This window comes from Laspinema sp. D2d (genome assembly GCF_025370755.1).
GTDB lineage: Bacteria > Cyanobacteriota > Cyanobacteriia > Cyanobacteriales > Laspinemataceae > Laspinema.
The window spans coordinates 1-45,957 of the sequence record NZ_JAMXFC010000045.1 but is presented as its reverse complement, the minus strand read 5'-3'; the positions used below and the strand labels follow the sequence as shown (position 1 = coordinate 45,957).

Below are 45,957 nucleotides of genomic sequence, written 5' to 3'. Positions count from 1 at the left end.
CCTAGTGCCGTGAAAGTGGCACGCTGGGTTCTGAATGGGAGGTGGGGAAAGTGATTTCCCCATCGACCCCTAATAATGGCGACAAGACCGCCTAGAAATCAAATGGCGGCAAGCAGAATGGGGGGAGGTCCAGTTTGGAGACTGCTTATCGGGAAATCTGGAAACTTGGCAAAAGTGCGTTTGTGAGGAGTTGACTCCGGCAATGCCAGCGGATGAGGAAGCAAAGGGAACCTGGCGGAGGGTCCGCAAAAGGCGATCGCAACGGTTCTATCAGGTTCAAGATGCCACGCTTGAACCCATCAACAGCGATCGCCCAGGTTCCTCGGGGTGTAGTTTAGAACTGACTCAACTGGCGATCGCCGATCAACCCTGGTGGAGTCTCGCCCTAGAAGCGTATGGCCCCCCAGACACCCTGATTCACACCCTCAAAGCAACCGCAACGGTCCTCAGCGCCTCTTATCCCCCGGAATTTCCCCTAACCCCTGCTGCATCCTTTGCCTATCCCCATTGGTTGCAACAAGTTGTTCAGGGAAAAGGGGAGAGTTGAAGCAGAAGAAACGACTTCAATCATGACTACAAACCCCTATCTCCCCATCCTCCCCATCTCCCCAATCCCCCCCATCTCCCAATCTCCCAAATCCCCCATCTCCCCCGTTTCGCGTAATATCGACCCAATTAATTCGGGAATCCCGATCTCTACTCTGGACAGGGCTTAATTAGAATAAAAAGGTGACAATAATAGGGAAAAATAGTATGCAACCCAATAATCCGAATCAGTTTACAGAAAAAGCGTGGGCGGCGATCGCCCAGACACCGGACCTTGCCAAACAAGCGCAACATCAGCAAATCGAAAGTGAACACCTGATGAAAGCGTTACTCGAACAAGAAGGACTCTCCAGCAGCATTCTGAATAAAGCGGGAGTCAACGTCCAACAAATGCGCGATCGCACGGAACAATTTATCAATCGGCAACCCAAAGTGAGTGGGAGTAGTTCCGTCTATCTTGGACGAACCGTGGATACCCTCCTTGATCGCGCTGATGCCTATCGGAAAGAGTATGCCGATGAATATATTTCCGTAGAACATTTATTACTCGGATTTGCCAAAGATGACCGCTTTGGTAAAGGGCTCTTCCAAGAATTAAAACTCACCGAACAAAAACTCAAAGAAACCATCTCCCAAGTTAGAGGCAGTCAAAAAGTGACCGATCAAAATCCCGAAGGCAAATATCAATCCCTAGAAAAATATGGACGCGATCTCACCCAAGCAGCGCGAGAAGGTAAACTTGACCCGGTAATCGGTCGAGATGACGAAATTCGGCGGACCATCCAGATTCTCTCTCGTCGCACAAAGAATAATCCGGTGTTGATTGGGGAACCGGGGGTGGGTAAAACTGCGATCGCCGAAGGACTCGCCCAACGCATTATCGCCGGAGATGTCCCCCAATCCTTGAAAGACCGCCAATTAATTACCCTCGATATGGGGTCATTAATTGCCGGTGCCAAATATCGCGGGGAATTTGAAGAACGCCTGAAAGCAGTCCTCAAAGAAGTCACCGAATCCGGTGGGAATATTATCCTATTTATCGATGAAATTCATACCGTCGTCGGGGCCGGTGCTACCCAAGGCGCAATGGATGCCGGAAACCTGCTCAAACCCATGTTAGCACGGGGAGAACTGCGTTGTATCGGTGCAACCACTTTGGATGAGTATCGCAAATATATCGAAAAAGATGCGGCATTAGAACGGCGATTCCAGCAAGTGTATATCGATCAACCCAGTGTGGCCGATAGTATCTCGATTTTGCGCGGACTCAAAGAACGGTATGAAGTGCATCACGGAGTAAAAATCTCCGATAGTGCATTAGTTGCGGCAGCGACTTTATCCAACCGTTATATCAGCGATCGCTTCCTCCCGGATAAGGCGATCGACCTCGTAGATGAAGCAGCAGCAAAACTGAAAATGGAGATTACCTCCAAACCCGAAGAACTAGACGAAATTGACCGCAAAATTCTCCAGTTAGAAATGGAACGGTTGTCCCTCAAAAATGAAAGTGACATCGCTTCTCAGGACCGACTGGAACGGCTAGAGAAAGAACTCAGCAACCTCAAAGAACAACAACATACCCTGAATGCTCAATGGCAGTCTGAAAAAGACGTAATTGCTCAAATTCAGAGTATTAAAGAAGAAATCGATCGCGTCAACATTGAAATTCAACAAGCGGAACGCAACTATGACCTCAACCGCGCCGCTGAATTGAAATATGGCAACCTCACGAATTTGCAAAAGCAACTGGAACAGGCAGAATCCAATTTAGCCGCAAATCAAACTAGCGGTCAAACCTTACTCCGGGAAGAAGTAACCGAAGCGGATATTGCCGAAATCATCTCCAAATGGACCGGAATTCCCATTAGTAAATTAGTGGAATCCGAGATGCAAAAATTGCTGCAACTCGAAGACGAACTGCACAAGCGGGTCATCGGACAAGAGGAAGCAGTCACCGCCGTTGCCGATGCCATTCAGCGATCGCGCGCCGGATTATCTGACCCAAATCGCCCGGTTGCCAGCTTTATCTTCCTCGGACCCACAGGGGTAGGTAAAACTGAACTTGCCAAAGCACTCGCCTCCTATCTGTTCGACACCGAAGAATCAATGGTGCGAATTGATATGTCAGAATACATGGAGAAACACGCCGTTTCCCGGTTAGTCGGTGCACCTCCAGGATATGTCGGATATGAAGAAGGGGGACAACTTTCCGAAGCAATTCGCCGTCGTCCTTACTCGGTAATTCTATTCGATGAAATCGAGAAAGCGCACCCGGATGTGTTCAATATCATGCTCCAAATTCTTGATGATGGTCGAGTGACCGATGCACAAGGACATACCGTAGACTTTAAAAATTCCGTCATCATTATGACCAGTAATGTCGGGTCACAATTTATCTTAGATGTCTCCGGGGAAGACGAACAGTACGAAGAAATGCGGGGTCGGGTGATGGATGCGATGCGGAGTAATTTCCGTCCGGAATTCCTGAACCGAATTGATGAGATGATTATCTTCCATTCCTTGAAGAAAGAGCAATTGCGGCAGATTGTACAGTTGCAAGTGGAACGAGTCATCGAACGCCTGCGCGATCGCAAGATGTCATTGAAATTGTCCGATAGTGCAGTGAATTTCTTAGCGGAAGTGGGATATGACCCCGTTTATGGCGCACGTCCACTAAAACGTTCCATCCAGCGTGAGTTAGAAACGCAAATTGCTAAATCTATCTTACGCGGTGATTTTACCAATGGGGATACGATTTTCGTGGATGTGGAAAATGAGCGATTAGCGTTTAAGCGGTTAGCATCTGATTTGTTAGTTCAATCGGATTTGTAAAGTCTTGCGGGGGTTTTAAACCTCCGCCTGTAGGGGCGATGCGCAAATCGTCCCTACAGGCGGGGAATTTTAGGGAATGAGTTAGGAGGAATATCTTAAATGAGTGTTAAATTAGTTTCGCATAAATTTACCGTTGATGATTATAGTAAAATGGCAGAAATGGGGGTTTTGAAAGAGGGCGATCACGTTGAATTAATTCGAGGAGAAATCATTGAAATGTCACCCATTGGAACTCGTCACGCCGCTTGTGTCAGACGCTTACAGTTATTATTATCCGAAAAATTAAGGAAACGAGCATTGTGCGACACCCAAAACCCCATCCAACTCGGCAACAACTCCCAACCCCAACCCGATGTAACCTTGCTGCAACCCCGGGATGATTTCTATGCCACCCAACATCCACACCCGGCGGATATTTTTCTATTAGTCGAAGTTGCCGATACCACCTTAGAAGGCGATCGCAGCATAAAAATCCCCCTCTATGCCGAACATCACATCCCCGAAGTGTGGTTAGTCAACCTCCCCGAAAACTGCCTAGAAGTCTACCGCCAACCCACTGCCACCGGGTATCAAATTATCAATCAATTCTATCCCGGAGACACTCTATCCTTACAAACCTTTCCAGACATTAATATCAAAGTTAATGAAATTTTAGGGTAGTCCGGGGCGAGTCAGGTGGTGGATTTTAGGGGATAATTATCGTCCCAGAGAGAGGATTTAGCCGTAAAAAGCCCGGGTTCTGAACTTGATAAACCCCGGCAAACCCTGAGAGATCGGGTTGTTACCATAACACCACGCATCTTTACAAAAATTGAGTTAAGAAACGCGCTTTTTGAGGTAAAATAGCCACTGATACCAAATCAGGCTATCAAAGATGTATTTTATTGAGCAGCCTGCGTAGGCAGGCTTTGTCCGTATAGCCCCACCCTAAAGGGTGCGGGTTTTTGCTCAAAATTTTGCCGTTCCTAGATTGAAGGAGAACAGCACATGGTTTCATCTAAATTATTAGAAATTGTTCGCGATATCCGCAACTTATCTCTTTCCGAACAACAGTGGCTTTTGGAGAACTTGGTCAACCAAATTAAAAGTAAAGCACAACAGCCTAGCAAATTTAATGATAGCGCCTTTTTAAAATCTCAACTGCAAGAAATGGCCCAAGACCCAGAAGTTCAAGCAGAAATTGCCGCTATCGATGAAGAGTTTGCCATTGCCGAACTTGATGGGTTATAAACTTGATGGCAATTCAAAGAGGAGAAATTTATTTTGTCAATCTCAACCCGATTCAGGGGAAAGAACAGGCGGGAAAACGACCCGTCTTAGTTTTATCCATCAATGCGGTGAATGAACTGCCCCTAGTGGTTACAGTAGTTGTGGGGACAAAAGGCGAAAATATTCGCCGAGATTTCCCAACCAATGTCAGAGTCTTACCCGAAGACAGTGGACTTCCCTTAGAAACCGTATTTCTATGTTTTCAAATTCGTTCTCTTGACCAAACTCGATTTCCAGACCAAGCAGCAGGACGATTATCTTCTGAGAAAATGTTAGAAATTGAAGAAGCAGTGCGCTATTGTTTGGGGTTATAATAGCGAAATCATAGAATTCCAGTTTACCATCGGTTCCTGAGACAAACGGGATTATAATAACCACCATCCCCCTACTGTATCCCCGGCCATGAACAAACAAGGCATCCAAACCTATCTCAATCGGATTCAACAATTCCTCACCTGTCCCAGCGGCGAGGAAACCTAAATCCTCAACCAGTCTATCAATTATAGAAGTTATTCATAATGGAAAGTATTGACATTAACCAAGCCTTGACTAAACTCCCTGAACTCTTGGAAAAGGCTTTTGCCGGAGAAGAGATTCTGATTACTAAAAACAATCAGCAACAGATTAAAATTTCCCCCTGCCCCCTTCCTAGCCAACGTCCCCCTTTATTTGGCTGCGATCGAGGCAAAATTGCCCTATCGGATGACTTCGATGAACCCTTAGATGATTTTCAGGAGTATATGTAATGCGTTTACTCCTGGATACTCATACTTTGCTGTGGTTTTTCATGGGAGACCCTAAATTGAGCGATAAAGCTCGCCTGTTGATAGAAGACAATCAAAATCAAAATTGATTAGTGTAGCCAGCGTGTGGGAAATGGCGATTAAACAAAGTCAAAATAAATTAACCCTAGAAAATCTCGCCGCTGATTATATTGCGGATAAAATTCAATGGGCTGATTTTGACCTGTTGTCGATTAATCTGAGGCATTTGAGGTTACTCTCTAATCTCCCCTTTCATCATCGAGATCCATTTGATAGACTATTAATTGCCCAAGCCATCCAAGAAAATATCCCTATCTTGAGTAAAGATATAGCTTTCGATGCCTATCCAGTTCAACGAATTTGGAATTAAAGCACTACCCAAAGAAACCGGGTTTCTACACAAATTTTTGCCTCCTATCCCAGGGTTAATTTAGAAACCCGATTTCTCCCCATAATTGGTGGCTAATTCGCCCAACTTTTTAAAATAAGTCCGGGTTTTAACCCAGACTGGACCACAGCCCTAATCGCAGTTTTTTGGGGATTTTGAGCAACAGTCATTTTAATAGCAAAGAGTCATGATAACGGTTAGACCGGCAGCATAGCTGCATTGGCATCTGGAGATACTGGCTCAAAATGTAACACCATAATTTGCTCCCGACGTAAACCAACAGATTCATAAGTTTGACCTGTGCGAGAGTCGGTAAATTCCACTTCAAACGCGGCACCATCTGCCAAAATTTCTACCACAGTTCCAACTTGCCCTTGCCATAAATTGTATTGAGGAATGTCAACAGTAAGAGCGACTATATCTAATAACTTAATTTGGTTGAGTTTCATCAATTTTACCTCTAATTAGGATAATGGGTAACAGGTCGTTAACTTAGGGATATTGGAACCAGCCTCTATAATTCAACCACTGCGAAGGGTGGCCTTTTTGTCCTACCATTCCATTGTAAAATCAAGAGTGTAACGTTGACCAAAGTCATCGAGTCTGCCGAGTTGTGCTTCTTGAGTGTTAACAACCTCTAGCAAAATTTGGCGTAAGGCTTCTGCATCATCGGCACTCATCCCCAGAATAGACAAAAACAGCCGCGCCTTGTGCTTGCCATCATTATGTTCTAGGTTAAGGCAGTAGTCCCGGAGTTTACGAATATCGACCACTGCGTTCTCAGAGTAGGGAATGAGCATTAGGTGAAAAGGTTCAACCAGTACCCCTGAAGTTTATCTCAAAATCCAGTCAGTTAGGTTGGGTTACAATAACAACCATCTCCCTACTGTATCCCGGGTCATGAACGAACAGCGCCTCCAAGCCTATCACAACCTGATTCAACAACTCCTCGCCTGTCCAGATGGCGAGAAACCGCAAATCCTCAACCAGGCGATCAAATTAGTAGATGAGGGATTTGTGCAGGTATGCGAACAGGTGGCGCAACAGTTGCGGCAGGCAGGGGAAGAGAATCAAGATCAGTTTCTGCGGAGTCTGGCGCAACAGTTAGGGGAATCTCTCAACCGGCAACCCTCTGGAGGTGGGGGTGAATCCAAGGAAACCCCAGATCATGCTACAGCGGAAGACTATCTCACGTTTTTAATACAGGTATTGAAAGCGACTGAAGATAGTCAAGGCAATCCCTCATTAGTGTATCCCCTGCTGCAACAGAACCTAGATAAATTGGATTTGAACTTGGCCCAGATCTTGCAAACATGGAATAATCATAGACTAGCTAATATAGATCCTAAAAAAGCACATGATGCTGCCGTAAATATTGGAATATTTAGTACATTAATGACCCAATTTCCGGAGGGCAATACGGCGATGAATATAGAAATTGCTATTGTTGGACACCAAGTTGCCCTGAGTGTATTTAGCAATACTCTGCGTAATCCATATAATTGGGCTCTTACCCAAATATCGTTGGCTAATGCCTACCAAACTCGTATTAAAGAAGAGCAAGCCGAGAACTTGGAGCAAGCGATCGCCTGTTATGAACAAGCATTACAAATTTATACCTATGAGACGTTTCCTGAAAAGTGGGCAGATACGCAAAACAATTTAGGGGGGGCTTATCGTTCTAGAATACGAGGAAATAGAGAAGATAACATTGAATGCGCTATTAAGTATTTTAAAGCAGCCTTAAAAGTTCGTAAGCGATCTAAAAATCCATATAACTGGGCAATGACTCAGCATAACATTGGAGAAACTTACCGAAATCACACAAAAGGCGGTTTAAAGAAAAATATTGAGCGTGCAATTCATCATCTAAAGTTATCGTTGACAGTGAGAATTTTAACAAAATATCCGCAAGAATGGGCTATGACAAAAAATAGTTTAGGAGAAGCCTACCGAAATAGAGTTTGTGGAAATCATGTAGATAATTTAAAGCGGGCGATAGCCTGCTTTGACGATTCTTTAAAAGTTTATAAACAAGATAAATTTCCTGACTTTTGGGCGACAGCTCTCAACAACATGGGCTGTACAATTTGCGCTTCAGATTTGAACCATGATAATAATGAGAAAATTAGTGAAGGAATTAGATGTTTTGAGTTGGCCTTGAAAGTTAGAACTCGTACTTCATTACCTCACGATCATACCCAGACCTTATTTAATTTAGGACTTGCCTATCGCAACAGTTACCAATTAGAAAATGCCTACAAGACCTTTGCGTCGGCGATTGATACCGTAGAAGAGATTCGCAGTGGCATCATGATTGGGGGTGAGGCAGACAAACAGAAATTAGCGGAAGAATGGCAGGAACTCTATCAAGTCATGGTCGAAGTTTGTCTAGAATTAGAGAATTCCTCGGCGGCTTTGGAATATGCGGAACGCAGCAAAGCCAGAAACTTAGTGGAATTGATGGCAGCTACCCGCCTCAAACCGCCAGGGGTTTCCGCAGAAGTGTGGGAACGTTACGATGCTTTATCCCAACAGTGTTGGAATCTCCAGCAGCAGCGGGATAGCAGCACATTTTCCCCACTCTCAAAGACTGAAATAACTCAACAACTCATCAAATTACGCCAAGACATTGATACGTTAGTCGAAGAGGAAATCACCGCGCATGACCCGAAATTCCGATTCGGGCAACAAGTACAATCTATCCCCTACCGGGAAATTCAAGCCCTCGTGGATGATAACACTGTTATGGTGGAGTGGTATTCTACAAGGAAAGGCATCCATGCCTTTATCGTCACTCGTCAGGGTGAGCCTATTTTTGTCTCTACCGATAAAGATGCCTGGAATAGGTTGGGACAGTTGACAAATGAGTATTTAAAAGCTTATTACACAAATAATAAGCAGTGGCAGAAGCAGTTACCCTTCTACTTACAGCGGTTGGCAGCGATTTTGGAACTGGATCAACTGCTTTCTCGTATTCCTTCCCACTGTCAGGAGTTAATCTTAGTTCCCTATCGCTTTCTGCATTTATTTCCTCTCCATGCTTTACCCGTTTCTGAGACTGAATATCTCAGCGATAAATTTCCCCAAGGGATTCGCTATGCCCCCAGTAGTCAGATTTTGCAGTTATCTTTATCACAAGATAGTACCCCTCTAGGAAAAGAGGGAGAAGAGAAATCTTTGTTTGCGATCCAAAACCCGACGGGAGATTTATACTATACCAATATCGAAGTCGAAGCAATTCAAACTCAATTTAATCCCTTGACTGTCTTAAAAGGAGATGCTGCCAGCAAAACTGGGTTTAACCAAGCGGCAACCCAATTAAAAGATGCCGCTTTCGTCCACTTCTCCTGTCACGGGTCTTTTGACTTTGCCAATCCACGCAATTCGGGACTGATTTTTGCCGATGCCAAACTGCCGGAAACTGCGGCTACGGAAACAGCGACTCCCCGGATTCGTTCTCAAGGCGGTGAGTTTGACGCTATCGAATGCCTGACTCTGCCAGAAATCTTTAACCTGCGCTTCCGGCAATGTCGTCTCGTCACCCTCTCTGCTTGCGAAACAGGTATTACGGATATTCGCACCAGTAGCGATGAATATATCAGCATTCTTGCCGGATTTTTCTTTGCCGGTTCGCGGAATGTTCTCGGGACATTATGGGCGGTGAATGATTTATCCACGGCGATTTTTATGATTCGCTTTTACGAAACTCTCCTGGGGGAAAATCAGCCTCCGGTGGCGTTGGCAGTGAAGCAAACTCAGGAGTGGATGCGGCAAGTCACGGTAGACAAGTTGTTGGAGTGGATTGCGGGTTGTCCGTTGATTGGGGAGGAACGGCGTCAGGAAATGGATGATGAGTTGACGGGATGGTACAGTCTCACGGAAATTCCCTTCCAGTCTCCCTATTATTGGTCGGCATTTTGCTCGGTTGGACAGTAGAAAAACTGGGTTAGCACAAGTCAGGAGGCAGCTATAATTTAGGTGGAAAAAGTCTGGAAGTCACCGTTATGTCATCAGCATCCGTCAAAGATTTAGTGCAGATAGTAGCCGCTTTGCCCAGGGAATTACAAGAACAAGTGCTGGAGTATTTGCGAGAATATGTTGCCGATTTACAGGATGAACAGCAGTGGGAGGCGTCCTTTCATCAAACCCAATCCGCATTAGTAGCAGCAGCGCGACGGGCTAAACAGGACCGGGCGATGGGAAAGTCTAAGCCGATGGATTTTGAGCGATTTTTTTGCTAAAATAGATAAATTTATAGCTATTCGTGGAGGAAACGAAAACCATGACGAATCCCGAAGAAACCTTAACTGCATTTCTGAAGGTTTTGGAAACGAAACCCGATTTATTTCAAACATCCGATGTTCAGATAGCTTTAGACCAGCTCAACCAATCCCTTACCCAATCCCCTGATGCACCAATTTCAAACATTTCTAACTGGATTAAAGACTGGTGCAAGCAATATCCGACTATCCGAGATGAAGTCCGCGCTGCTACTCGAAAAGTTAAAGCACAAAATAATATACCTACCCAGGAAAATCGCCAAATTCTGACTAACTTACCCGTTCACCCGATCGCAGATACCTTGCAAGACCGACTGCCCAAAATCGGCCACTCTAATCAATCAGAAGCGGTAGGCAAGGACAAAAGTTAAATTCATGGAAAGTTTACCCGATAGTTGGCCGGAAATCCAGAAGGAATAAAAACTATGGTTACCTTAAAAAATCATCCAGGTTGGCAGGATTTATCTGAAATTTTTACCCATTTTGATGCCCAGTCTTTGGTTCTTGAGCATCTGGAATTGTCCGATTATAAAATAGCGGGGTATTGGGATGAATCGGACCAATTTTATGAAACAATCACCTTGCCTCGTCCTCTTTCCCCTGAATTAGTCACCCGCGCGATCGCCTTTCACGGGGACAAACGCCGGATCCAACTAAAATTTGTTCTCAATTTAGCTGAAATCTCCCCAGAAACCATCTCCCCTAACCCGCGTATCGGTGAACTGATGCTAATTTATGATGAAAATCTGGAATTTATCGATGAAAATTGGCAGATTGATATTCACTCTCCATTCATCAATGCCAACCCCTCTGTTTAACCTTTGACTGAAGCACAAAGGCACTCACCCCTCCCAGCAATTCCCATGAATCCCCAACCCACTCCAGCAAGCGATCGCATTTTTGCCCCCAATGTCTATCTCTGCGCCTACTCCCTCCGCGATGAACGCATCCAGGGGGACAATTATCCACTGTGGCACTATTGTGATGTGATTTTAAATCAGTTTACCCCAGAAAAACTGACCCCCCATCTGGATTTTAGCCAGACGGACAATGGCCCTTCTCGCCAGATTCTCTTGCCGAATCAGTCTGATATCCCCTTCACCCTCACCGACTCCCCAGAGATTGAAGGATATGTCCAACCGTGGCAAATCCATGATAGCTATGCTGTGTTGTTGAATGTCGGTTATGACGATGAAAATCCATCCCTCCCCGAGGTGGCAGTCAATCACCTGAAAACCTTTACCCCGCACATTCCCTTACTCCTGCCAAAGTATCCTCAATTTCTCGGGCAAACTCTCATCCTGACTGCCTATTTAACGCCTGAACTGAAACAACAATATCGGCAATCTTTAGACCATTTAGTGCATTGCTGTTACCAAAGTTTAATCAGTCCAAATTCCCCGCCTATCTCCCGCCAAGGGGAGTTATTCGGTAGCCCAATTTTTGAATATGGAAAAATCAGCGACCCCGATGAGTCTCCCCATGTGCTTATCTGGCTATTTCGCGATAAAGAAACCGATCGCCTCCTGCAAACTTGCTTTTATTCTATCTTTGACTTGTTGTTCTACCGCAGCAAAATTATTCGCGCCTTTCATGACAGTCGCCACACTTACGGGGAATTGACTACCTATTATCGCGAATTGGATCCGTTCCTTGATAGGCTGCAAGATAAGCTGGATACTGCTAACCCTGATGCCAAGGATGACGCTTATTTAGATGATTTTAAAGCCCAGTTAAAGCACTTATCCAGTGATACTCTACAATACAGCCGCCTACTGGGAAAGATGAAAGATTTTACCAATACAATTGAGATAAATCTTTACAACTATAAGGAGAGAATTGAGGAGATTTGTGCTAAACTAGGAATCGACAAGGAAGAACTATCATTTTTGAAGCACTTCGGTGAAGAAACGGCCCCGCATTTGCGGACGCAAATTAAGGCAGATTTAGGCTATTTTGAACAGGGGACGAAGTTGATGGACCAGGCGATCGCCTCCATTCGAGGGATTGTAGAAATCGACCAAGCGAAGCGCGATCGCCTGCGGTTAGAACAGGAAAAACAGCGCGATCGCAACCTAGAAACCCTGATTTATGTCATCAGCGCCGGATTAGCCGGTGCCGGGATTGCCGCATCCAGTTCCGGCTATCTCACTGCTGGAAGTGAGACAGGGGAGATGACCATTCAATGGATGCCCGATTTTAATCAACCCCTCCATCCCTTTACCAAAGTTTTGGGGATTAGCATTGCGATCGGGTTTTTACTGGGATTCGTTGTTTGGTTGATTAGACAAGGAATACAATTAGTTGTAGAAAAAGGTAAGGGTTGCCATCAATCCCAGAATAAAAGATGACAGAGGAGGAGGCAGAACCCGAGAACCAGGATAACTCTCCTCACCCTTGATTTGCGACCCCCAAGAATGGTAAAAATAACCTCGCCCTGCCTTAAGCAAGTATCGTGAATCAGTTTCTCAAAGGATGCAATCTCTATCTCGTCGGGATGATGGGGTCTGGAAAAACCACCGTTGCCCAAATTCTGGCCCCTCAACTGGAGTATCGTTATTTTGATACCGATCGCCTGATTGAACAGGTGGCGGGTCAGTCTATCCCGGAAATTTTTGCCGAAAGTGGCGAGGCGGCGTTTCGGGAACTGGAAACCAAGGTGTTGAGCGAATTGTGCGCCTATACCCGTCTGGTTGTCGCTACGGGGGGAGGGATTATCCTGAATCGGCAAAACTGGAGTTATTTGCAACATGGGGTGGTGGTGTGGTTGGATGTTCCTGTGGAGCAACTTTATCAGCGCTTGGAAGGGGATACCACCCGGCCATTGTTAAGAGACCCTGACCCAATGGCTAAACTGCGATCGCTCCTTGACCAACGCCAATCTCTCTACTCCCAAGCCGATGTGCGCGTGATTGTCGGTCCGGAAGATACCCCGGAACAAATCGCTACAGGAGTTTTAGGGGAAATTGCCAAAATCCTCAAACACCGAGTTAATCAAAACTAAATCCCCCCCTTCCTGAAGCAACTCGCTGGATTACCCCCACCCAAATTTTTTGGATGATTCTCAGGGTTGAAAAATTGCCATAAGCTAGGAGTGTCCTATTTTCAGGGAATACCTATGCTGACCGAGAAAGAACTCAGCCAACAAGAAACTGAAGCAATGCGGGTGAAGGTGCTTAGTGAAGCCCTCCCCTATATCCAGCAATTTGCTGGACGCACCATTGTAGTTAAATATGGGGGTGCAGCGATGAAAGATAGTACCCTCAAAGACCAAGTAATGAGGGATTTGGTGTTTTTGGCCTGTGTGGGGGTCCGGCCTGTGTTGGTCCACGGAGGCGGTCCGGAAATTAATAGCTGGTTGGACAAACTCGGCATCGAACCTCAATTTAAAAATGGTCTGCGGGTCACTGATGCGCCGACAATGGATGTGGTCGAGATGGTGTTAGTAGGCCGGGTGAATAAGGAAATTGTCGCCCTGATTAATCAAGCGGGGGGTTCTGCTGTCGGGTTGTGCGGGAAGGATGGGAATTTAATCACCGCACGTCCTCAAGGGGATGAAGGAATTGGGTTTGTCGGGGAAGTGAGTTCGGTGAATACCAAAATTTTAGAAGCCTTAGTCAAATCCGGGTATATTCCCGTAGTCTCCAGTGTGGCGGCGGATGAGGCGGGTCAATCGTATAATATTAATGCGGATACGATCGCTGGAGAACTGGCTGCGGCTTTGGGTGCGGAAAAATTAATCTTAATGACGGACACTGCTGGAATTTTACAAGACCCTAAAGACCCTTCTACCCTGCTGGCGCAACTGGATATTCAACAAGCGCGGGAACTGATGAAAACCGGGGTAGTTTCCGGGGGGATGATTCCCAAGGTGACCTGTTGTGTGAGGAGTTTGGCCCAAGGCGTAAAAGCGGCTCACATTATTGATGGTCGGATTCCTCACTCTTTATTGCTGGAAATTTTGACCGATACGGGAATTGGTTCAATGATTGTGGCTTCGGGATATCAGCGGTAAAGTTCAGAAGCGATTTTTCATTATATCAGGATTGCCGAGTCAGAAGGATGAAATAGCTATATATCCTTGATCCTTCTGACTGTACCGGGTGTTTAAATGTTGAATTACTGTGGTTCGATCGCCGACTTTGTTTGCAATGCCAAAAGCCGTGAAGATGCGCTGCCTCTGCTGAATGAACACTGTCGATCGCGCTTTTTTCTCCATCCTCGCCGGACTAAAAAAGTGTTGCTGTTCTTTCATGGATTTACCGCTGCACCCTGGCAGTTTGTGCCAATGGGAGAGGCATTTTTTAAGGCGGGTTACAATGTTTTAGTCCCCTTAATGCCCGGTCATGGTCAGGGGGGGAATTGGAGTCGCCAGAATCCTGCGCCATTACCGACTACGGCAGCAGCGTATCAAGATTTTGCCCAGGAATGGCTCGATCGCGCTCAAGAGTTGGGGGAAGAGGTCTACATCGGTGGGTTATCCGGCGGGGGGACGGTAGGGGCATGGTTGGCGTTGGAACGCTGTAACGATATTGCCGGTTGTTTGTTATTTGCGCCCTATTTAAGCAGTAGTAGTCGGGTATTGGATTTGTTTGTGCGAAAGCTGACCCCGGACTATTGTGATTGGGGTGCACCAAGACCCGGACAGGCACGGTATGGGTACGATGGTTTTGACGTGGAAGCCCTAAAAACGGTGTTGTTGATGGGGGGAGATGTGCTGAATCGGGCGAAACGAGAAGCCTCGGCACCGATGTTTATTATTTCGAGTGAGAGCGATCGCGCCGTAGGTCATCGGGAACATCGCACGTTGTTTGAGTCGGTTTCCCGCTTCGCACCTCGGAGTTGGTATCATATTTTTGACCGGGTTTTGGATATTCCTCACACGATGATGACCCAAGGGGAGGGAAATCCTCACGAATCAATGTTGATTGCAATGGCAAAAGCTTATATTGACAGTCATTTAACTTGGGATGAAGTCGGGGATATTGCCGAACGGATGACCCGAGGCGAGACGTTTGATGTGGCAGTTCGGACCCTGAATTTAGGCGATCGCACTGCGGCAGAAATGCCCATTTTTATGACCTTACTGGATAAGCGTTCTTTAGTGATGCAACGCCATACCGGGTTGCGGCGAGCTTAAGTTTCTCTTCTTTCATAATGGCTCTATCTTCAGTCAACCACTTTGCAGGGGTAACGATTGAAGTTTTACTGGCCTAAAAAATCCGGCAGATAACTCTGCCGGATTTAATCTTTAAAAACTCAAGAAATTTATAACGAACCGGGAAGCACGCCTCGCACCCGATTAGTCCGAGGTTGAACTAGCAGTCGGTTGCGATTTTGGGAATCAATAATTACCGGATTAATCAGGGTAGAATTTTCGATGCGAGAATCAATTACCGTGGGATTAATTAAGGTAGAATTCCGAATCGTCGGCTGTCCCGTTTGGGGATAATATTGGGGATAATAATTGGGAGGATAATAGGGATTATATTGTCCTGGATAGACCCCGGGATACCCATAATGGACGGTTCTGGGTTGTCCTACCTGAATGGAAATCCCCCGGTCAATCACGATGGATAGATTAGCATGAGCGGCTGGGGTGTTAAACTGAAAGACTCCAGCAGCGATCGCCATCGGTGCTAAGGCGATCGCGACGGGATGAGATGCTCTAAACGAACGAATTTTATCAAACATTGTGTTGCCTCAAAATGGGGATAAACCAAATCAATCAAATCCAGTACCAGGTTCGGTGACGCACAGGAACGCTAAAATGATTCAGTAGATTGGCTATTTCAGCAATCAACAGCGACATTTTATAGAAAAATCGTGAGTAGAGAACCCTTAGAGCAATTTAAACTTGAGTACCAGACTGGCAAAGACGCATTTGAGCGAGGTCAGTATCGAGAAGCGGTGCAATTCTTAGCAAAAGCGAGTCAATTGGTTGATCGCAATTCCCGATTAGGGGGAGAAACCCTGATGTGGTTGGTCACCGCTTACCAGGCAGCAGGACAATCCTCTGAGGCGATCGCCTTATGCCGAACACTACTGCGTCATCCTAGCATCGAAACCCGCAAACAAGCCAAACGCTTAATCTATATTTTAGAAGCACCCGAACTCAGATCCCGTCCAGAATGGCTCGTTTCCATTCCTGATATGAGTACCCTGGATGAGGGGAACTCAAAAATTGCACAAGTCAGCATGACGGCAACGGCAAAAAAGCCAAAACCCAAGTCTTCGGAATCGGAACTGCCGTTTGAGGACCTCTCCCAAATCAATACCCAAGATAATGGATTTGTTTGGGTGGCGATGGTGGCAGTCGGGTTACTGGTGGCGGGATTACTCTGGTTTAGCTAGGCAACTTTCGGGTTCTCCACCCCCTTCAAACCCTCCCAAAATACGCTAAAATCAAGACAAGTGCGTTCTATTCTTCAGTTAACGGCATACCCGAGTTCCACATAACCCCCCCCAACCCATCAGCAGAGATGCCAAATTCTCAATCTTGAATCAAGCTAGATCCGGGGAACCCCAGTATGGCGATCGCGGTTTCTCCCAATTCCCGCTCATTTCAACCGCTTTCGCCATTGGAACCCGGTCCGAATGTGGCTACTCTGTCCAGGATCCGAGGTTTCCCTAACGGCATTACCTCTTCTCTTACCTGGTGCTGGCGATCGGCCAGGAGGAACCCCAATGCTGGCTCTTTCATCCCCTTTATCCACTCATGAGCGCTGCCGTCAAGGATTTATGCTATGACTCAAGAATTTAGACATAAACGCTTCGATAAAGGTCACATTATTCCCGAATCTTTCTTAGAAGAATTTCGCACTAAAACTCCAAGTACCCGCCGCTATTTATTAAATTCTTTAACTTTATTTGCCTGCATTTCTCCGGAACAACAACATCAGGCATTAAATGATTTAATTCAGTCTGAATTAGTCAGTTTAGCTGAAAAAACTCAAAATTATCTCCAGGACCGGATTCATACCGTTTTCAAGTATTTTGGCGTTGATGAAACTGGAGAATCCAAACGAATTGCTGAATATTATTATCGGTATTATTTACTAACTGGAACCGTTCCCGAAAATTTAACAACTGATTACTTAACTCATCTGTTAAATTTTATTATTGGGATAGAAGTTATTAAAATTATTTTTAGAATGAGCTTTATTGAACAACAGCGCTTTTTTGAAATTCAAGGGCGCTACGCCATTCAGGTAATGATATTTTATCGCTATATTAAACCCATTCGAGAAAAATTAATTCATGAAAAGCTCATTGCCAGAGATGTCAGTGGTAGCTTCTATTATACTAAAATTGACCTAAGTGAGGATAAAATTTTAGATTATATCTTTGAAGTCTTTAAACTGGAAAAAATAGAAACCCTAGGGGAGTTAGCAAAAAATTTACAGTTTGACCGAGAGTATATCTATAAACCCCCTCACGCCGACGATCGCGATGTGCCGGTTTTCTAACTTCCAGACCCTAAATAGGGGAAACTGAAAGAACCCTAAATGGTGACCCCTCCCCATGCACGGATGCCTCACCTTAACCCCTCTAGTCCAGGACAAAGCTGGCGGATCCCGGGAGTCTCTAATTTGGACCTCCTTTCTTCCCCGAGTGGCGACAAAATTTGTCTCGTTATAGTCCCCACTTTGGATAGATCCAATTCATCCCCCTTTATGCAGGCTAACCCCAAACCCGTAGAGATCTTGATCAAAATGAGAAACCCATAACCTGAAACCACCAAGTGTAAAAAAATTTTCTACAATATTGAGTAAATACATCAAAAAATTGACCGGCCTACCCGATATCTACACCGGCCAACGGTATTTTTACGCATTTTTAGAAAAAATCAGGGGCGATCGCCAATCCTAGGAGAAAAAAAATGACGATGACAAATAGCTCTATAAAACGCCAGAAATCCAGCGGACCGCCCAGAGTGCTGCCACCCCCACCGCCGCCTCCCTCCGGTATCGCCAATCGAAACGCCGCGCAACCGGCAGCAACTCCCACTAATTATATCAAAGCCCTGGTCGAACAAGCCCATAGTTGCAAAGCCTCAGATATTCACATTCGCGTTGGCGAAATCCCCCGATTCAGAATCCGGGGACAAATGCGCGAAGCCCCGGAACAACCCCGCCTAACCCCAGAAAAGTTTAACGCTTATCTCAACGAAATTCTCACCCCGGCGCAGCGGTCCCAATTTGCTAAAACCAAAGAACTGGATACCGCCATTTTCTACCCTGGTTTTATTCGCTGTCGGGTGAATTGCTTTGAAACCCTGATGGGTGGGGCGATGGTCCTGCGTTTGATTGACCTCCATGTTCCCTCCATCGATGAACTGCGCTTACCGGAAGTCCTCAAAAAAGTAATTTCCCATTCCCAGGGGTTGGTGTTGGTGACGGGTCCCACGGGTTCGGGTAAATCGACGACAATGGCGGCGATGATTCGCTGTTTAAACGAAAGCAGCTTTAAGCACGTCATTTCCATTGAGGACCCGATTGAATATGTCCATGCGTCGAAAAGTTGCCTGATCTCGCAACGGGAAGTGGGACTGCATACGGATGATTTCCACTCCAGCTTGCGATCGGCTTTGCGGGAGGACCCGGATGTGATTCTGATTGGGGAAATGCGCGATCGCCTGACGATCAATATCGCCCTCCAAGCGGCACAAACCGGCCACTTGGTCCTGGGAACCCTCCATACCCGGACGGCCATCAGCGCGATCAACCGTCTCTTAAATATGTTCAATCCAGAAGAACAAGTCGCCCTGCGAATTCAGATTGTAGAAACATTGTATGCGGTGGTTGCTCAACTGTTGCTTCCCACCACTGATGGAGGACGGACGACGATTAATGATGTGTTAATCAATACCACCACCATGCAGGATTACTTGTATAAGGGAGATGATGAAGGGGCTTTTGCCTTAATGCATTCGGATACTTATGAAGGAATGCAGGTGATGAATCAGGACCTGTATCGCAAAGTCATGGAGGGTCGTGTGGCGATCGAAGTAGCTGAGATGCACTCTCCCGACCCCAATGAATTGGATCGCTTGATTCGCACAGGCGGATTTGATGCCTCGCGATCGCCTCGGGATTTTGCTTAATTCTCTCGTTCCTACGAACCCAGAGAACCACTGAAGTTATTATTACATCCAATAAAATAGCCCGCCTACGCGGGCTATTTTTGTATAGCGGCAGGCTTGAGCCTGTCCGCCACTCTACTCTCACATTAATTTAGCGTTTTGCTAACTTCTTAATCGACATCTTCCGCAAGCGAATCGATATCGGGGTGACTTCTAACAACTCTTCGGGACCGATGTATTCCAGCGCCCGTTCTAAACTCATTTCCACCGGCGCTTGCAACTGCACCAATTCATCTCCAGTGGAAGACCGCACGTTGCTCAACTGCTTTGTTTTCGCGACGTTCAAATCTAAGTCTTGAGGACGGTTATGTTCCCCGACAATCATGCCTTTATATACTTTAGTACCGGGAGTAATAAAGAACACCCCTCGGTCCTCAGCATTTTTCAACGAATAGAACGTTGCCGTTCCTTCCTCAAAGGCAATAATCACACCATTCCGACGGGCTTCAATATCTCCAGCAAGTGGGCGATAATCTAGGAAACTATGGTTCATAATTCCCGCCCCGCGAGTCAGACGCATAAACTCACCTCGGAACCCGATTAAACCGCGTGCAGGAATAGCAAATTCCAATTGCGTGCGTCCCGTGGCATTGACGTGCATATCTTGCATTTCCCCGCGTCGTTCTCCGAGGCGCTGCATACAACCGCCGACCCCTTCTTCGGGAACATCCAGAACCAGACATTCAAACGGTTCACAGGGTTGACCGTTGATTTCACGATAGATCACCTGGGGTTGGGAAACTTGGAATTCGTAGCCTTCCCGACGCATGGTTTCGATCAGGATACCCAGGTGCAATTCACCCCGTCCTGAAACGAGGAATTTATCCGGGGAGTCGGTTTCTTCGACGCGGAGGGCAACGTTGGTTTCGAGTTCTCGGAGGAGGCGATCGCGCAATTGGCGAGAGGTGACGAAGGAGCCTTCTTGTCCAGCAAAGGGCGAATCATTCACCCAGAAGGTCATCTGTAACGTCGGTTCATCCACCTTAATTAAAGGTAACGCTTGGGGATCATTGGGACAAGTAATGGTTTCCCCAATATTCGCATCCGCAAACCCCGCAACGGCAACAATATAACCAGCGGAAGCTTCCGGCATATCCACCCGATTGAGACCTTCAAATCCCATTAATTTGGTGATTTTAGCCTTAACAATTTCGCCCCCTTCCTTGACTAAAGCCGCCTGTTGACCGGCTTTAATGACCCCATTATGAATCCGACCGATGACAATTCGGCCTACATATTCGGAATAATCTAGGGTCGTGACTTGTAATTGAAGGGGTTTGGTGGGGTCTCCGACCGGAGGCGGAACGCGATCGAGAATCAGGTCAAACAGGGGCTGCATATCTACCCCTTCTTCTTCCATATTCGTTTTGGCATATCCCGACAAACCCGAAGCAAACAGGTAGGGGAACTCGCACTGGTCATCATCGGCCCCAAGTTCGATGAATAAATCCAAGACTTTATCTACTGCCGCGTGGGGGTCTGCGCGGGGGCGGTCAATTTTATTGATCACCACAATCGGGCGGAGTCCTTTTTCTAAGGCTTTTTTCAAGACAAAGCGAGTTTGAGGCATGGGGCCTTCATTGGCATCTACAATCAGCAGACAGCCATCCACCATGCCCAGAACCCGTTCCACTTCGCCGCCAAAGTCGGCGTGACCGGGGGTATCGACAATATTGATTAACGTGTCTTTGAAGCGAACGGCAGTATTTTTGGAGAGAATGGTAATGCCGCGCTCCCGTTCTAAGTCATTGGAGTCCATGACGCAATCAGGAACCTCTTCCCCTTCGCGGAAGATGCCAGATTGTTTGAGGAGGGCGTCAACGAGGGTGGTTTTACCGTGATCGACGTGAGCGATGATTGCGAGGTTGCGAATGGGAAGACTCATAAATTGCGTCAGGGATGCGAAATTGCAGAAAAAAGTAAAGCGGATAGCATTTATATTTCTTTACAATTCTAGCGCATCTTAATAGAGATTGCAGATGCGATATCTAAATTTTTGTCTTTCCGGATTTGGAGGGGCAATTAAGGAATTGCCCCGACTCTGGAAACTATCTGCGCCCGCCATCGGGCGGGGTGAGACTGAGTTGCGCCTCGTTGAGATTAGTATTCATTAATTGAGCATTTTCCAAATTAGCCTCTCCCAGACGCGCCCGGGCTAAATTCGCCCCATATAAATTGGCATTTTGGAGGGTCGCTCGTTCTAAACTGGCCCCGGTTAAATTCGCCCCGCGCAAATCGGCCCCCAGTAAATTGGCCCGGTCTAGGTAAGTCGGGGACACCTTACAGGTAGCCCCAGGACATTGGGGACCCGTGGGTTCGATCGCCGATAAATTGGCCCCGCGCAAACTCGCTTGCTGGAGATTGGCATCCATCAGATAGGCCCCGCTGAGTTCCGTAAAACTCAAGTCTGCAAAACTCAGGTCCGTACCATTGAGCTTGCTGGTGAGTAAGCGCGCCCCTCGGAGATTCGCCCCGGAGAGGTTGGCGGCGCGAACATTGGCAGTGGATAAGTCTGCTTGGGTGAGGTTGGCATTTCTCAAGTCTGCACGGACGAGATTGGCCCCGCTTAAATTAGCTTTATGAAGATTGGTCCCGTTCATAATAGCGTCGCGCAGGTCCGCCGCCGTGAGTTGGGAGATGACTAACGGGGGGTTAACTGAAGTAATGCGATCGCGACGAATCGTCGTGGGTAGGGGTCGAACAAACCGCGCTTCACTGAGATTCGCCCCGGAAAAATCAGCCCAGCGTAGAATGGCCCCGCGTAAATCTGCCCCGGTGAGATTGGACTCGGTAAGATTCGCCCCGCGCAAATCTGCTCCCAGTAAATTGGCCCCAGGGAGATTGGCCCCGCGCAAGTCTGCCCCAATCAAGTCGCATCCCATACATTCATTGGTGCGTAATAACTGAAGGACATGATCGGGATTAACCCCGAAGGCGGTTCGGGGAAAGGCGAAGGGAAGTAATACGGCAGCAGCGGCGGATAACAGCCTTGCTGCGACCTGTTTGGGTGCGATCGTCCGTTTCATTGTGTTCCTGTCTCCTGAGTCAGTTTGAAACCCGGTATTTAAACGCTATAAAAACTCGCCCCCTGAAGGGTTCAAGGGATGAGTATCAGATTTCGGATAACTTGAGGGTAGCATTGCCCCAGGCGATCGCCTTTGGCTGCTCCGCCCTACGTGGGAAAATCCTATACTAGAAGAAGATCGGGAACTTCAATGAGGGCAGGATATGGCTCTAAATCCCACAGTAATGCAGGCAGTCGAGAAGCTGAATTATCGCGTTACCGTCGGTGACGTGGCAACTAGCGCCGGACTGCAAGTGAATCTCGCCGAGCGAGAATTATTAGCTTTAGCATCTGAAGCTGGAGGACATTTACAGGTTGCGGACACGGGAGATATTGTCTATCAGTTCCCCAAACAATTTCGCTCCATTCTGCGGAATAAATATTTCCGCATTCAGTTACAGGAATGGTGGGAAAAGGTGTGGCGGGTTCTGTTCTACCTGATCCGGATTTCATTTGGGATTATTTTAATCCTGTCGATTTTTATTATTTTTGCCAGCATTTTTATTCTCCTGACTATGGCGAATAAAGATAGCAACAGCAATCGGGGTGGCCGGTCCCGAGGCGGGGGGATGATATTTTATCCCCGGATGTTTTGGGGACCGGATATTTTCTGGTTTTTCGATCCCAACTATGGTCGGTATCAGCGGGAAAGGAGACAAAAAGCGGCGGCGTCATCATCGGAAAACTCGATGAATTTTTTAGAGGCGGTGTTTTCATTTTTATTTGGAGATGGGAACCCAAATGCTAATTTAGAGGAACGACGCTGGCAGGCGATCGCTGCTACGATTCGGAATCATCAAGGCGCTGTTGTCGCCGAACAAATTGCCCCCTATTTGGATGATTTAGGAACCGGATATGACAAGGAATATGAAGAGTATATGTTGCCGGTCCTGACTCGATTTAATGGTCGTCCTGAAGTCAGTCCGGACGGGCAGATTGTCTATCATTTTCCTGAATTACAGACGACGGCCCAAGACCGAAATACTCTGTCGGTTCCAGCCTATTTACGGGAATTGACCTGGAAATTTAGCGAAGCTTCTACCAGTCAATTAAACCTAGCCGCTGGATTGGGGGTTCTGAATATTGGGGGAGGAATTTTCCTCGGGTATTTATTGCAAGATGGGGCGATCGCTGCCCAGATTGGGGGATTAGTAGCCTTTGCTGCCTCAATTTACTGGCTGTTGATTGGGTATGGAATTGCCTTTTTGTCGGTTCCCTTAATTCGGTATTTGTGGCTAAAAGGACGGAACCGCAAAGTCGAAGCCCGAAACGAAACCAGACAACAACAGGCGATCGCCTTAAATCAACCCTCGGATGAGTTACGCCAAAAACTCACCTATGCCCAACAATTTGCCGCTCAAAACATTATCGGAAGCGGAGATATTGCCTACACCACCGAAACCGATTTAATTGAGCAAGAAAGCCAAAATTCGGCCAAATTAGATGCTGAATGGCTCAAGCGTTTGGAAGGATGAACTTAAAAGGATGAAGGATGACAGAGGGATTCCCTCTTTCACCTTCCCCTTTCCCCCTTCATTCTTCCTTTCCTTAATCCGGCTTCAGCCGTTTGAAGGTCAAAAACCCATAACCATAGGCCGGGGTAAAATTAAAGTTGACCATTTCCCAACCCTGTTCTCCCATCTGATTGGAATACTCATAAAGCGGTTGCTTTTTGTGTTGGTCTCGGAGTTCTTGTCCATTTGCACTATGCACGCAAAGGTCACCGGCAAAGTAGTCAAATCGAACGAAAAGGTATTCCCACTTTGGCACAGTGATCCTCCTGTTTATAGATGGGTTGACAAACAATCTCTCCTCACTCCCTTACCGTAGGAGATCTTAATAGAGACTGGAAAACAGACGGTTGCAGTTGAGCGGCTCACTGAGGCGAGCCCACTCACCCTACAACCAATCCCCAACTGCTTACTCTACACGGATTTTTGCCAAAGTAGCATTTTGGTAATAGTGGAGGACGATTTGTTGGTAATTTACACCCTGAGAAGCCAGATTGTAAGCCCCCCACTGGCTTAATCCGATGCCGTGACCAAATCCCCGACCCTGAAGGGTAAATCCCGTGGGAATATTGGATAGCGTATTTTTACTCGCCGATGGACCCTGTTGAGGCACTACGGTAAACCGGGCGCTTCTGAGGTTGAGGGCCTGCCGTAATTCTTCTCCATCGAGGGTCCGCTGACCCGCATCGCCCACAATCAGCATGGACTGAATTCGCCCGTGGGGGCTAGTGCGTTGAGGGCGCATAGACAAGACATTTCCAACTCCGGAGATCCGGCTGCTGAGTTGACTGCTAGTGAAGGTTTCGGTCCATTCGTAGACGGGGGAACCGGCATCATGGTCCGGGACTCCGCGCAGATAGGGCCTCGGTTCCATCCAGACATCTTCCACATTTTCTGTATGTCCCCCCGAGGAGGAGTGGAACACGGCTTCTATTGGTTGACCATTGTAAACCAGGACTTGTCCGGCAGTTGCTTGCACCGCAGCATGGGTGGTATTGGCTTCTTTTTCGACACCTTGATAAACTTGCCAGTAGGTGTCACTCCCCAGGTCATAAAGGGAAGTCCCGCGTGTTTGGCGCTGATAGAGGGCATAAGTCCGGGCCGCTACCGCTTGCGCTTTGAGGGCTTCCTGGGGCCAACTGGGACTCATTTCCGCCCCTAAGACGCTGTAGAGATATTCTTCGAGGTCCACCTCGTTAATCGCCGTGAGTCCGCCGGAGGTGGGAACCAGGACCGTATTGCCGCGATACCAGCGATCGCCAATATAGACAAACCCATCCCCACTCGGTTCAATCACGATTTGGTTGCCTTGCCAACCGGCGATCGCCACACCAGATCCCGTACTCCGGGCTAAGGTTGCCTCCATGCTATTCAATTGACCCAAGGACCGCCCTGCACTATCTAGGACAGTAGCTGGGGTAGAACTGCCAATAGTCACTTCACTGACATCTTGTTTAATGGCGACTCGCAATAATAAACTGGCTTGAGCTGGGGCAACCATCATCAGCCACATCAAAGCAATCAGCCACCACTGATGTCGGCTTTCCCACAAAGGCTTGAGCGGAGATAACAGTTGGGTTGGGGTGGGTGCTAGTTTCATGGTTGGCAAGCTCCTCAAACAGGAAATCCTCTTAAGATAAATTGCAAAAGATCAGGGTTAATCGGGTTCAGGGAAAGTCTTCGGTTGTGAAGACTGCCCCCTGTCTGGTCATAACCCCCTATCATACAAGCAATATGAGGACAACAAAGGGCAGATGTACTCATTCTTTAGACTGAAATTTTTTAATTTGCCCGGGTTTGCTCAGGGGTGATACTCCATCCGGTACTCATGAGGGGTAGAGGAACTCTAAAACATCTCTAAAATATAAAATATTTGGATGATTGCTCCTCCAAGGAAGACCAGGGGTTGAGAGAGAATGGGTAAGTCTGGAAAACTATGATAGGATAGCGAGTTATCGTTTAAAGGCTCTGCTCATTTGTTCCCCCTGAGTAGAATTGAGTGCGTTGTATTCAGCCTGGAACACAGGATTTTTGATTTAACCCCGTTGAACCCAGTATGCAGGAAGTCCGAAGGGTGGAATTTACCGCCAATAAGTTGTGTTAACGGTTAAAAGAGCGCCTTAAGATGCAGATTACGTTTTTAGGAACCAGTTCCGGTGTACCGACGCGATCGCGGAACGTATCCAGTGTGGCGGTCCGTCTGCCTCAGCGATCGGAGGTGTGGCTGTTTGACTGCGGCGAAGGCACCCAACATCAAATTCTCAGTAGTGAAATCAAAATTAGTCAAATTAGTCGCATCTTTATCACCCATCTCCACGGAGACCATATCTTTGGATTAATGGGGTTGTTAGCCAGTTGCGGTTTAGCCGGGAATGCCAGCCGGATTGATATTTACGGTCCTCCCGGGTTAAATGACTATCTGCAAGCCTGTAGTCGCTACTCCCAAACTCATTTCTCCTATCCCATTAAAGTCCATCAGAGTCGCCCTGGGGTCGTCTATGAGGATGATGAGTTTATTGTCAAATGCGGACGCCTAGAACATCGGGTCACGGCTTTTGGCTATCGTGTCGAGGAAAAAGACCGTCCGGGACGGTTTAATGTGGAAAAAGCAGCAGCCTTGGGGATTCCTTCCGGTCCTCTGTATGGTCAACTCAAACGCGGGGAAACGGTAACCTTAAGCGACGGTCGGCAGATTTCCGGTCAGGAGTTATGTGGACCAACGGAACCGGGGCGGAAAATGGCTTATTGTACGGATACAATTTTTTGTGAGGGGGCGGTGCAACTGGCGCAAGATGTGGATGTGTTGATTCACGAAGCGACGTTTTCTCATCAAGATGCCCAGTTGGCAATCGATCGCCTGCATTCGACCAGTACGATGGCGGCGCAAGTGGCTTTAGCTGCCGGGGTCAAACAATTGATTATGACCCATTTCAGCCCCCGATATGCCCCAGGAAATGATATCCAGTTGGAGGATTTGCGCCAGGAAGCCCGGGCAATTTTTCCGAAGACGGAGATGGCTTACGATTTCTGGACCTATGAGGTGGAACGCCATCGTCCCACGGAGTTAGAGTCAGTAGGGAATTAAGGCGATCGCCCGGAATTCACCAAGTGCGATCGCCACTGACCCTAAAACAGCTTTTATTCTAATCCCGTTTCGGAAATCGCTGGACATTGGCATCGAGGAAGGTCTTCTAATAAAGGAACCAAATTCGGATCCGCAACCAAGATAGAGCTGCCGTTGTCTTCCTTGTACTTCTGGTTACGGAGGCGATCGCGAATTCCTCCCAGGCGATGATTAGAGTCTACAGGCGATCGCGGTTGGGGAACCCCCAAATTAGGCCAGGACGGTAAATCCACACAAGGACAATTTTCTGGAGGAGTTCCCCGAATTTTGGCGGGAACCGGCATAGTACATCGCGCACAGAGCATCAATTCCCACTTCGGCGTGAGCAATTCGGCGATCGTTTCATGGGTTCCTTCCACATAACAACTGCCATTTTTGGGGTCAGTCAGAATTTGCCAACACCTCTCAAATTCTGCACTGTAGTCATTGTCCTGGTAAATCGGGTCCGGTAACACTTTCTCAGTCCCATTATTCACGATGACTTTTTTGCCTAATTGGAACCAGTAGGCAAGATATTTTTTGACCTGTTCTTCCGTTGCCATAAATTTTCCTAAAATCTTTTGACGCTGTTCACAAATTAACCCCATTGGGCTGATTCGCAACATTTTGAATAACCCTAACCAATCGACCCAGAGGCGGTTGCTGGAGAGTTTTTAACGGATTTAGGCAGGGCAATTCTGGAGGATTTAGGGGTAAGCTACCAACCCTTTATGCCTACTGATACCCGACCCTGACTACCATCCCTGGCAATTATCTCCTTAATCCTAGGAAACTTTCGCCTAACTCTATTTTAGCGGGTGTCAAACCCAGATGGGGTAGAAGAATCCACCACTGAAATTGGAGAAATTCTCTTGCAAAGGAGGGTGATCCGGAGGCGAAATTGAGCCGTTTTCGCCCTAGTCCTCTAGGGGTTTAGGAGGGGGGAGAACCGAACCGATCGCACTCAAGTTAATGGCATGACCTCCCGTTACCAGATACACGGGATCCGCGATCGCCCCCAAACGACGCACCACATCCCCCAGGCGATCGCGAAAGGTCCGACCCATTGGGTAGGCAGGAACTACCCCCCATCCTGTTTCCTCCCCGACAAAAATTACAATTCCTTGCTTCAAATGGTTCAGACTCTCCATTAACTCCTCTAAAATTGCCCCCCAAGTGGAGTCTTCTTCTGGTAACAGATTCGCCACCCAAGTGCCTAAAGAATCCACCAACAAACAACAAGGATTCTCGGAGGTTGTCTCTTGGAGAATCGCGGCAGTGAGTGCTACAGGCACCTCTTGGGTCGTCCAGCTTACTAATCGCCTTTGGCGGTGGCGATCGATTCGTCCTTGCCACTCCCAGTCATCCGGATCCAAACGAGAGGTCGCCAGATAAATCACGGGTTTGCCCGATTGTTCTGCCAACTGTTCGGCCCATTCACTCTTCCCCGATCGCGCCGGTCCCGTCACCAAAATGATCCGTTTCACCACCCTCTTTATCCCTGATTTCTGTTATGGGCTCAGTCCCGTCTCCAGATTTCCCCGACACATTACCTGACCTTAGACCCTTGTTGCCTTTCACTCCGTCTGCTGTATCAGTTGTTTTGCTAAAGCGGTAAGTTATACTGCTCCAAGGAGAGTCACTCCATTCCAGATCGTTTCACCCAGGGTCAAGGAGGTTGAAATCCATTAAACCAGGAATGAAAGAGTCCCAACTGCTCGGGTATCCCGAATTTTTATCGTAAATTATACCGCCGGTTTAACCCCTCAAATCCAAATAAAATCTTAAGACCCAGACTACCTGAACAGGGGGTCGGTTTAGCAAAAAGCCGCATGATAACCCAGCGGCGTGATCAGAAGTCCAGGTAAGCCGACTGGATTCCCACCGGGATGATCTAAAACTCAGCACAGGAGCTAGACTCAATCGGAGTAACCTAATTTATGCCTCAGCCCGATATCTCTGCAATTATTTGTACCCACAATCGAGACGCCTATTTGGGCGATGCGATTGATAGCTTGCTTCAGCAAGACTTTACCAATTTTGAAATCCTAGTGGTGGATAACGGATCGAGCGATCGCACTAAAGAGGTGGTCGCCCAACGGCAGTCGGATCCGCGCGTTAAGTACATTTATGAACCCACCCTCGGACTGAATGTAGCTCGCAATACGGGGGTTAGGGAAACCACCTCCGCAATTGTGGCTTATCTAGATGACGATGCGATCGCCACCCCCACTTGGTTGAGTGTCATCCATCGGGCCTTTCAATCCAACCCCCAAATCGGGGTAGCTGGGGGCAAAATTGACCTAATCTGGCCCGCTGGGGTTACCCCTCCCCCGTGGCTATCACCGGGATTAGCAGAAAATTTGGGAGCTTATGACCTGGGGGATGAGGTACTCTACATTGACCGTCCCGGACTCACCCCAAGAGGCTTAAATTATGCTATTCGTAGAACCGTTTATGAAGAAGTGGGCGGATTTGATATTAAACTCGACCGTGCCGGGAAAAACCTGCTTTCAAATGGAGACCTTTACATGACCGAACTCGTCCTGAATAAAGGGTGGCAGGTGGCTTATTTACCCGAGGCGATCGTCGCGCATCAAGTGTTTGCAGAACGAGTTCAAAGAAGCTGGTTTTTGAATCGAGGCTGGTGGCAGGGGATTAGCGAGTGCTATCGGGAACGACTCACCGGACGTGCCGGAATCGGACAGCTTGGCAATGGGGGTGAAAAATTGGTGCGGGGGCTTTATAAATCTTTAAAATATTTTCGAGATCCAGCCTTAAGCTTTGATAACTTAGTGTACGCTTACGGTCAGATTGGGTATTTAAGTACAGCCTTACGCGGAATGCTGTTCGGTTCTCCACTTGCCGGATCGACATCTACACCCGTTGGGAAAACTCAAAAGAGCGATCGGACTGAAACAGGTTAAAAATAAACAAAGGAAATTGGAGGTGGGGAGGTGCTTAGGATGGAGAGAAGGATCAACGAGATGGAAACAACTTGTCAAAGGATTAAATCGCACGGAGTTGGGCAGTCGCAATTTGGGCTAATGCTTAACCCTTACCCTATACTCTGCACCTAAGTTTTAGAATCCCCTCTTAACCCATTCGGGTTCAAAGCCAACCTGTTGTGAACACTCTAAGCTGGCGTTAAGTTAATCGAGATTATCATGGACTTGAACCCATCAAAAATTCCAATTTCTGTTTTGATTCCCGCTAAAAATGAAGAAGTTAATCTCCCGGCTTGCCTAGCGAGTCTCGAACCCGCCGATGAAGTCTTTTTAGTGGACTCCCAAAGTAGCGATCGCAGCATTGAAATCGCCGAAAATTGGGGTGCAAAAGTCGTCCAATTTCATTTTAACGGCGGCTGGCCCAAAAAGAAAAATTGGTCCTTAGAAAACCTCCCCTTTCGCAACGAATGGGTTCTGATCGTCGATTGTGACGAACGCATCCCCCTAGAACTTTGGGAAGAAATGGCTCAAGCCATCCAAAATCCTAACTCCGATGGGTATTATCTCAATCGTAAAGTCTTCTTTCTGGGTAAATGGATTCGCTACGGAGGCAAATATCCCGACTGGAACCTTCGTTTATTCCGGCATCAAAAAGGCCGATATGAAAACTTAAATACCGAAGACGTTCCCAACACCGGCGATAACGAAGTTCACGAGCACGTCATCTTAGATCGTCCCGCTGCCTACTTGAAAGCAGACATGATTCATGAAGACTTCCGAGACATTTATCAATGGTTAGAACGCCATAATCGCTACTCCAACTGGGAAGCCCGAGTTTACTATAACCTCCTCAGTGGAACAGACGACAGCGGCACCATTGGAGCCAACTTTTTTGGCGATGCCGTCCAGCGCAAACGCTTTCTAAAAACCGTCTGGGTGCGCCTCCCCTTCAAACCCCTCTTAAGATTTATTTGGTTCTACATTATCAAACTAGGCTTTCTCGATGGAAAAGCCGGGTACATTTATGGACGCCTGCTAAGTCAATATGAATATCAAATCGGAGTCAAACTCTATGAATTACGCAAATTTGGGGGACAGTTGAACCAAACCTCAGTCCAACCCACTACCGAATCCCCAACCCTTCCAGAAATCAAAGAATCAGCCTAAACCTAACCACAGATTACACAGAAAAACATCCGTGAAAATCTGTGTAATCTGTGGTTCCTTTTCTTTATCTCTCAAGTTACTGGCCTAAACTAAGATTTTGTAATTGCTATTTGTTGGGATTCCCTATCCCAACCGAGTTCATATTCATCAACTAAGGCACAAGCGAGTGCAAAGGCTTCATCATCAACCTCTTCCGGTTCCTTGTATTTCTGGAAATTTCAAGGAGTTGCCCAGGTTGGATCACCTATTTGCCGTTGCATCTGCGTGGCAAATTGCACCAAAAGTTCTGCCATTGCCCCAGAGTGGGTTACCGGATTTTTAACTGTTGCAACATCAAAGGTTCCCACGGGATTAGAAACTAGGTTTGCTTGAGAGACTTGTGATTCCCTAAGAAATAATTCTCGAAGTTCCTCCGTTTCAATTTTATCCAGTTCAGGTTTAATCCCCTGAAAGACTCGATTTAATGAGGGATTCTCCTGGATGAGACGGATTAAATCTCGCTGAAGGGACTCCCAAGCCTCCCGATGCTGCTGTAGTTGCTGACTAATGTGTTCTAATGCCAATTCTTCACCCGCATTCAGGCGCACTTCTATCCTTTGCAAACTCAGCCAGCAAGCCAGTACAGTTTTAGCCATTTCATCCATGCCAACTGTCCTATTTTAGGTTAAGTATCTCTTGATTTTAGCAGATTTATGGCAGGGTTCGTTTGAAAATTTACCCTGCATCCATACCCTTCATTTCTTTGTTTTCTATCCCAGTCCCTCCAGGCTGTAGCCATGTGATTGATTGGACTACGTTGTTCGGCTTGGACGAGATTATAGCCGTTCCCCGCCTACTTTATTCACCTCGCCAGATTTTGATAGTTTTGTCGCGACTGCCACTGACAAGGGTTTGTCCATCCGGGCTAATGGCTACAGACAAAACATTGTCAGAATGACCCGCTAGGGTGCGGATTAAATTCCCGGTGGCCAGATTCCAGATTTTGATAGTCTCGTCCTCACTACCACTGACCAGGGTCTGCCCATCCGGGCTAATGGCTACAGACCTAACCAAGCCAGAATGACCCGCTAGGGTGCGGATTAAATTCCCGTTGGCCAGATTCCAGATTTTGATAGTATTGTCTGCACTGCCACTGACAAGGGTCTGCCCATCTGGGCTAATGGCTACAGACCAAACCCAGCCAGAATCTAGGGTGCGGATTAAATTCCCGTTGGCCAGATTCCAGATGTTGATAGTCTTGTCTACACTGCCACTGACAAGGGTCTGCCCATCCGGGCTAATGGCTACAGACATAACCATCTGAGAATGACCCGCTAAGGTGCGGATTAAATTCCCGTTGGCCAGATTCCAGATGTTGATAGTCTTGTCCCAACTGCCACTGACAAGGGTCTGCCCATCTGGGCTAATGCCTACAGACGTAACCAAGCTAGAATGACCCGTTAAGGTACGCATTAAATTCCCGTTGGCTAGATTCCAGATTTTGATAGTATGGTCAAAACTGCCACTGACAAGGGTCTGTCCATCCGGGCTAATGGCTACAGACGTAACCGAGTTAGAATGACCCGCTAGGGTGCGGATTAAATACCCGTTGGCCAGATTCCAGATTTTGATAGTATTGTCTCTACTGCCACTGACAAGAGTCTGCCCATCCGGGCTAATGGCTACAGACAAAACCAAGCCAGAATGACTCGTTAGGGTGTTCACTAAGGTGTTAACACAATAAGTCGCTTTCTTGATAACACAAGGATTCGCTTGCAGATAATTGTACCCGCTTACTCCACCTAACCCCACCAGTATCAACAAACCCGTTGCTACCGCAAAGGGTCGAGTCATTCTGGGTTTTGTTCGGGGCGGCTTAGTCGGTTTTATTAATTTTTTTTCCAGTTCCTCAATGCGATGCAATAACGCCAGAGCATTCATCGGGCGCTTACTGGGAATTCGCTCCATTAAATTATCGAGAAAATTTAATAACAGAGGCGAGATTCCCGACACATGACCGCGCCAGTTAAACACATCATTATGAGCATCCTCAAACTTCCAGGGATGTTGCCCGGTTAATAAATGAACAATGGTCCGCCCCAAGGCAAAAAAATCCGATTGCGGTACCGCTTGACCATTTTTCTGTTCCGGTGACGTATATCCAACAGAGATTACTGCAGTAATGCCGCCAACTGCGGCCACTTTCTTTAAATAAGTATAAGTTTCCTGCCGTGCTGTGCCGAAGTCAATCAATACTAATCGCCCATTGGGACGAATCATAATATTTTGGGGCTTAATATCTCGATGAAAAAACTGCTTTTCATGGACAATCTGTAAAATTTGGGCAATTTCTTTCAACCATTTAATCGCTTGTTCCTGGGTAATCCCTTGATTATTCTGCTGCCCTAACCATTGTTCTAAATCCAACCCCTCAATTTTTTCCATGACAATGCAGTGCAGCCCAAAACCCGCTTGGGTTTGATACTGGAAGTAACCCTCCACTTGGGGAATGCCGGGGTGAGGGAGTTGACGTAGAACTTCTGCTTCTCGCTGAAATAACTCAACGGCTTTCGCCTCGCTATTCCACTCTGACTTGAGAACTTTCAGGATTTTTGGGGTCCCCTGCTCAAACACTTCGTAAATATTGCCAAAACCGCTGCGATCGCTCAATAGTCGCATGACGCGATAACGCCCATTCAGAAGTAAGTCAGAACCGCAACTTTGACAGTAACGGTTATTGCTATTATCTAGGTGATCGGGTTTGGGACAGTGGGGGTTGAGGCAGAGGCTCATACAGTCTCAGGGGAGGCTAAGAGGACAATCTAGCGTTAAATTCCACAGATGACACAAAAAAATCCGTGAAAATCCGTGAAATCTGTGGTTCCCTTACTTTATCTAAACATTAAACCACAGATGACACAAATGACACAGAAAAAAATCCGTGAAAATCTGTGAAATCGGTGGTTCCCTTTTTTTCATTAAAAGAGGGAGGTAGCACTTGCTACCTCCCTCTTCTCACTCAACCGCTCAACGCAGTGAATTTATACCAAGTGTAGGTTTGGATAGTAGGTCAACATATCATCGGTGGTCAAAGTATCTCCTTTCGCTTGCGGCGTCCAGAGGACCTCGAAGGCTAACAACTGTTCGCTACCAATGCCGCCAATTTGACTTAAGGCTTGCCGCATTTGGTCAGAACCATTAATCGTGGGGAGTTGGAGATTACCTAATGTTCCAACCACTAGGGTAACCACGATATATTCACTGGGTGCTGCGGTTTCAGTTTTCACCAGTTCGCCGTTTTCATCCGTGGGCAATGACTTGGTTGCATTGCCGTCGCGTAACTGGTTATTGACGTTGGAAAGGGTTTCCTCTTGGACTTTGCACCGTTCCGCGAGGGCGAGTTGGTTAAATTTGGCTTCGGCAACCGCTAACCGGGTTTTTTCCGATTGGGTGGCACCGTAAACCCAGTATTCGGGATGGCGCAATAAAGCGAGGCTAACTTCTTGCAGGACTTGGGCACGCCCTTCGGCAGACCCCGTATTGGCAGTTAGGGCGAGTTTATCTAGTTCCTCTTGTAGTTCCCGCGCTTCGGCTAAGAGTCCGACTTGGACTTGCCCGATCGCCACTGTCGGATTGTTGGTATATTCTGCCGTTTCTTCACTACCAGCACGGCGGAACGCTTGCATCAAGAAGTTGGCAAGAGCGATCACAATGAAGATACTGAACAATCCACCAAAACCGCCGCCAAAGCCGAAGAACGGCAGCAGGAAGGGGAATCCAAATCCACCCCCACCGGGATAATAGCCACCACCCCCGGGTTGATAGGTGCGGGTTGGTGACGAGTATGGACGAGAGGGTGCACGGAAGGAACCGCCCCCAATGCGTCCTCCAGAACGAGCGGCAAAGGCGGCATCGGCATTTCCGAGGACCAAAACGACGACCAAGGCGATCGCCAGGAGGGGTTTGAAAAAGGGTTTAATTGCTGAAAGCAGTTTTCTATACATAAGGCAGCTAGGAAGTCCGATTCTCATCAACAGGGTTCCGACTCAGAAGGTATCTGCTATATCAGTACCATTCTGGCATTTGGGAGTCGGCAGGCAGATGTAACTTTCTGCCTCCCTTCTAATGTATCGTTTTCCTCTGCCAACCGGACTCGAAATCCCAACGGATTTGGGGGAGGATAGCCGAACCTTGGGGATTTCTCCGATGTCATTACTCAGACATTATCGAGGTGGGTTGGCCTAAATTTTCCCCGGTTGCGGGGATTTCCCTAGGACCCTTAGCCGCCGCCAACAATGGTAACAATTTCCAGGCGATCGCCTTAGAATGCTCCGCAGCATAGCGGACATAAGCTAGACCCGCTGGAGTTTTGCCCGGTTTTGTCGCCGTTTCCTACACCGGACCCACCCCAATATAGTCCGCCCCTTACTGCGATCGCCCGTTGCATTTCTTCCGGGTTCGTGGTAAAACAACCGATTAAACGTTGAGGACCCCGCAACTGACGAGCAAAGGCAGTCGGCATATCCTGTTGGCCCAGATGAACCCCATCGGCGTCTACAGCCAAACCCAAAGAAGAGCAGCAGGAAGGGGAATCCAAATCCACCCCCACCGGGATAATAAGCACCCCCGGGTTCATAGGTGCGAGTTGGGGAAGAATCGGAGCCAGAGGGTGCAGGGAAGGAAGCACCCCCAATGCGTCCCCCAGAAAGAGCGGCAAAGGCGGCATCGGCGCTACCAAGGACTAATTTGCGCGATCGCAAAGTCATCAAAGTGGCGATCAATCCCCGATAAAGAAAGTGTGAAGATAGAAGTGAAACCTGGTAAATTAATAGTTTCCCGCTTTCTTGACGCTCCTGTTTTCCACCGGCAAATTCCCCTGTTTAATTTCTGGCACTTTCTACTCATATCAATTTCATGCTATTCAAAAAAACCTCCTATCGTAACCCTTGGACTTTCGTTCCGACCCTTTATTTTGCTGAAGGCGTCCCTTACTTCATTATTAATACCGTTTCGCTTCTGATTTATAAAGACCTGAAGATCAGCAATGCCGAAATTACTTTTTGGACAAGCCTTCTTTACCTGCCTTGGGTCATAAAAATGTTTTGGGGGCCTTTTATTGATATTTACTCCACCAAACGAAATTGGATACTCTATACAAATCTAGCCATGATGGGCTGCTTAAGTTTAATAGCGCTCTCTATGCAACTGTCCAATTTCTTTTTCATCTCTCTATGCGCCTTTACAATCGCTGCTTTTATTTCCGCCACCCATGACATTGCGGCGGACGGATTTTATATGCTGGCATTAAGTCCAGAACAACAAGCTTTCTATGTGGGTATTCGCAATATTTTTTACCGAATAGCCCGGATGTTCACTGAGGGAGTTTTAATCGTATTTGCGGGTAGACTGGCAACATCCCTCGGCAATATTCCTTTAAGCTGGAGTCTGGCCCTAGGTTTAACAGCTTTAATGTTTGGGGTACTTTTCCTTTACCACCGATTTATTTTACCTTTTCCTAAAAGTGATTCGCAACTTTCTCCCAAGGAAATTAAAGAAACTGTTCCTTTTGTAGAAGTTATTAGTTCTTACTTTCGGCAGAATAAAATTGCTGCTACATTAGCATTTATCTTACTCTATCGATTCGGAGAAGCACTCCTTGGAAAAATGGCTACGCTATTTTTTAAAGATAGCTTAGCAGTAGGAGGCTTAGGATTATCAACAGAAGATGTAGGTTGGATAAACCTAACCGTAGGCGTAATCTCCTTACTGATGGGAGGTATATTAGGCGGGGTTGTTATTGCAAAATATGGATTAAAGAAAAGTATTTGGCCGATGGCGTTAGCCTTGAATTTACCGAATATTTTTTACGTTTATATGGCTTATACTCAACCTGCCAAACTATTGGTTTATCCCCTCGTTGCCCTGGATCAATTTTGTTCGGGATTAGGCTATACTGCTTTCGCAGTTTATTTAATGTATATTTGTAAGGGAAAGTACAAAACTTCTCATTTTGCGATCTCTACGGGGATTATGGCACTTGGCATGATGGTGCCGGGATTGATTAGCGGTTCCATTCAGGAAAAACTTGGCTATCCCGGATTTTTTATCCTCGTATGTTTACTCGCGATTCCTGGAATGCTCACTATATTGTTTCTTCCTTTAGATGAGATAGAAAATTCTCAAGCTAGTTAACAGATTGGGGAAAAAGTGAGCGGTAATTAAGCTAAAAGAAACCGGGTTTTAACCCGGTTTCTTTTAGTTTTGATATTTAATTTTACTGGCCTACTTATTAAGAAAGGATTTGGCATCAAATTTGCCCTGTAGCGGGGACTTCATTGAGACCCTTAGCCGCCACCAACAATGGTGACAATTTCCAGCCGATCGCCCTGCTGCATCTGAGTTCCCTCCCAAAATTGGCGATGAAGGATTTCCCCGTTGTACTCCACCGCCACCAACCGAGGATTTAACCCCAACTGTTCTAGGAATTGCGGGAGATTCAGTCCCGGGGGACAAGACTGGGTTTCACCATTTACTTGTAAGGCTATTTCAGACATTAGACTGGACATTCCGTTGTTCAACAGCTTTCAGAGTTTGAATCCGATTCATTTGAGACAGAAAATATTGGGTAACTAAAGTCGGCTGTTCCACCTCCATGATGCCACGCACCACCGCCACCCGTTCGGCACCACAATCGAGCACATCGGTGAGGTTGTGCATATCAATGCCCCCGATCGCAAACCAAGGGACCGAAGAATGCTCAGAAGCATAGCGGACGTATGCTAGACCCGCTGGAGTTTTACCCGGTTTTGTCGGCGTTTCATACACCGGACCGACCCCAATATAATCCGCCCCTTCTGCGATCGCCCGTTGCATTTCTTCCGGGTTCGTGGTAGAACGACCGATTAAACGTTGAGGGCCAAGCAACTGACGAGCAAAGGCGATCGGTATATCCTGTTGTCCCAGATGAACCCCATCCGCATCTACCGCTAAAGCCAAGTCCACCCGGTCATTCATAATAAATAACGCCCCGTAGTGGTGACAAATTTGGCGAAGTCGTTCCGCATTCCGGAGACGCTCCCCATCATCTGTATTTTTGTCACGGTACTGCACCAAGGTTAAGCCCCCTTCTAGGGCCGCTTCTACCACGGCGAACAACCTATCATTCTGGGACGTAACCAAATATAAAGGAGATTGATCCAGGAGTTGACGACGCCGGTAAGCGAGTAAACTACTTTCCAGGGTATAAACGCGGTAACGCATCTGCTTAAACACAGCACCCATATCCGGATGATACAGCTTGCCATATTCCTCCAGGACCCGCAGGGCTTCTTCCACCCGACAGCAGTTCGCCTGCAACAGGGACTCAATGCCTGAGCGTTCTTCTTCTTGGGGGTGGCTGAGGTCTGTACCGGGGTCCCCAGGGGTATTGCGGGCCGCCCGGAGTTCTGGTGCGTGCCAACTTGCCAGTTCCTGGCGCATGGACTTACACTCATTGGCTAAAGGTGAACTTTGCAGGCCAAAGCGACACCATTCTTCAATAATCCGCAAGCCTTCGCGCGCCCGGTCTAAATTGGCATCTAAAATGCGACAGAGCGCCGGTTGCAACTGGAGGGGACCTAAATCCGACACCCTTGCTAAACCGCTGTTTTTTTCAGCCATCGAAACCCCCTTTCATTGCTCGATCCGAACAGTCTGTTTTAACGTTTCCCATGAGGCGTGAACATTGAGGAACTCTATGATGCAAACTTATAATATCCTGTCCGCTTTTTTAATTTTTTTTAAGCGGTGAAAGTTATTGTGGCACAAAAAATTAGACAACCGTTAATTTCATTGGATAATCAGGAGGGAGGAAATTGACACTCGGGCATTTTATCGGCATCTACATCGGATGAACTGCAACTGAAGAAGGTGATTCGTTTAGGAGAAGATAGGAGGAGAGTTGTGAGTTTTAGAAGCCCCCATCAATCGCATTCATATCAATATCGTATCGTGGCCCCGTTGGGAATTGCCACGACAGCGTTGTTCTGGTTCTATGGGCCAACAGCGATCGCCCAAAGCATTCCCGAATTCCAAACCGCCCAGAATTCGGGATCCGAAGTGGCCTTACAAACCCAGCTATTTGTCAATCCCACTCAGGGGAATGACTCCAGCGGCAACGGGAGCGAATCCGCACCCTTTAAAACCATTACTCAAGCCTTGCGGCAAGCCAAGCCCAACACAACGATTCGCCTAAGTCCTGGCACTTATAGCGCTGAAAGTGGGGAGAGTTTTCCCCTAATGCTCAAACCTCAAGTGGCCCTGGAAGGAGATACCAGCACCCGAGGACGCGGAATCCTTATCCAAGGCGGGGGTCTGTATCTGAGTCGAACTTCTGCAAGACAAAATGTAGGTCTCGTCGCCGCCGATGGAGCCAAGGTCTCGGGGATCACCCTGACTAATAACAATACCAGTGGTTATGCCTTGTGGGTTGAATCCGCCTCAATGGAGGTCACGGATAACACCTTCACCGGCAGCGGACATGATGGAATTTCCGTGGTGGGAAATGGTGCACCGACAATCCGGGGGAATCATTTTGTAGAAAATGGGGCCAACGGTATCACCATTTATGGAACCTCCCGACCCCAGCTTGTGGAGAATATCTTTGAGCGCACTGGATTCGGAATCAATATCGGCCAGAAAGCGGAACCCATTTTGACCGGGAATCAGGTGAGACAGAATCGAGATGGGGTGGTGATTCATGGATCGGCCCGTCCCGTATTGCGGAATAATCAGATTGAAATCAATGAGGAAAATGGAGTAGTTGCCGTTGGCAATTCTCGTCCGGATATGGGGACTTCTGGAGATCCGGGCGGGAATGTGGTCCGCAATAACGGCCAGATGGATATTAATGGAAGTGCGACGAAAGAGATTATTCCAGCATTTGGGAATCAAGTCGCCAGCGATCGCACCAGTGGAAGATTGGACCTCAACGGGACCCTCGCCCCGGTAGCCAGCGCCCCGGTTGTCAGTACACCCCCGCGCCCTTTACCTTTACCGTTACCCCGTCCGGCAGCGACTCCAGCCCCCACACCCCCAGCAACCCCAGCCTCTTTTCCGAGCCCAACTGCGACAACGCCTCAGCCGCCTTTATCGGCGAGCGTGAGTCTGCCTGTTCCCGCACCTGGCGAAGGCATCTCCATTCCGGTGCCGCCTCCCCAAACTGGGACCGCACGGACACCAGCCCCCGCACCGCGAACCCCTGCACCAGCAACGGCGATCGGGAATCGCCCCGGGGACACTCTACCGAACCTCTTACCCGTTCCTGATGCCACTCCCCCGATCGGAAATGGGGGCGCTGGAGTCCCTGTAGTGGGTGCGCCCAGTGGGGGTGCAGGTAATGGACCCCCGTCACCTCCGAGCCGTGCTGCCGCCCTGGGATTGCGCTATCGGGTGATTGTCAATGCCACCAGCAGCAGCGACCAAGCTCGGGTCCGGCGCATCGTTTCCGATGCCTTCCGGACTCAAATTAATGGTCGAATGGTGATGCAGGTTGGAGCGTTTGCAACCCAGGACAAAGTAGATGAAATGATGCAATTGCTTCAGCGTAATGGGCTAACTGGGGTAGTTTTAGATATCGAATAATCCTCCCCTCAACCCAGAAAAAAATTCTCTTTCAGGAGTCTTGATTTACCGCAATTCAGAGGAACGAATTGTGAATAATTAGACTCCTGATTTTTTTGCAAAAAGAGATATTTTTAACTCTCAGACTGGATTTTTTGCACAATCCATTCAAAGGTTTCCAGAACCTGTTGCAGGGCGCTTTCATCTTGTAAGGTTGACAAGGGAAAGGTCGGTAATCGGGTTTCACTGGAATCAGCGGGAAGGGACAAACCAATCGAACTGAAACGAGAGCGCAATTCTTGCCAGTTTTCGGGGGAATCAAACGGGGGCTGAGTCGCATAACTGCTACTAGAAATCACAAAATCCCCGGAAATATCCACGGTAAAGAGTGCAATAGATTTGCGGCCTTTTTGCTTTAATTTAGCGAGAAACCCGCCATAGAGTTCTCCCGTTCCCCAGACCACTTCCACAGCGGGTTCGTGACGCCGGACCCATTGTTGAATTTCGCGGGCCATTTGCGCTTCTTCATACCCTTGGCGCGTTTCAAATTCATGAAAGAAAGAGGCTTCATCCCAGCGACGTCTCTCCCGAGTTGCACTGGCTTTTTTCTGTTGCGCTTCAGCGGTTTGACCGATGATTCGGGGAACCAATGTTTTGAGTCCATCCTGGCTGACATATTGTTTGATTTCCAGGGCTAAAACCTCGGTCGGGTCTAATTGTTCATTGAGAAATTCGACCACTCGTCTAAGTTCAGGAGAAATTTCATCGGAGACAAAGACTAATCGAAGTTTGCCTGCTTGGAGGTTGGTTTTGACTTTATCCCAGAAACGGTCCTCATGAGCATCAGTCCCGAGAAATTCTTCAAAAACTTGTTCGGGGTCGCGACCGACATCGCGGCAATTGGATTCAAATTGGGTAATGATGGACTCAATGGGCCAATAGATTAAAACATTGGCGGCATAGTCTAACATTTGACCGACAATTTCTCGTCGAATTCGAGTATCTTGAGTATGTTTGACAGCTACTAGAGTGGGAATGGCATTTTGGTCGAGAAATAGGTGTTCAAAAGACCATTGACCATTAACTTCATCCTCTGCCGGAAGGGGCATTTCCCGGGAAATTAATAACCATTGCCGAGGGGTCGCCCGGTCAATTTGGTCTCCGGCGATCAGGGTGGGATATTTTTCGAGTAATTCTTGCAGTCGATCTTCGTTGTCGTAGGCTTGTTCTATCATTTCTACAAGCCGATCTTCATCTTGTATGAGGTAAATGCCTCCACCCATCTCTGTTCTCCGTATTGTGATTTAGTGTTGCGATCTGGATGTAGGCGCGGATCTAGATCCGGCCTGAAAATACCCGTTCGGCAGGACCTGTCATATAAAGTCGGCCATCGGATTCAGACCATTCAATGTGCAGAGGGCCGCCGGGGAGTTCGATGGTGGCTTGGCGATCGCATCGACCCGTGAGGACCCCGGCCACTAAGGTAGCACAGGCCCCGGTCCCACAAGCGAGGGTAGCACCGGCCCCCCGTTCCCAAACTCTCATTTTCAGATGCGATCGCCCCATGACTTGAATAAATTCCGTATTGGTCCGCTTCGGAAAGGCCGGGTGATTCTCAAACTGAGGACCAATCCCCGCCAGATCCACGGCATCCACATCCTCTACAAAGGTAATGCAGTGGGGATTTCCCATGCTGACGCAGGTCACATCCCAGGTCTTTCCGGCTACGGATAAGGGGACATTGACCGCCTTTTCCTCGGGAGCACAAAGGGTTGTAGGAATTTCTGCCCCGAGCAACCGAGGCAAGCCCATATCTACCGTAACTTGACCATCGGATTTCAGGGTTAGGGTCATCACCCCTGCTAGGGTCTGAATCCGATATTCTCCGGTTCCCGTGGCTGAACTCCGAGGCGGGACTCCCAGATCCATCAGAAACCGCGCTAAACAGCGGATGCCATTGCCACACATTTCCGGTTCCGAGGCATCAGAGTTATAAATCCTCATGGTGTAGTCGGTGTCCGGTTCCGTAGGCGGAAGGGCAAAAATTACCCCATCAGCACCGATGCCAAAGTTGCGATCGCATAACTGTTCGGCTTGGGAGGGCGTTATCATAGGTTCTGGGTTCTGACGGTTGTCAATCAGAATGAAATCATTTCCCAAACCTTGATATTTGGTAAACTCTAAAGTCATGGCTTGTACTCGCGAAAAGTTCGGGTTCTTGTCCTGGTTTTATTTGATAATACCCGATGTTAAAGTTCCCTCTTTTGAGACCGGAATCTTTATCGGTGGCTAAAAGCGCGATCGCCCTCTTGCGCCCTCACATTCTCCAGGTTATTCCCGGTGGGAACCCTAACCGGGCCTGAGTTGATTCCATGACAGGTTAACATGACTCATAGAGCCGGTTAATCCTTTAACATCGAGGCCAAATAACCGGCCTGCCGGAATTTTGTCCGTTTTGCTTCGATTTTGATGCCAAATTTTCTCTCGTTGAGACCCAATCATGCCTGAATTCGATACTAACTTACCTAGCATTCGCCAAGTTCAAAATTTTATTAAAGACAAACACGAGATAGAACTCAAACTGGTCACCGGAGATTTGTTAGCTGGGAAAATTTTTTGGCAGGATAAAGAGTGCATTTCTATCCTGGATCACTACGATAAACAAACCATCGTCTGGCGTCATTCCATTGTTTATCTGAAGCCGAAATCTTGACTCTTGTCCGGTTTGGCCTCATTTAGCCCAGACCGGACCCTTTTAACCCCGATCGCTGGGTAGCCCTTCTTTCAGCGGTTCACTTTGGTGAGCTTTGCTCAGGGAAACTGTGATGGGAAGCGATTGACCCGGATGAGGAGCCAACCACATTTGGATCCGTTTCAGGGAGAGGAGACTGCCGCACAGCAGGAGGCGATCGCCCGCTTGCACTTGAGTCCCTCCATGAGGAAACCGAATAAACTGCCCTTCCCGGCGAATCGCTTGCACCTGCACCTCATACTCCGCCCTTAAGTCCAGTTGACCCAAAGTTTTATCCGTAATGGGACTCAGTTCGGGGACCATCAGCCATTGACAGGAGCGATTTTCTTGGGGAATCGCCACCTCTCCTCGGGCTAATTGTTCAAAGGTGGTCAGTTCTTCCGCTTGTCCCACCACCAAGAGTTTATCCCCCATCACCAAGGCTGTATCCGCCGTGGGATAGTCAATTTCTTCCCCATTGGCGCGACGAATCGCCATTAAACTCACCCCACTGAGTCGGCGCATATCGGTTTGTTCTAGGGTCATTCCGACCAGAGGAGACCCCTCCGGTAAGGGATACCATTTGCTGTTCATGTCCAATGCCGCCACCTGTAACTCCCGGGAGACTTCCGAGGGCGATCGCGCTGGACGCAATTCTAAATAGTGGTGACTGCGAATTTGTTCAATTTCTCGCCGAATCCCCGGCAAAGGCAATCCCACCCCCAGTAACAAATGAGTCGCCAGTTCTAAACTCACCTCAAATTCTGATTGCACCACTTCCGAGGCCCCCAATTGATAGAGGAGTTCAATCTCCTTTTCTTGGTTTGCTTGGACCACCACATCTAATTCTGGGGATAATTCCAGCGATCGCTTCAGACACAAACGCGTACTCATCGGGTCTGGTAGGGCCACCGCCACCGCCTTCGCCTGGTCCACTCCCGCTGCTTCCAAAACGTGCAACGATGCCGCATTGCCATAAATATAGGGAATTCCAGCCGCCCGCAGTTGCCCGATCGCCCGTTCGGAACTATCAATCACCACCAAGGGATAGTTATGCGCTTGCAGCAGTTGGACGACTTTTTTACCCACCCGTCCATATCCACAAACCACCACGCGATCGGGTAACCGCACCTCGTCGGAAGTGGCCCTCGGTCCACTGGTATCCTCAAAAAATCGATTCAACCAGACCTGATTCTCTGCCCAATCCAGCAATTTTGGCACCAGTCGCAGTACAAATGGCGTCACCACCAGCGTGACCGCAGTCGTGCCTAAAATCAACAAATAAACCGGACGGGAAACCAACCCCGTCGCCAGCCCCTGGGCCGTCAACACAAAGGAAAATTCCCCAATTTGGGCCAATCCTAGCCCCACAATCAACGCCGTTCGCAGGGGATAGCCAAAGCTGGTCACAATCGGGGTGATAATTAAAAATTTCCCCACAAACACCAAACAGACTAACCCCAGAATCAGTTCCAGATTCTGCCAGAGAAACACCGGGTCAATCAACATTCCCACGGACACAAAAAACAGGGCGGCCAAAATATCTCGCAGGGGTTCGACGTATGTCAGGGTTTGGTCCGCATATTCCACCTCAGAAATCATCAACCCGGCGACAAAGGCCCCCATTTCAATGGAAAACCCCAGATAGTAGGTGACTAAGGCAATTCCCAAACATAGGGCAATCACCCCGAGTAAAAACAGTTCTTGACTTTCAGTTTTCGCCAGAAACCTCAGCAACTGCGGAACGATGAATAACCCCACCGCGATCGCTGCCACCGCAAATAGAGCAATTCGCACCACCGCAGAAATCACCGCCATCCCGATCGCCTCCGGGGGTTCGTTCAGGGCCGGTAACACCGCTAACATGAATCCCAAGGCCAAATCTTGCACCACCAAAATCCCCAACATTACCTGACCATGCAGGGTAGGGAGTTCATTGCGTTCCATCAAACATTTCAGGACTACCGCAGTGGAGGAAAGGGAAAGAATCGCCCCCAAAAAGACGCCCTGAGACCAAGACGTACACCAGCCCATCACCAGAGAAACAAAGGTTGTCACGGCAATGGTGAGGACAATCTGGAGAGTGCCACCGCCGAGACTAATCCCTTTGACTTTTTTAAGTTCTGCAAAGGAAAACTCAACTCCCAGGGCAAATAACAGGAGGGCCACGCCAAATTGAGCCAGGGTTTCCACTTGAATCAGTTCTTTGATCCATCCCAAACCGGCAGGACCCACGATAATTCCCCCCAGTAAATAGCCCAGAATCGCCGGTTGACCCAGGAGGGACGCGAATAAACCACCACTAGCCGCCGCCGCCAGCATCGTTACTAAGTCAAGGATGAGTCTAAAGTCTTCTTGCACGGGTGTCTGTCAAAAATGAGAGAAATGTTAAGCGTTATAACAATTCAGCATAACGATTTTTGGGGAGAAGATGGGAGAGGTGGGGGAGATGGGGGAGATGGGGGAGATGGGGGAGATGGGGGAGATGGGGGAGATGGGGGGAAACGACTGAAGTCGTTATTAAGAACGCGGGATAACGCCTGAAAAGGTTACTACGAAATTAACAGAACGACTGAAGTCGTTACTACAAACTTTTCCCCATCTTCCCCATCCTCCCCCGCCTCCCC

Annotated in this window: 43 protein-coding genes and 1 pseudogene; 26 read left to right on the top strand and 18 right to left on the bottom strand. The window is 47.9% G+C overall.

Annotated features, from left to right (window positions below):
• Positions 1–202 precede the first annotated feature (202 nt).
• From NG796_RS23065 to NG796_RS23035, 7 genes are all read left to right on the top strand, one after another.
• Positions 203–547, top strand: a complete 345-nt coding sequence (locus NG796_RS23065) for a hypothetical protein (RefSeq protein WP_261209512.1) — start codon at positions 203–205, stop codon at positions 545–547.
• A gap of 206 nt (positions 548–753) precedes the next feature.
• Complete coding sequence (gene clpB, locus NG796_RS23060) at positions 754–3,378, top strand: ATP-dependent chaperone ClpB (RefSeq protein ID WP_261209511.1); 2,625 nt, start codon at positions 754–756, stop codon at positions 3,376–3,378.
• A 99-nt stretch (positions 3,379–3,477) separates the two neighbouring features.
• A complete protein-coding gene (locus NG796_RS23055) occupies positions 3,478–4,038 on the top strand; it encodes a Uma2 family endonuclease (RefSeq protein WP_261209510.1) in 561 nt (186 codons plus the stop codon).
• A 327-nt stretch (positions 4,039–4,365) separates the two neighbouring features.
• Complete coding sequence (locus NG796_RS23050) at positions 4,366–4,608, top strand: hypothetical protein (protein WP_261209509.1); 243 nt, start codon at positions 4,366–4,368, stop codon at positions 4,606–4,608.
• Between the two features lie 5 nt (positions 4,609–4,613).
• Positions 4,614–4,961, top strand: a complete 348-nt coding sequence (locus NG796_RS23045; protein ID WP_261209508.1) for a type II toxin-antitoxin system PemK/MazF family toxin — start codon at positions 4,614–4,616, stop codon at positions 4,959–4,961.
• 204 nt (positions 4,962–5,165) lie between these two features.
• Positions 5,166–5,393: a type II toxin-antitoxin system Phd/YefM family antitoxin gene (locus NG796_RS23040; RefSeq protein ID WP_261209507.1), complete on the top strand. Its 228-nt coding sequence runs from the start codon at positions 5,166–5,168 to the stop codon at positions 5,391–5,393.
• Between the two features lie 130 nt (positions 5,394–5,523).
• On the top strand, positions 5,524–5,781 hold the full coding sequence (locus NG796_RS23035) for a type II toxin-antitoxin system VapC family toxin (RefSeq protein ID WP_261209506.1): 258 nt from the start codon (positions 5,524–5,526) through the stop codon (positions 5,779–5,781).
• A gap of 215 nt (positions 5,782–5,996) precedes the next feature.
• Here NG796_RS23035 and NG796_RS23030 read toward each other — a convergent pair whose 3' ends face one another.
• Complete coding sequence (locus NG796_RS23030) at positions 5,997–6,248, bottom strand: DUF4926 domain-containing protein (RefSeq protein ID WP_261209505.1); 252 nt, start codon at positions 6,246–6,248, stop codon at positions 5,997–5,999.
• A 102-nt stretch (positions 6,249–6,350) separates the two neighbouring features.
• Entirely contained in the window at positions 6,351–6,572 is a 222-nt protein-coding gene (locus tag NG796_RS23025) for a DUF6883 domain-containing protein (RefSeq protein WP_261209504.1), read from the bottom strand.
• Between the two features lie 127 nt (positions 6,573–6,699).
• Between NG796_RS23025 and NG796_RS23020 the strand changes: the two genes are divergently transcribed.
• From NG796_RS23020 to NG796_RS22985, 8 genes are all read left to right on the top strand, one after another.
• Positions 6,700–9,738 (top strand): CHAT domain-containing protein, encoded by a 3,039-nt coding sequence (locus NG796_RS23020; protein WP_261209503.1) that lies wholly within the window; start codon positions 6,700–6,702, stop codon positions 9,736–9,738.
• A gap of 68 nt (positions 9,739–9,806) precedes the next feature.
• Positions 9,807–10,043 carry a hypothetical protein gene (locus NG796_RS23015; protein WP_261209502.1) on the top strand — a complete coding sequence of 79 codons (237 nt, stop codon included), beginning with the start codon at positions 9,807–9,809 and terminating at the stop codon, positions 10,041–10,043.
• Between the two features lie 41 nt (positions 10,044–10,084).
• Positions 10,085–10,453, top strand: a complete 369-nt coding sequence (locus tag NG796_RS23010) for a hypothetical protein (RefSeq protein WP_261209501.1) — start codon at positions 10,085–10,087, stop codon at positions 10,451–10,453.
• Between the two features lie 54 nt (positions 10,454–10,507).
• Positions 10,508–10,900: a hypothetical protein gene (locus tag NG796_RS23005; RefSeq protein WP_261209499.1), complete on the top strand. Its 393-nt coding sequence runs from the start codon at positions 10,508–10,510 to the stop codon at positions 10,898–10,900.
• A 45-nt stretch (positions 10,901–10,945) separates the two neighbouring features.
• Positions 10,946–12,433: a hypothetical protein gene (locus NG796_RS23000; protein ID WP_261209497.1), complete on the top strand. Its 1,488-nt coding sequence runs from the start codon at positions 10,946–10,948 to the stop codon at positions 12,431–12,433.
• A 104-nt stretch (positions 12,434–12,537) separates the two neighbouring features.
• Positions 12,538–13,086, top strand: coding sequence for a shikimate kinase (locus NG796_RS22995; RefSeq protein WP_261209495.1), 549 nt, complete (start codon positions 12,538–12,540; stop codon positions 13,084–13,086).
• A 114-nt stretch (positions 13,087–13,200) separates the two neighbouring features.
• On the top strand, positions 13,201–14,097 hold the full coding sequence (argB, locus tag NG796_RS22990; RefSeq protein WP_261209493.1) for an acetylglutamate kinase: 897 nt from the start codon (positions 13,201–13,203) through the stop codon (positions 14,095–14,097).
• Between the two features lie 96 nt (positions 14,098–14,193).
• Positions 14,194–15,222 (top strand): alpha/beta hydrolase, encoded by a 1,029-nt coding sequence (locus tag NG796_RS22985; protein ID WP_261209492.1) that lies wholly within the window; start codon positions 14,194–14,196, stop codon positions 15,220–15,222.
• Positions 15,223–15,350: 128 nt separating this feature from the next.
• Here the strand turns inward: NG796_RS22985 and NG796_RS22980 are convergent, their stop codons facing one another.
• Positions 15,351–15,776 (bottom strand): hypothetical protein, encoded by a 426-nt coding sequence (locus NG796_RS22980; RefSeq protein WP_261209491.1) that lies wholly within the window; start codon positions 15,774–15,776, stop codon positions 15,351–15,353.
• 132 nt (positions 15,777–15,908) lie between these two features.
• Between NG796_RS22980 and NG796_RS22975 the strand changes: the two genes are divergently transcribed.
• The 3 genes from NG796_RS22975 (at position 15,909) to NG796_RS22965 (ending at position 19,188) form a co-directional block, all read left to right on the top strand.
• Positions 15,909–16,436, top strand: a complete 528-nt coding sequence (locus tag NG796_RS22975) for a tetratricopeptide repeat protein (RefSeq protein ID WP_261209490.1) — start codon at positions 15,909–15,911, stop codon at positions 16,434–16,436.
• Positions 16,437–16,828: 392 nt separating this feature from the next.
• Entirely contained in the window at positions 16,829–17,551 is a 723-nt protein-coding gene (locus NG796_RS22970; protein WP_261209489.1) for a hypothetical protein, read from the top strand.
• Between the two features lie 413 nt (positions 17,552–17,964).
• Entirely contained in the window at positions 17,965–19,188 is a 1,224-nt protein-coding gene (locus NG796_RS22965) for a type IV pilus twitching motility protein PilT (RefSeq protein ID WP_261209488.1), read from the top strand.
• 130 nt (positions 19,189–19,318) lie between these two features.
• On the opposite strand, the gene typA is transcribed toward NG796_RS22965, so the two are convergent.
• Positions 19,319–21,112 carry a translational GTPase TypA gene (gene typA, locus NG796_RS22960; RefSeq protein ID WP_261209487.1) on the bottom strand — a complete coding sequence of 598 codons (1,794 nt, stop codon included), beginning with the start codon at positions 21,110–21,112 and terminating at the stop codon, positions 19,319–19,321.
• Positions 21,113–21,275: 163 nt separating this feature from the next.
• Positions 21,276–22,253: a pentapeptide repeat-containing protein gene (locus NG796_RS22955; protein ID WP_261209486.1), complete on the bottom strand. Its 978-nt coding sequence runs from the start codon at positions 22,251–22,253 to the stop codon at positions 21,276–21,278.
• 202 nt (positions 22,254–22,455) lie between these two features.
• Here NG796_RS22955 and NG796_RS22950 point away from each other — a divergent pair, with 202 nt between their 5' ends.
• A complete protein-coding gene (locus NG796_RS22950) occupies positions 22,456–23,766 on the top strand; it encodes a hypothetical protein (protein ID WP_261209485.1) in 1,311 nt (436 codons plus the stop codon).
• Between the two features lie 73 nt (positions 23,767–23,839).
• Here the strand turns inward: NG796_RS22950 and NG796_RS22945 are convergent, their stop codons facing one another.
• Both NG796_RS22945 and NG796_RS22940 read right to left on the bottom strand, forming a co-directional pair.
• Positions 23,840–24,061: a hypothetical protein gene (locus NG796_RS22945; protein ID WP_261209484.1), complete on the bottom strand. Its 222-nt coding sequence runs from the start codon at positions 24,059–24,061 to the stop codon at positions 23,840–23,842.
• Positions 24,062–24,211: 150 nt separating this feature from the next.
• Positions 24,212–25,402: a SpoIID/LytB domain-containing protein gene (locus NG796_RS22940; protein WP_261209482.1), complete on the bottom strand. Its 1,191-nt coding sequence runs from the start codon at positions 25,400–25,402 to the stop codon at positions 24,212–24,214.
• A gap of 525 nt (positions 25,403–25,927) precedes the next feature.
• Between NG796_RS22940 and NG796_RS22935 the strand changes: the two genes are divergently transcribed.
• Entirely contained in the window at positions 25,928–26,887 is a 960-nt protein-coding gene (locus tag NG796_RS22935) for a ribonuclease Z (RefSeq protein WP_261209480.1), read from the top strand.
• Positions 26,888–26,940: 53 nt separating this feature from the next.
• On the opposite strand, the gene NG796_RS22930 is transcribed toward NG796_RS22935, so the two are convergent.
• Entirely contained in the window at positions 26,941–27,531 is a 591-nt protein-coding gene (locus NG796_RS22930) for a hypothetical protein (protein WP_261209479.1), read from the bottom strand.
• Between the two features lie 291 nt (positions 27,532–27,822).
• On the bottom strand, positions 27,823–28,395 hold the full coding sequence (cobU, locus tag NG796_RS22925; protein WP_261209478.1) for a bifunctional adenosylcobinamide kinase/adenosylcobinamide-phosphate guanylyltransferase: 573 nt from the start codon (positions 28,393–28,395) through the stop codon (positions 27,823–27,825).
• 450 nt (positions 28,396–28,845) lie between these two features.
• Here cobU and NG796_RS22920 point away from each other — a divergent pair, with 450 nt between their 5' ends.
• A complete protein-coding gene (locus NG796_RS22920) occupies positions 28,846–29,832 on the top strand; it encodes a glycosyltransferase (RefSeq protein WP_261209477.1) in 987 nt (328 codons plus the stop codon).
• 240 nt (positions 29,833–30,072) lie between these two features.
• Positions 30,073–31,020 (top strand): glycosyltransferase family 2 protein, encoded by a 948-nt coding sequence (locus NG796_RS22915; protein ID WP_261209476.1) that lies wholly within the window; start codon positions 30,073–30,075, stop codon positions 31,018–31,020.
• A 218-nt stretch (positions 31,021–31,238) separates the two neighbouring features.
• Here NG796_RS22915 and NG796_RS22910 read toward each other — a convergent pair whose 3' ends face one another.
• From NG796_RS22910 to NG796_RS22895, 4 genes and pseudogenes are all read right to left on the bottom strand, one after another.
• Positions 31,239–31,664: a hypothetical protein gene (locus NG796_RS22910; RefSeq protein WP_261209475.1), complete on the bottom strand. Its 426-nt coding sequence runs from the start codon at positions 31,662–31,664 to the stop codon at positions 31,239–31,241.
• 193 nt (positions 31,665–31,857) lie between these two features.
• Positions 31,858–33,792: a serine/threonine-protein kinase gene (locus NG796_RS22905; RefSeq protein WP_261209474.1), complete on the bottom strand. Its 1,935-nt coding sequence runs from the start codon at positions 33,790–33,792 to the stop codon at positions 31,858–31,860.
• A gap of 248 nt (positions 33,793–34,040) precedes the next feature.
• Positions 34,041–35,003, bottom strand: a complete 963-nt coding sequence (locus NG796_RS22900; protein WP_261209473.1) for a DUF1517 domain-containing protein — start codon at positions 35,001–35,003, stop codon at positions 34,041–34,043.
• Between the two features lie 304 nt (positions 35,004–35,307).
• Positions 35,308–35,569: pseudogene (locus tag NG796_RS22895) on the bottom strand (thiamine phosphate synthase); the annotation flags it as partial.
• 344 nt (positions 35,570–35,913) lie between these two features.
• On the opposite strand from NG796_RS22895, the gene NG796_RS22890 reads away from it, so the two are divergent.
• Positions 35,914–37,191 (top strand): MFS transporter, encoded by a 1,278-nt coding sequence (locus NG796_RS22890; RefSeq protein WP_261209472.1) that lies wholly within the window; start codon positions 35,914–35,916, stop codon positions 37,189–37,191.
• A 152-nt stretch (positions 37,192–37,343) separates the two neighbouring features.
• Here the strand turns inward: NG796_RS22890 and thiS are convergent, their stop codons facing one another.
• Positions 37,344–37,553: a sulfur carrier protein ThiS gene (gene thiS, locus NG796_RS22885; protein WP_261209471.1), complete on the bottom strand. Its 210-nt coding sequence runs from the start codon at positions 37,551–37,553 to the stop codon at positions 37,344–37,346.
• Entirely contained in the window at positions 37,546–38,658 is a 1,113-nt protein-coding gene (locus NG796_RS22880; protein WP_261209470.1) for a thiamine phosphate synthase, read from the bottom strand. The genes thiS and NG796_RS22880 overlap by 8 nt, the downstream gene beginning before the upstream one ends.
• Positions 38,659–38,940: 282 nt before the next feature.
• Here NG796_RS22880 and NG796_RS22875 point away from each other — a divergent pair, with 282 nt between their 5' ends.
• Entirely contained in the window at positions 38,941–40,620 is a 1,680-nt protein-coding gene (locus NG796_RS22875) for a DUF1565 domain-containing protein (RefSeq protein WP_261209468.1), read from the top strand.
• 113 nt (positions 40,621–40,733) lie between these two features.
• Here the strand turns inward: NG796_RS22875 and NG796_RS22870 are convergent, their stop codons facing one another.
• Both NG796_RS22870 and dapF read right to left on the bottom strand, forming a co-directional pair.
• Positions 40,734–41,882, bottom strand: coding sequence for a hypothetical protein (locus NG796_RS22870; RefSeq protein WP_261209466.1), 1,149 nt, complete (start codon positions 41,880–41,882; stop codon positions 40,734–40,736).
• Between the two features lie 52 nt (positions 41,883–41,934).
• On the bottom strand, positions 41,935–42,789 hold the full coding sequence (gene dapF, locus NG796_RS22865) for a diaminopimelate epimerase (RefSeq protein ID WP_261209464.1): 855 nt from the start codon (positions 42,787–42,789) through the stop codon (positions 41,935–41,937).
• A 310-nt stretch (positions 42,790–43,099) separates the two neighbouring features.
• On the opposite strand from dapF, the gene NG796_RS22860 reads away from it, so the two are divergent.
• Positions 43,100–43,312 carry an Hfq-related RNA-binding protein gene (locus NG796_RS22860; protein ID WP_261209462.1) on the top strand — a complete coding sequence of 71 codons (213 nt, stop codon included), beginning with the start codon at positions 43,100–43,102 and terminating at the stop codon, positions 43,310–43,312.
• A 42-nt stretch (positions 43,313–43,354) separates the two neighbouring features.
• Here the strand turns inward: NG796_RS22860 and NG796_RS22855 are convergent, their stop codons facing one another.
• Positions 43,355–45,691: a cation:proton antiporter gene (locus tag NG796_RS22855; RefSeq protein ID WP_261209461.1), complete on the bottom strand. Its 2,337-nt coding sequence runs from the start codon at positions 45,689–45,691 to the stop codon at positions 43,355–43,357.
• Positions 45,692–45,715: 24 nt separating this feature from the next.
• Between NG796_RS22855 and NG796_RS22850 the strand changes: the two genes are divergently transcribed.
• Positions 45,716–45,874 carry a hypothetical protein gene (locus tag NG796_RS22850; protein WP_261209460.1) on the top strand — a complete coding sequence of 53 codons (159 nt, stop codon included), beginning with the start codon at positions 45,716–45,718 and terminating at the stop codon, positions 45,872–45,874.
• Positions 45,875–45,957 lie beyond the last annotated feature (83 nt).

What these genes read in the sequence shown, in the direction of transcription:
- NG796_RS23065 (WP_261209512.1), top strand. Translation starts at nt 203, where the DNA reads ATGCCAGCGGATGAGGAAGCAAAGGGAACCTGGCGGAGGGTCCGCAAA.
- clpB (WP_261209511.1), top strand. Translation starts at nt 754, where the DNA reads ATGCAACCCAATAATCCGAATCAGTTTACAGAAAAAGCGTGGGCGGCG.
- NG796_RS23055 (WP_261209510.1), top strand. Translation starts at nt 3,478, where the DNA reads ATGAGTGTTAAATTAGTTTCGCATAAATTTACCGTTGATGATTATAGT.
- NG796_RS23050 (WP_261209509.1), top strand. Translation starts at nt 4,366, where the DNA reads ATGGTTTCATCTAAATTATTAGAAATTGTTCGCGATATCCGCAACTTA.
- NG796_RS23045 (WP_261209508.1), top strand. Translation starts at nt 4,614, where the DNA reads ATGGCAATTCAAAGAGGAGAAATTTATTTTGTCAATCTCAACCCGATT.
- NG796_RS23040 (WP_261209507.1), top strand. Translation starts at nt 5,166, where the DNA reads ATGGAAAGTATTGACATTAACCAAGCCTTGACTAAACTCCCTGAACTC.
- NG796_RS23035 (WP_261209506.1), top strand. Translation starts at nt 5,524, where the DNA reads ATGGCGATTAAACAAAGTCAAAATAAATTAACCCTAGAAAATCTCGCC.
- NG796_RS23030 (WP_261209505.1), bottom strand. Translation starts at nt 6,248, where the DNA reads ATGAAACTCAACCAAATTAAGTTATTAGATATAGTCGCTCTTACTGTT.
- NG796_RS23020 (WP_261209503.1), top strand. Translation starts at nt 6,700, where the DNA reads ATGAACGAACAGCGCCTCCAAGCCTATCACAACCTGATTCAACAACTC.
- NG796_RS23015 (WP_261209502.1), top strand. Translation starts at nt 9,807, where the DNA reads ATGTCATCAGCATCCGTCAAAGATTTAGTGCAGATAGTAGCCGCTTTG.
- NG796_RS23010 (WP_261209501.1), top strand. Translation starts at nt 10,085, where the DNA reads ATGACGAATCCCGAAGAAACCTTAACTGCATTTCTGAAGGTTTTGGAA.
- NG796_RS23005 (WP_261209499.1), top strand. Translation starts at nt 10,508, where the DNA reads ATGGTTACCTTAAAAAATCATCCAGGTTGGCAGGATTTATCTGAAATT.
- NG796_RS23000 (WP_261209497.1), top strand. Translation starts at nt 10,946, where the DNA reads ATGAATCCCCAACCCACTCCAGCAAGCGATCGCATTTTTGCCCCCAAT.
- argB (WP_261209493.1), top strand. Translation starts at nt 13,201, where the DNA reads ATGCTGACCGAGAAAGAACTCAGCCAACAAGAAACTGAAGCAATGCGG.
- NG796_RS22985 (WP_261209492.1), top strand. Translation starts at nt 14,194, where the DNA reads ATGTTGAATTACTGTGGTTCGATCGCCGACTTTGTTTGCAATGCCAAA.
- NG796_RS22980 (WP_261209491.1), bottom strand. Translation starts at nt 15,776, where the DNA reads ATGTTTGATAAAATTCGTTCGTTTAGAGCATCTCATCCCGTCGCGATC.
- NG796_RS22970 (WP_261209489.1), top strand. Translation starts at nt 16,829, where the DNA reads ATGACTCAAGAATTTAGACATAAACGCTTCGATAAAGGTCACATTATT.
- NG796_RS22965 (WP_261209488.1), top strand. Translation starts at nt 17,965, where the DNA reads ATGACGATGACAAATAGCTCTATAAAACGCCAGAAATCCAGCGGACCG.
- typA (WP_261209487.1), bottom strand. Translation starts at nt 21,112, where the DNA reads ATGAGTCTTCCCATTCGCAACCTCGCAATCATCGCTCACGTCGATCAC.
- NG796_RS22955 (WP_261209486.1), bottom strand. Translation starts at nt 22,253, where the DNA reads ATGAAACGGACGATCGCACCCAAACAGGTCGCAGCAAGGCTGTTATCC.
- NG796_RS22950 (WP_261209485.1), top strand. Translation starts at nt 22,456, where the DNA reads ATGGCTCTAAATCCCACAGTAATGCAGGCAGTCGAGAAGCTGAATTAT.
- NG796_RS22940 (WP_261209482.1), bottom strand. Translation starts at nt 25,402, where the DNA reads ATGAAACTAGCACCCACCCCAACCCAACTGTTATCTCCGCTCAAGCCT.
- NG796_RS22935 (WP_261209480.1), top strand. Translation starts at nt 25,928, where the DNA reads ATGCAGATTACGTTTTTAGGAACCAGTTCCGGTGTACCGACGCGATCG.
- NG796_RS22930 (WP_261209479.1), bottom strand. Translation starts at nt 27,531, where the DNA reads ATGTTGCGAATCAGCCCAATGGGGTTAATTTGTGAACAGCGTCAAAAG.
- NG796_RS22920 (WP_261209477.1), top strand. Translation starts at nt 28,846, where the DNA reads ATGCCTCAGCCCGATATCTCTGCAATTATTTGTACCCACAATCGAGAC.
- NG796_RS22915 (WP_261209476.1), top strand. Translation starts at nt 30,073, where the DNA reads ATGGACTTGAACCCATCAAAAATTCCAATTTCTGTTTTGATTCCCGCT.
- NG796_RS22910 (WP_261209475.1), bottom strand. Translation starts at nt 31,664, where the DNA reads ATGGATGAAATGGCTAAAACTGTACTGGCTTGCTGGCTGAGTTTGCAA.
- NG796_RS22905 (WP_261209474.1), bottom strand. Translation starts at nt 33,792, where the DNA reads ATGAGCCTCTGCCTCAACCCCCACTGTCCCAAACCCGATCACCTAGAT.
- NG796_RS22900 (WP_261209473.1), bottom strand. Translation starts at nt 35,003, where the DNA reads ATGTATAGAAAACTGCTTTCAGCAATTAAACCCTTTTTCAAACCCCTC.
- NG796_RS22890 (WP_261209472.1), top strand. Translation starts at nt 35,914, where the DNA reads ATGCTATTCAAAAAAACCTCCTATCGTAACCCTTGGACTTTCGTTCCG.
- thiS (WP_261209471.1), bottom strand. Translation starts at nt 37,553, where the DNA reads ATGTCTGAAATAGCCTTACAAGTAAATGGTGAAACCCAGTCTTGTCCC.
- NG796_RS22880 (WP_261209470.1), bottom strand. Translation starts at nt 38,658, where the DNA reads ATGGCTGAAAAAAACAGCGGTTTAGCAAGGGTGTCGGATTTAGGTCCC.
- NG796_RS22870 (WP_261209466.1), bottom strand. Translation starts at nt 41,882, where the DNA reads ATGGGTGGAGGCATTTACCTCATACAAGATGAAGATCGGCTTGTAGAA.
- dapF (WP_261209464.1), bottom strand. Translation starts at nt 42,789, where the DNA reads ATGACTTTAGAGTTTACCAAATATCAAGGTTTGGGAAATGATTTCATT.
- NG796_RS22860 (WP_261209462.1), top strand. Translation starts at nt 43,100, where the DNA reads ATGCCTGAATTCGATACTAACTTACCTAGCATTCGCCAAGTTCAAAAT.
- NG796_RS22850 (WP_261209460.1), top strand. Translation starts at nt 45,716, where the DNA reads ATGTTAAGCGTTATAACAATTCAGCATAACGATTTTTGGGGAGAAGAT.